General features: G+C 51.8%; 49 protein-coding genes and 1 other RNA gene (1 of these 50 running past the window's edge). 32 read left to right on the top strand and 18 right to left on the bottom strand.

The features are described from left to right. The first annotated feature begins 91 nt into the window (after window positions 1-91). The 4 genes from PCH05_RS01550 (at window position 92) to PCH05_RS01535 (ending at window position 2,022) form a co-directional block, all read left to right on the top strand. A complete protein-coding gene (locus tag PCH05_RS01550) occupies window positions 92-394 on the top strand; it encodes a HesB/IscA family protein (protein WP_127599934.1) in 303 nt (100 codons plus the stop codon). Between the two features lie 32 nt (window positions 395-426). Next, the gene (locus PCH05_RS01545; RefSeq protein WP_127599932.1) at window positions 427-657 is read left to right on the top strand and encodes a YuzB family protein; all 231 of its coding nucleotides are present in this window, start codon (window positions 427-429) and stop codon (window positions 655-657) included. Window positions 658-759: 102 nt separating this feature from the next. Beyond that, window positions 760-1,044: a hypothetical protein gene (locus tag PCH05_RS01540; protein ID WP_127599930.1), complete on the top strand. Its 285-nt coding sequence runs from the start codon at window positions 760-762 to the stop codon at window positions 1,042-1,044. Window positions 1,045-1,197: 153 nt separating this feature from the next. After that, on the top strand, window positions 1,198-2,022 hold the full coding sequence (locus PCH05_RS01535) for an aldo/keto reductase (protein WP_127599928.1): 825 nt from the start codon (window positions 1,198-1,200) through the stop codon (window positions 2,020-2,022). A gap of 117 nt (window positions 2,023-2,139) precedes the next feature. Here the strand turns inward: PCH05_RS01535 and PCH05_RS01530 are convergent, their stop codons facing one another. Next, window positions 2,140-3,279, bottom strand: coding sequence for a THUMP domain-containing class I SAM-dependent RNA methyltransferase (locus tag PCH05_RS01530; RefSeq protein WP_127599984.1), 1,140 nt, complete (start codon window positions 3,277-3,279; stop codon window positions 2,140-2,142). Window positions 3,280-3,632: 353 nt separating this feature from the next. On the opposite strand from PCH05_RS01530, the gene PCH05_RS01525 reads away from it, so the two are divergent. Continuing rightward, on the top strand, window positions 3,633-4,286 hold the full coding sequence (locus PCH05_RS01525) for an O-methyltransferase (protein WP_127599926.1): 654 nt from the start codon (window positions 3,633-3,635) through the stop codon (window positions 4,284-4,286). Between the two features lie 143 nt (window positions 4,287-4,429). On the opposite strand, the gene PCH05_RS01520 is transcribed toward PCH05_RS01525, so the two are convergent. Then, window positions 4,430-5,641, bottom strand: coding sequence for an MFS transporter (locus PCH05_RS01520; RefSeq protein WP_127599924.1), 1,212 nt, complete (start codon window positions 5,639-5,641; stop codon window positions 4,430-4,432). A gap of 206 nt (window positions 5,642-5,847) precedes the next feature. Here PCH05_RS01520 and hemE point away from each other — a divergent pair, with 206 nt between their 5' ends. From hemE to PCH05_RS01475, 9 genes are all read left to right on the top strand, one after another. Then, window positions 5,848-6,900 carry a uroporphyrinogen decarboxylase gene (gene hemE, locus PCH05_RS01515; protein WP_127599922.1) on the top strand — a complete coding sequence of 351 codons (1,053 nt, stop codon included), beginning with the start codon at window positions 5,848-5,850 and terminating at the stop codon, window positions 6,898-6,900. A gap of 48 nt (window positions 6,901-6,948) precedes the next feature. Beyond that, complete coding sequence (gene hemH, locus PCH05_RS01510) at window positions 6,949-7,899, top strand: ferrochelatase (RefSeq protein ID WP_127599920.1); 951 nt, start codon at window positions 6,949-6,951, stop codon at window positions 7,897-7,899. 130 nt (window positions 7,900-8,029) lie between these two features. Further along, on the top strand, window positions 8,030-9,478 hold the full coding sequence (locus PCH05_RS01505) for a CapA family protein (RefSeq protein ID WP_127599919.1): 1,449 nt from the start codon (window positions 8,030-8,032) through the stop codon (window positions 9,476-9,478). 50 nt (window positions 9,479-9,528) lie between these two features. Then, a complete protein-coding gene (locus tag PCH05_RS01500) occupies window positions 9,529-10,257 on the top strand; it encodes a glycerophosphodiester phosphodiesterase (protein WP_127599917.1) in 729 nt (242 codons plus the stop codon). A 27-nt stretch (window positions 10,258-10,284) separates the two neighbouring features. Then, window positions 10,285-10,905: a fumarylacetoacetate hydrolase family protein gene (locus PCH05_RS01495; protein ID WP_127599915.1), complete on the top strand. Its 621-nt coding sequence runs from the start codon at window positions 10,285-10,287 to the stop codon at window positions 10,903-10,905. Between the two features lie 2 nt (window positions 10,906-10,907). Next, the gene (locus tag PCH05_RS01490; protein WP_127599913.1) at window positions 10,908-11,711 is read left to right on the top strand and encodes a DUF92 domain-containing protein; all 804 of its coding nucleotides are present in this window, start codon (window positions 10,908-10,910) and stop codon (window positions 11,709-11,711) included. Window positions 11,712-12,001: 290 nt separating this feature from the next. Continuing rightward, complete coding sequence (locus PCH05_RS01485) at window positions 12,002-13,924, top strand: ABC-F family ATP-binding cassette domain-containing protein (protein ID WP_127599911.1); 1,923 nt, start codon at window positions 12,002-12,004, stop codon at window positions 13,922-13,924. A gap of 181 nt (window positions 13,925-14,105) precedes the next feature. Next, window positions 14,106-14,495, top strand: a complete 390-nt coding sequence (locus PCH05_RS01480; RefSeq protein ID WP_127599909.1) for a BlaI/MecI/CopY family transcriptional regulator — start codon at window positions 14,106-14,108, stop codon at window positions 14,493-14,495. Between the two features lie 2 nt (window positions 14,496-14,497). Then, window positions 14,498-16,246, top strand: a complete 1,749-nt coding sequence (locus PCH05_RS01475) for a M56 family metallopeptidase (RefSeq protein WP_164766501.1) — start codon at window positions 14,498-14,500, stop codon at window positions 16,244-16,246. A 95-nt stretch (window positions 16,247-16,341) separates the two neighbouring features. Here the strand turns inward: PCH05_RS01475 and PCH05_RS01470 are convergent, their stop codons facing one another. The 5 genes from PCH05_RS01470 to PCH05_RS01450 all read right to left on the bottom strand — a co-directional run bounded on the left by PCH05_RS01470 (window position 16,342) and on the right by PCH05_RS01450 (window position 20,233). Continuing rightward, window positions 16,342-17,379, bottom strand: coding sequence for a M42 family metallopeptidase (locus PCH05_RS01470; protein WP_127599904.1), 1,038 nt, complete (start codon window positions 17,377-17,379; stop codon window positions 16,342-16,344). 21 nt (window positions 17,380-17,400) lie between these two features. Then, window positions 17,401-17,730 (bottom strand): LapA family protein, encoded by a 330-nt coding sequence (locus PCH05_RS01465; RefSeq protein WP_127599902.1) that lies wholly within the window; start codon window positions 17,728-17,730, stop codon window positions 17,401-17,403. A gap of 76 nt (window positions 17,731-17,806) precedes the next feature. Further along, complete coding sequence (gene pepF, locus PCH05_RS01460) at window positions 17,807-19,597, bottom strand: oligoendopeptidase F (RefSeq protein WP_127599900.1); 1,791 nt, start codon at window positions 19,595-19,597, stop codon at window positions 17,807-17,809. A 208-nt stretch (window positions 19,598-19,805) separates the two neighbouring features. Further along, a complete protein-coding gene (locus PCH05_RS01455) occupies window positions 19,806-19,991 on the bottom strand; it encodes a hypothetical protein (RefSeq protein WP_127599898.1) in 186 nt (61 codons plus the stop codon). A gap of 8 nt (window positions 19,992-19,999) precedes the next feature. Continuing rightward, window positions 20,000-20,233, bottom strand: coding sequence for a hypothetical protein (locus PCH05_RS01450; RefSeq protein ID WP_127599982.1), 234 nt, complete (start codon window positions 20,231-20,233; stop codon window positions 20,000-20,002). A 163-nt stretch (window positions 20,234-20,396) separates the two neighbouring features. Here PCH05_RS01450 and PCH05_RS01445 point away from each other — a divergent pair, with 163 nt between their 5' ends. After that, a complete protein-coding gene (locus tag PCH05_RS01445) occupies window positions 20,397-20,594 on the top strand; it encodes a cold shock domain-containing protein (RefSeq protein ID WP_127599896.1) in 198 nt (65 codons plus the stop codon). Window positions 20,595-20,690: 96 nt separating this feature from the next. Here the strand turns inward: PCH05_RS01445 and PCH05_RS01440 are convergent, their stop codons facing one another. Then, window positions 20,691-21,332, bottom strand: coding sequence for a lysoplasmalogenase (locus PCH05_RS01440; protein WP_127599894.1), 642 nt, complete (start codon window positions 21,330-21,332; stop codon window positions 20,691-20,693). 306 nt (window positions 21,333-21,638) lie between these two features. On the opposite strand from PCH05_RS01440, the gene PCH05_RS01435 reads away from it, so the two are divergent. Further along, a complete protein-coding gene (locus PCH05_RS01435; RefSeq protein WP_371860499.1) occupies window positions 21,639-22,670 on the top strand; it encodes a tetraprenyl-beta-curcumene synthase family protein in 1,032 nt (343 codons plus the stop codon). 19 nt (window positions 22,671-22,689) lie between these two features. After that, window positions 22,690-23,658 carry a 6-phosphofructokinase gene (gene pfkA, locus PCH05_RS01430; RefSeq protein WP_127599890.1) on the top strand — a complete coding sequence of 323 codons (969 nt, stop codon included), beginning with the start codon at window positions 22,690-22,692 and terminating at the stop codon, window positions 23,656-23,658. Window positions 23,659-23,714: 56 nt separating this feature from the next. Here the strand turns inward: pfkA and PCH05_RS01425 are convergent, their stop codons facing one another. The 4 genes from PCH05_RS01425 to PCH05_RS01410 all read right to left on the bottom strand — a co-directional run bounded on the left by PCH05_RS01425 (window position 23,715) and on the right by PCH05_RS01410 (window position 27,973). Further along, window positions 23,715-25,082 carry an MATE family efflux transporter gene (locus tag PCH05_RS01425; protein ID WP_127599888.1) on the bottom strand — a complete coding sequence of 456 codons (1,368 nt, stop codon included), beginning with the start codon at window positions 25,080-25,082 and terminating at the stop codon, window positions 23,715-23,717. Between the two features lie 192 nt (window positions 25,083-25,274). Further along, window positions 25,275-26,447, bottom strand: coding sequence for a putative glycoside hydrolase (locus PCH05_RS01420; protein WP_127599886.1), 1,173 nt, complete (start codon window positions 26,445-26,447; stop codon window positions 25,275-25,277). Between the two features lie 325 nt (window positions 26,448-26,772). Continuing rightward, window positions 26,773-26,976, bottom strand: coding sequence for a hypothetical protein (locus tag PCH05_RS01415; RefSeq protein WP_174806213.1), 204 nt, complete (start codon window positions 26,974-26,976; stop codon window positions 26,773-26,775). 172 nt (window positions 26,977-27,148) lie between these two features. Continuing rightward, the gene (locus PCH05_RS01410) at window positions 27,149-27,973 is read right to left on the bottom strand and encodes a YitT family protein (protein ID WP_246049315.1); all 825 of its coding nucleotides are present in this window, start codon (window positions 27,971-27,973) and stop codon (window positions 27,149-27,151) included. 333 nt (window positions 27,974-28,306) lie between these two features. Here PCH05_RS01410 and cshA point away from each other — a divergent pair, with 333 nt between their 5' ends. Continuing rightward, complete coding sequence (cshA, locus tag PCH05_RS01405) at window positions 28,307-29,902, top strand: degradosome RNA helicase CshA (RefSeq protein ID WP_127599884.1); 1,596 nt, start codon at window positions 28,307-28,309, stop codon at window positions 29,900-29,902. A 120-nt stretch (window positions 29,903-30,022) separates the two neighbouring features. Here the strand turns inward: cshA and PCH05_RS27545 are convergent, their stop codons facing one another. Beyond that, a complete protein-coding gene (locus tag PCH05_RS27545; protein ID WP_218030506.1) occupies window positions 30,023-30,145 on the bottom strand; it encodes a YjcZ family sporulation protein in 123 nt (40 codons plus the stop codon). Between the two features lie 176 nt (window positions 30,146-30,321). Here PCH05_RS27545 and PCH05_RS01400 point away from each other — a divergent pair, with 176 nt between their 5' ends. The 3 genes from PCH05_RS01400 (at window position 30,322) to PCH05_RS01390 (ending at window position 31,979) form a co-directional block, all read left to right on the top strand. Next, a complete protein-coding gene (locus tag PCH05_RS01400) occupies window positions 30,322-31,143 on the top strand; it encodes a YesL family protein (RefSeq protein WP_127599883.1) in 822 nt (273 codons plus the stop codon). Between the two features lie 88 nt (window positions 31,144-31,231). Then, window positions 31,232-31,422: non-coding RNA, 6S RNA (gene ssrS / locus PCH05_RS01395), on the top strand. Window positions 31,423-31,586: 164 nt separating this feature from the next. After that, entirely contained in the window at window positions 31,587-31,979 is a 393-nt protein-coding gene (locus PCH05_RS01390) for a DUF1499 domain-containing protein (protein WP_127599881.1), read from the top strand. Window positions 31,980-32,177: 198 nt separating this feature from the next. Here PCH05_RS01390 and tpx read toward each other — a convergent pair whose 3' ends face one another. After that, window positions 32,178-32,696 (bottom strand): thiol peroxidase, encoded by a 519-nt coding sequence (gene tpx / locus PCH05_RS01385; RefSeq protein ID WP_127599879.1) that lies wholly within the window; start codon window positions 32,694-32,696, stop codon window positions 32,178-32,180. Between the two features lie 180 nt (window positions 32,697-32,876). On the opposite strand from tpx, the gene PCH05_RS01380 reads away from it, so the two are divergent. Further along, window positions 32,877-33,506 carry a rhomboid family intramembrane serine protease gene (locus tag PCH05_RS01380; protein WP_127599877.1) on the top strand — a complete coding sequence of 210 codons (630 nt, stop codon included), beginning with the start codon at window positions 32,877-32,879 and terminating at the stop codon, window positions 33,504-33,506. A gap of 132 nt (window positions 33,507-33,638) precedes the next feature. Then, window positions 33,639-34,568, top strand: a complete 930-nt coding sequence (gene gltC / locus PCH05_RS01375; protein WP_127599875.1) for a glutamate biosynthesis transcriptional regulator GltC — start codon at window positions 33,639-33,641, stop codon at window positions 34,566-34,568. Window positions 34,569-34,592: 24 nt separating this feature from the next. Here the strand turns inward: gltC and PCH05_RS01370 are convergent, their stop codons facing one another. Next, a complete protein-coding gene (locus tag PCH05_RS01370) occupies window positions 34,593-35,267 on the bottom strand; it encodes a zinc metallopeptidase (protein ID WP_127599873.1) in 675 nt (224 codons plus the stop codon). A gap of 52 nt (window positions 35,268-35,319) precedes the next feature. Then, window positions 35,320-35,751 (bottom strand): MerR family transcriptional regulator, encoded by a 432-nt coding sequence (locus PCH05_RS01365; RefSeq protein WP_246049320.1) that lies wholly within the window; start codon window positions 35,749-35,751, stop codon window positions 35,320-35,322. 409 nt (window positions 35,752-36,160) lie between these two features. On the opposite strand from PCH05_RS01365, the gene PCH05_RS01360 reads away from it, so the two are divergent. The 3 genes from PCH05_RS01360 (at window position 36,161) to PCH05_RS01350 (ending at window position 39,508) form a co-directional block, all read left to right on the top strand. Continuing rightward, the gene (locus tag PCH05_RS01360; RefSeq protein ID WP_127599869.1) at window positions 36,161-37,603 is read left to right on the top strand and encodes an ammonium transporter; all 1,443 of its coding nucleotides are present in this window, start codon (window positions 36,161-36,163) and stop codon (window positions 37,601-37,603) included. A gap of 85 nt (window positions 37,604-37,688) precedes the next feature. Beyond that, the gene (locus PCH05_RS01355) at window positions 37,689-38,768 is read left to right on the top strand and encodes a DUF294 nucleotidyltransferase-like domain-containing protein (protein WP_127599867.1); all 1,080 of its coding nucleotides are present in this window, start codon (window positions 37,689-37,691) and stop codon (window positions 38,766-38,768) included. Then, entirely contained in the window at window positions 38,765-39,508 is a 744-nt protein-coding gene (locus tag PCH05_RS01350; protein WP_127599865.1) for an exonuclease domain-containing protein, read from the top strand. Before PCH05_RS01355 ends, PCH05_RS01350 begins: the two co-directional genes overlap by 4 nt. Here PCH05_RS01350 and PCH05_RS01345 read toward each other — a convergent pair. Further along, window positions 39,492-39,947 (bottom strand): M67 family metallopeptidase, encoded by a 456-nt coding sequence (locus PCH05_RS01345; protein WP_127599863.1) that lies wholly within the window; start codon window positions 39,945-39,947, stop codon window positions 39,492-39,494. The genes PCH05_RS01350 and PCH05_RS01345 overlap by 17 nt on opposite strands. 183 nt (window positions 39,948-40,130) lie before the next feature. Between PCH05_RS01345 and PCH05_RS01340 the strand changes: the two genes are divergently transcribed. Further along, a complete protein-coding gene (locus tag PCH05_RS01340) occupies window positions 40,131-40,685 on the top strand; it encodes a TlpA family protein disulfide reductase (protein ID WP_127599861.1) in 555 nt (184 codons plus the stop codon). 65 nt (window positions 40,686-40,750) lie between these two features. Here PCH05_RS01340 and cimA read toward each other — a convergent pair whose 3' ends face one another. Beyond that, a complete protein-coding gene (gene cimA / locus PCH05_RS01335; RefSeq protein WP_127599859.1) occupies window positions 40,751-42,376 on the bottom strand; it encodes a citramalate synthase in 1,626 nt (541 codons plus the stop codon). Window positions 42,377-42,554: 178 nt separating this feature from the next. On the opposite strand from cimA, the gene PCH05_RS01330 reads away from it, so the two are divergent. The 5 genes from PCH05_RS01330 to yjbM all read left to right on the top strand — a co-directional run. Beyond that, a complete protein-coding gene (locus tag PCH05_RS01330; protein WP_127599857.1) occupies window positions 42,555-43,850 on the top strand; it encodes a DNA polymerase IV in 1,296 nt (431 codons plus the stop codon). Between the two features lie 158 nt (window positions 43,851-44,008). Further along, on the top strand, window positions 44,009-44,257 hold the full coding sequence (locus PCH05_RS01325; protein ID WP_127599855.1) for a ferredoxin: 249 nt from the start codon (window positions 44,009-44,011) through the stop codon (window positions 44,255-44,257). 113 nt (window positions 44,258-44,370) lie between these two features. Continuing rightward, window positions 44,371-45,795, top strand: coding sequence for a L,D-transpeptidase (locus PCH05_RS01320; RefSeq protein ID WP_127599853.1), 1,425 nt, complete (start codon window positions 44,371-44,373; stop codon window positions 45,793-45,795). A gap of 321 nt (window positions 45,796-46,116) precedes the next feature. Next, the gene (locus PCH05_RS01315) at window positions 46,117-47,211 is read left to right on the top strand and encodes a quinone-dependent dihydroorotate dehydrogenase (RefSeq protein WP_127599851.1); all 1,095 of its coding nucleotides are present in this window, start codon (window positions 46,117-46,119) and stop codon (window positions 47,209-47,211) included. Between the two features lie 25 nt (window positions 47,212-47,236). Then, on the top strand, window positions 47,237-47,570 hold the start of the coding sequence (gene yjbM / locus PCH05_RS01310) for a GTP diphosphokinase (protein WP_127599848.1). The gene runs 488 nt beyond the window's last position; 334 of the gene's 822 nt are visible here — the first part of the coding sequence; the start codon lies at window positions 47,237-47,239; the stop codon falls past the right edge of the window.

The following is a 47,570-nucleotide window of genomic DNA, read 5'->3' as shown; positions in this document are numbered from 1 at the left end:
CATATCAGACAGTATGCACTGCAGTATGCTTGATGTACCCTTAACGGGATGTTGTGAAATCCCCATCATATAAAACAGGAGATGCAGCCGAATGAAATGCAAAATTACACGCAATGCTGCCAAGGTGCTTAAAAAGGAACTGGAGAAAGAAGAAAACAGCGGTTTGAAGGTACGTGTGCTGGTAACCCATGCGCATGGCGATCACGCGCATTACGGACTGGATTTGGACAAGCCGGGCGAGAACGACGAGGTTGTAAGCACCGATAAAGAAATCGACGTGCTGCTCGACCGCAACGAGCCGCTGCTTGACGGGGTGAAGGTGGATTATTTGTATTTTCCGAACGAAGGCTTCGTCATCACCAACCCGTCCAAGGGCAACCACGGCGACCATTAGTCATCGGATAATGAGAGAAAAGGGTGCGAATCATGGCCAATGATATTCGTTTATGCGACAAATGCAATCATATACAGCTGAAAAGCATTGTTCCGAAGCTGAAAAAACTCGCTCCGGACAGTGAAATCCAGATCGGGTGCAAATCGTACTGCGGTCCCTGCGGAAAGCGTCCCTTTCTTTACGTGAACGGCCGGTATCTCAGTGCGCCGACAGAAGCCGAATTGCTCGCGAAGACGGAGCCCTTCATCAAGAAGTCTTCATAAGACGGCTGGGAAATGCTTCCGGTGCTGCCGTGCATAGATCCTTTAAGGAAGCTCCATCCTACAAGGTGGATAGGAACTTTCGAGTGAAGGAGAGAGCAGCCCATGGCATCCAGATATGATTCCAGCCTGCAATCGCGAAATCCGATTTCCCAAGCCCAAAATTCGGTGGAAAAGCTGCATTATGCGGTGTCCCAAGCGATGTCCCATCCCACGGAGCAAATGGTGGAGCAGGCCAAGAGCAGGCTCGCCCATACGGAACGTGCGGTTGATCAGGCCGGCGACAGCCTGAATGGACAAGCGGTCGAATTAGCCGAGGAAATGCTTGCAGAGGAAAAGGGCCGACTGGCTTCCCTTGCCTCTGACATGAACGGAGAGTCAACGAAATAAGTGCCTGTCTGATCCTGCAAAGAGCCTCTCTTTGCAGGATTTTTTGTGTAAAACCGAACCGGGACTTTTTTGGGAATCATTTTCCACTGTGCTATAATGAACATGCTTTCTTTAATCATGCATTCTCATTATACATGGAAGGTTGTGAAGAACATGAAACACATTACGGACTGCACCATTCTGAACAACGGTGTTACCATGCCATGGCTTGGATTCGGTACGTACCAGGCGAAAGGCAATGAAGTGTATGAAGCCGTCAAGGTTGCGCTGGCGGCTGGGTACCGGAGCATTGATACCGCGGCGGTGTACGGCAATGAGCAGGAAGTGGGCAAGGCAATCGCCGAAAGCGGTATCGCCCGGAATGAGATTTTCGTCACGACCAAAGTGTGGAACGATGATCAGGGATATGATTCGACGCTGCGTGCATTCGAGGAAAGCCAGAAACGCCTCGGTCTGAACGTGATTGACCTGTACTTGATTCACTGGCCGGGCCAGGATAAATTCAAAGATACTTGGAAAGCGATGGAGCGTCTTTATGATGAAGGCAGCATCCGGGCCATCGGCGTCAGCAATTTCCACGTCCATCATTTGAAAGAGCTTATGAAGGACAGCCATGTGGTGCCGGCAGTCGATCAGGTGGAGCTGCATCCAGGCTTGATCCAGCAGGAGCTGCAGGATTTCTGCGGCGCCCAGGGGATTCAGATTGAAGCTTGGAGCCCGCTGATGAAAGGGAAATTGGGTGATAATTCAACGCTGCTTGGCATTGCCCAGAAATATGGCAAGACGCCGGCCCAAATCATCCTTCGGTGGGACATCCAAAACAAAATCGTAACGATTCCCAAATCGGTTACGCCTTCGCGCATCCGCGAAAATGCGGATATATTCGATTTCGAGCTGTCGCAGGATGAGCTGAAGCAGATTGATGCGCTGAACGGAAACAAGCGGGTCGGCACCGATCCTGACAAGTTGATTTTCTGAATAGATGGAACCCAAATAAACCCGGCTTGCCTATACAGGCAAGCCGGGTTTTTCTTGAGATATTAGAACCTATACATTCGAAGCAGGGCCGCCCTGCTTATGTCGCAAGCAGAAGGACTAAGGCCGGCGCGGCGGAAGCGGACCCAGGAACTGATAATACTGGCATTCGATGCGGCCATTGTAGAGCTTGCGTCTTTTATCCGCCTTGCGCCCGAAGTAATGCTCGAATTGCTTCGTCGGACTGATGGCGAAGAACGACCAGGTCGGAAGCTGCGCAGCGGTGTTGCCAAGCTGGCGGATCAGCTTCTCGACTTCGTTTTTCTCGCTCAGGCGTTCGCCGTACGGCGGGTTGGTGATCAAACAGCCGTATTCACCTTCAGGCTTGGCCTTGGCTGCCGGCAGAACGTTGAAGGTAATTTCGCGTCCGAAGCCGGCGCTTTTGGCGGCGGCTTTGGCAACCTCGATCGCCTGCGGGTCGATATCGCTGCCTGTCAGCTGCAGCGGCTCGTCATCCTGCACGGAGTCGAAGGCCTCCTCGCGCGCTTCGGCCCACAGCTCCTCGGGAATGATGCGCCAGTGCTCGGACGGGAACGAGCGGCGCAGTCCCGGCGCGATATTCCAGCCCATCATGGCGGCTTCGATCAGGAATGTACCTGAACCGCAGCAAGGATCATAGAGCGGACGGGATGCATTCCAGCGGCTGAGCTGCAGCATCGCAGCTGCCATCGTTTCCTTGATCGGCGCTTCCGTCACAAGCTTGCGGTACCCGCGTTTATGCAGGGCGGGGCCGGTTGTATCCAGCGTTAGCAGCGCAACGTCTTTGTGAAGATTGACTTCGATGACATAACGCGCGCCGTTTTCCTGGAACCAGTCGGTGCGGTAGCTTTGCTTCAGCTTCTCGACGATCGCCTTTTTGACAATCCCTTGGGAGGCTGGAACGCTGCTCAGCTGGGAATGATGGGAACGGCCTTCGACCGGGAATTCCCCGTCGACGGGAATCCAATCCTCCCATGGAAGCGCCTTGGTGCCTTCGAACAGCTCGTCAAAGGTTTTCGCAGGGAACTCGCCCATTTTGACGAGAATCCGGTCCGTAGTGCGAAGCCACAGGTTGCAGCGGCAAATATCCTTGAGGTCTCCGGCAAAGGTAACCCGGCCGTTTTCGACCTCCAGGTCGTTGTAGCCTAAATCTCTAAGTTCACGCGCGACGATGGCCTCAAGGCCCATCGGTGCGGTTGCAATCAATTGCAAGCGGGGCATAATCGTTTTCAACTCCATTTTCATGCTTGATGTACATAAGAATTAGTCCTTGGCGAGCGCTAAAGACCGCCGCAGTGACGGATCGTTCTTCCGATCGCTGGTGTCTCCAAATTTTCTGAACTTATTTATCAAATGGGTTTAATTTGAAGACAAAGGCGAATGCTATGCTTCTTTAGAACGATTCCGTCCCTTCCGCTACCTTTGCCTTCGGAAAAGACTAAATCGATGTGTAGTGGTTAATTATAGTGAATTCAAGCTCGAATTCGTCTTCCATTCATTCTATAATAGTATAGGTGAATGTGAGGTTAGAAACAAACGTTATTGTTTCGATCATGACCCATTGAACGTTGAATATGAAGGAGAGTTTACACATGAGTCCTGAAGAATACGCGGACCATTTTCTTGAAAAGGACGGGCAGCTTGCCGGCGTAAAAGAACGCATCGCCGGCAAGGGGATGCCTGAAATTTCAATCGCTCCGGGCTATGGCCGCCTGCTGACCATGCTGGTGGCTTCAACCAAAGCTTCTCAAGTGCTGGAGATCGGAGCTTTGGGCGGATATAGCGGGATTTGCCTGGCAAGAGGCTTGACCTCCGAAGGCCGCCTCACCTCCCTGGAGCTCAAGCAGGAATACGCGGACGTGGCCATGGAGCATCTGACCGAAGCAGGATTTGGAGATCAAGTGGAATACAGGATCGGCCTGGCTGCGGACAGCCTGGAAATGCTCAAGCAGGAAGGCCGTAAATTCGATTTCTTCTTTATCGATGCCGATAAGGAGAACTATCCGGTATATTTGGAATATGCGATCGAGCTGGCGAATCCGGGTGCGATCATTGCAGGAGACAACACATTCTTGCGGGGGAGAACCCTCAATCCGGACAAAAACGGGCCTTCGGTGCAGGCAATCCGCCGGTTCAACGAGCAGATGGCTACCGATGAACGCCTGATCGGCACCATATTGCCGGCATATGACGGCTTGGCCGTCGCGATGGTGAAGCCTCGGGCGTAAGCCGACGATGAAGCAAAAAAAGGTGGCGCAGGAACATGTCCTGCCCACCTTTTTATGGCATTACCGATAATAAATTTCGACTGTCTCCGTCACGCACATAATGGACATTGATGATAACCCCATATAGCCGGGGAATCTAGCGGTTACCGATACTGCGGTGATTTATGGTTTTTGTACAGCTTCAGCCGTACCCATACCATGTTCAAGAGCAGCAGGCAGCCCGAAATGATAAAGAGGCCTTCGATCCCGATAAAACCGGATAAGAAGCCGCCGACCAGCGCGCCGAGCATGTTGCCCAGCGCCAGCGTGCTCGTGTTGAAGCCGAAAGCCCGGCTCTCCATGCCGTCAGGCGTGTACGAGCGGATTAGGGCGTTGACGCTTGGGAGCAGGCCGCCCATGAAGATACCCATCAGGAACCGCACGATGATAAGCTGCCAAACCGAGTGCACGAAGGCCTGCGGGATGAGCATCACGCCTGCGCCGATCAAGGCATAGGTCAATATGCGATGCGCGCCGACCTTGTCGCTGACCTTGCCGAGAATGGGCGAAGTGATCATGTTGGACAGTCCGGTAACGGCGGTGACCATGCCAGCCCAGAAAGCCAGATTAACGGACGATGCATGAAGCTTCTCCACATACAGCGGCAGCAGGGACATGGGGCTCATCATGGCAAACTGAAGCAGGAAGGTCACGGCGAACAAAGCCGGAAGCTGCGGAATTTGCGCCAGCTCCTTGAATCCGCCAAGCACGGAAACCTGGGGCGCTTTCGCCGCCTCTTCACGGTTGAAGTTTTCCTTGACCAGAAGGAGCGCCAGCAGGGATGCGGCAAAAATCAAGAGACCGATAATATAGAAAATAGGACGGAATCCGAAAATATCCGCGAGGCTGCCGCCAATGAGCGGACCGAGAATGGTGCCTGCCACGGAGCCGGACTGCATGATTCCCATGGCAAAACCCATCCGATCTTTCGGGGTCGTGCTGGAAACCAGCGAAATCGAAGCAGGGTTAAAGCCGGAAATCGTACCGTTCAGCAGCCGCAGCAGCAGGAGTTCCCACGGACTGCGGGCAAAGCCCATCAGGGTAATGACGATCGCCATCCCGAACCCGGAGCGCAGAAGCATGATTTTGCGTCCGTACCGGTCGGCCAGCTTGCCCCATAAGGGTTGAAAAATAAACGAGGTCAGGAAGTTAGCCGCAAAAATCATTCCCGCCCACATACCGATGTTGTGATCACCCTGTACTCCCAGATCCTTTGCCAGATACAGGGACAGGAACGGAGTGATCATTGTCATTCCCGAGTTGACCAGAAACTGGCCGATCCAAAGCACAAGTACATTGACTTTCCACGGTTTCAATGTGCTTTTCACTTCCTTTCTACATGTGACTGAAAATATGTCAGGAAAAACACAGGTTCTTTCAGTATAACATATTTACCCAAACGAGCCGTAAGGCAGATGTCATACTATTGTCATGGGATGTCAGGGCCAGCCGGTTGTTACTTACTTTTAAAAAGGGCATAATATAGATTAGAGAAATTCTAAAAAACATTGGAGGCCTCTTCATGACCTACAACGATACACTCATACAAGCCAGCTATAAAAGGGAAACGGAGCATGTTCCTGTCTGGTACATGAGACAAGCGGGCAGGTACGATCCTGAATACCGCAAAATCAAAGAAAAATATACGCTGCTTGAAATTTGCCGGCAGCCGGAGCTTGCAGCCGAAATCACGATGATGCCGGTACGCAAGCTGGGCGTGGATGCCGCCATTCTGTATTCGGACATTATGAACCCTGTAGCATCGCTTGGCGTTGATTTCGATATCGTGAAAAATATCGGTCCCGTCATTGATAATCCCATCCGGAGCAAAGCCGATGTCGAGAGGCTGCGTCCGATCGATGTTGACAAGGATTTGTCCCATATCATCGAAACGATCCGGATTTTGGACCGCGAGCTTGAGGTGCCGCTGATTACGTTTGCGGGAGCGCCATTTACGATCGCCAGCTATCTGATTGAAGGCCGTCCTTCCAAAAGCTATATTTTGACCAAGACGCTGATGTACAGCGAGCCCGAGGTTTGGAATCTGCTGATGAACAAGCTGGGGGATATGGTTATTACATATGTGCGGGCCCATATCCAAAACGGAGGTAAGGCGTTCCAGCTGTTTGACAGCTGGGTCGGTGCGCTTGCGCCGAAAGATTTTCAAAAATATGTGCTGCCTACCATTACCCGTATCTTTGCCGAACTTTCGGATTTGAATGTACCTAAAATATATTTCCCGGGCGTAAGCTCCGGCGAGCTTCTTCCGACCCTCACAGAGCTTCAGGCGAACGTGATCGGGCTGGACTGGAGAGTCTCCATCGAGGAGGGGCGCAAGCGCCTGGGCGGCAAATTCGCGGTGCAGGGCAACCTCGATCCGTATATTTTGACCGCGCCGATGGACATCATCAAATCATATGCGAAAGAAATCATCGATGAAGGCATTCAGGAGCCGGGGTATATCTTCAATCTCGGTCACGGACTGTTCCCCGAAGCTTCGTTGGACAAGCTGAAGGAGCTTACGGAATATATTCACGAGTATTCGGCTTCCGCGCTGAAGAACAAAAAATATTAGAGTTTGTGCAACGCTGCAACATCAATTCGACCAAGAGGTGATCGTTTCGTGAAAACAAAAGTAGGCGTGCTAGTAATGTCCTATGGAACACCGGAAAGCATCGAAGGCATCGATGCCTATTATACCCATATCCGCCGCGGCAACGCTCCGTCTGAAGAGCAGCTTCAGGAGCTGGTGGACCGATACAAAGCCATCGTGGGCGGCGTATTCCCGCTCCGCGAAAATACGAATCATCAGGTGGAAAGCCTGCAGGAAGCCCTCAACGCCGACAGCCGCCTTCCGGATGTGGAGTTCGTATGCTATCAAGGCCTCAAGCATGCCCGTCCGTTCATTGAAGATGGTGTAGAGCAGATGGCGCAAGACGGCATCAAAAAAGCTGTAGGCATCGTGCTGGCACCGCATTATTCGACCATGAGCGTCGAGAGCTACATCAAACGGGCACAGGCCAAAGCGGATGAGGTCGGCGTGGAGATGACCTACGTGAAGAGCTATCATCTGCATCCGCAGCTGATTGAAGCGCTTAGCCGCCGGGTAAATGCGAAGATGGATCTCTTCAAGGAAGCGGGGGCCGAGCGGGAAGATGTCCGTGTACTGTTCAGTGCGCACAGCCTCCCGGAGAAAATTGTGGAGCTTGGCGATCCGTACCCGGAACAGCTGCTTGAAACCTCCCGCGCAATTGCCGAAAAATTGGGTATTACTTCGTGGCAGTTTGCATGGCAAAGCGCAGGGCGCACTTCGGTGCCTTGGCTTGGCCCTGATATTTTGGACACGCTCCGCAGTCTCAGCAAAGAGCAGGTTGAGAACGTTCTGGTCGCACCGATCGGGTTCGTGTCTGATCATTTGGAAGTCCTGTATGACCTGGACATCGAGGCACAGGATGTCGCCAAGGAGCTGGACATGCGTCTCATGCGCATCGACATGCTGAACAGCGATCCGCTGTATATGGTAACCCTCTGCGATGCGGTCGTTGACCAGCTTAAACAAGCGCAAATGGTTTAAAAACCGATTCGGAATCTGTCAGAACCCTCCGCTGCCGCGGGGGGTTCTATTTGCTTGCGGGAGCCTGATATAATAGTATGGATTCTGGAAGTAAATCTATGAAAATATGAAATGGAATTAAGGAGGAACGATGTATCCGCCGAGATCGCAAAAAAAACGTTCCGGTAACCAAAACCGGAAGCTCCGGCAGAGGCGATTGTGGCTGACCATGAATGCTGCCCTGCTATTGATGATTGTCATTTTGGTTTCCGTATACTTTATCAAGGATCACCAGAGCGCATCGGGGCCGAAGTCGCCGACCAAGGCTCCTGCTGTGACCAATAATACCGAGAGCCCTCCGCAGGAGAAGCCGGTATCCCCGGAGCCTCAGGATCAAGAGGGAACAAACAAGGAAGAGCAGCCTGAACAGGATCCCGCGAAGGAGCCCGCCAAGGATCCGGCCAACGATCCGGATCAAAAAGGCGTTGCCGGCCAAGACCAGGGCGCCAATGCAAATGGAAAGGAACAGGTGCCGGATCAAACCGCGGATCAGCCGAAGTCGCCAGATCAAGGGAAATCCGTAGCGCCGAGCAATCCGGAGGACTCTGGCAGCCAGGAAGAACATAGTATAGTGGGGGATAACGGTAAATCCGTTACGATTCATTTTGTAGGCGACATGATTTTCTCTAGCAAGGTGGAAACCCTGTTGGAGAGTAAAGGCTATTCATACCCTTTTGCTTATTTGGGAGATACTTTCAAGAAGGATGACCTGACGCTCGGCAATCTTGAAACGCCGGTTACAACGGGCGGTGTAAGCGCGCAAAACAAGCAGTACGTTTTTAAATCCTCGCCGAAAGCTCTCGATGCGCTGCGCGCTGCAGGGATGGACGTGGTCAATTTGGGCAACAACCATATTCTTGACCAGGGCGAGGTCGGCCTGATGGATACGATCAAGCATCTGGACCAGAGCGGTATCCAATATGTCGGCGCAGGCAAAGATGCGAACCGTGCTTACCAGCCGCTGTATATTAAACGCGGAGGGATGACGATTGCAGTGGTCGGATGCAGCCGGGTCTATCCTGAGCCCGGATGGGCCGCAGGGGCGAGCAAACCGGGTGTGGCCAGCGCATACCCTGGCAAAGGGTACCGCGACCGTGTCTTATCGACGATTGCAGATGCACGCAAGAAAGCCGATTTGGTGATTGTCATGGCGCACTGGGGGATTGAGCGTTCCCTGTCGCCGGATGCGAACCAGAAAAATCTGGCCCATGATTTTGTGGATGCGGGAGCCGATCTCATTATCGGCGGTCATCCGCATGTGCTGCAGGGACTGGAACAGTATAAGGGCAAATGGATTGCTTACAGCACAGGCAATTTTATCTTTACCAAATCCAGCACGCCGTCCACTTGGAAGACGGCCGTTTTTCAAGCGACCTGCAAGCCGAAGAGCGGCTGCCAAATGAAGCTGACACCTTATCATGCGGAGCTTGGACAGCCGGTGCCGATGAATGCCCAGGATGGGAGCCAGCTGATGAAAGAGATGCAGAATCTATCCTTCGGAGGCCTGAAGATTTCCGGCGACGGCGTCGTTACGCCTTGATGAAGCTGGTCTGAATTCTACGGATGAAGCGAAAGTTTGGGGGGAGATCGATGAATAATTTATGTGTAGCGCATCGCGGTTTTTCCGGCAAAGCGCCGGAGAACACGATGTCTGCTTTTCGAATGGCGATTGCCGAGCCTTATGTGCAGTGGATGGAGATCGATACGCAGCTTACGGCAGACGGTATACCGGTCGTTATACATGATTTTAGTCTGGATCGAACGACAAACGGCAGCGGGAAGGTCAAGGACCATACCTGGCAGCAGCTTCTTCGCTTGGATGCGGGCAGCTGGAAGGGCCGGGAATTCCACGGCGAGCGGATTCCTTCATTGGAGGAAGTACTTCGCCTGAGCTGCGGCCGCGTGCACCTTAACATTGAACTCAAAACGGCGGGGAACATGTATCCGGGTCTGGAAGAAGCGGTCATTGACCGCGTTTGCTCCTACCATATGGAGCAGGATGTCGTGGTGACGTCCTTTGATGCCGATGCGCTCCGGAGAGTGAGACAAATCCATCCTGGCATCCGGACGGGATTGATTATCGATGCCAGACCCAAGGATCTTGTCGAGCGTCTGCAAACGCTGCAGTGCTCATTTCTGTCGATCGGACATCCGAACCTCGACCATGAGCTGTTCGTCAGACTAAAAGAAGCGGGGATCACAGTCATGGGGTGGACGGTGGATGATGCCAAACGTATGAAGCGGCTGGCCAATATTTCCCCGGAAATTCTCCTGTGCACGAATCGGCCCGATGTGTGGAAACAAACGTTTATGCACTAGCATCTATACTACTTTCCAAAGGATGAGATGACGATGATTCAAAACGTATACTGTGTAGGACGCAACTACAAGCTTCATGCCGCAGAGCTCGGAAACGACGTGCCGGATGAACCGATGATTTTTATGAAGCCTTCCCATGCCGCGACGGCGTTAAACGGGCAGGTGTTGTCCATGCCTCAGGATAAGGGAGAGGTACATTATGAGGGGGAACTGGTACTCCGCGTTAAGCGTGCCTACGAACCAGGTGTTTCGGTGGATGAATTGATCGGAGGCATGGCGCTGGGTATCGACTTCACGCTGCGCGACGTGCAGACGGTGATCAAAAAGAAGGGCCATCCGTGGACGGCTGCCAAAGGGTTCAAAAATTCTGCCCCGATCTCCGGCTTTCAGGATTTCCCTGGGGCGGAAGCAGCTGCTGCTGAGGATTTCGCCGTACATAAGAACGGCTCGGAAGTACAGCGCGGCAATATTAAGGACATGATTTTCTCGCTCCAGGAGATTGTCGACTACATCGGCACGAATTATGGATTGGGTGAAAACGATATTATTTTCACGGGCACCCCTGCCGGAGTAGGACCTTGCGCCGCCGGTGACAAGTTCGAGCTGTACTGGGGAGACCGGCTTCTCGGAAGCTGCGTGATCGGCTGATCATGGCTTGGCTGCTCGGTGCGCTGTGTGCCCTGATCGTTGCCGGCGGGGCTTACTGGAAACGTTCGCTTACGTTGTCCGGGGCCATAGCCGCTTGGGTCATGGGGACCGTTTATTTTGGCGCCGGAAATGTGCTCTGGTTTGGCATCCTGCTCGTGTTCTTCCTCAGCTCTTCGCTGCTGTCCAAGTTCAAACAGGCCAACAAAGCGGAGCTTGAGAAATCCTATGCCAAAACGGGAACGCGTGATGCCGGTCAGGTATTTGCCAACGGCGGCGCCGGCATGCTTCTGTGCATCCTGAATGCGATCTGGCCGGATCCGGGCTGGGTATATGCCTTTATCGGCGTTATGGCGGCTGCTACGGCCGATACATGGGCAACGGAATGGGGAGGCCTCAGCCGGAGACCGCCGCGTTCGGTGCTGACAGGAAAAGTGGTGCCTCCGGGCACCTCCGGGGGGGTTACGCTGCTTGGAAGCACGGCCGCCGCTCTTGGAGGCCTGATGATCGCTTGTTTCGGCTGTCTGTTCGCAGCGATGGCTGGGATGGAAGGCAGCTCGGGAGGGGCTTTCATCATAGCTGGCGTCATTGGCGGTCTGGTCGGCGCTTTTACCGATTCATTTCTGGGAGCGACGGTTCAGGTCATGCACCGCTGCCGGGTTTGCGGCAAAGAAGTCGAGGTGCTGTCGCACTGCGGCCAGCCGACGGAACCGGTTCGAGGCTGGCGCGGGATGAACAATGATGCCGTGAATTTCCTGTCCTCCTGCATCGGAGGAATCGCCGCGTTTGCCTTGGCGCTTTTGGGTTAAACAGGACATGCCTCGGGGTTACGGCAAGCATAACGAACCGCCTTTTGCAGGCGGTTTTTTTCAAGAGATCAGAAAGTATAAGTTTCGAAGCTCCCGCATCCTGATCTCGCAAGAAAAACTACTGCTAAGCGCGGTCTGACTCCTTTGGAGGTACGTCGATAGACGTTTTTCTTATGATTCCTGCAATAAGTCGAACATGGTGAGGTTCGGCTTGTTTATATCGGTCCAAACGGTATGCTAAAATAGAATCAGGCATTTCAAATCAGAGAGATAAGTAGGGAATAATAAATATGAATATCATGACGGTTGAACATATAGCCAAGAGCTACGGCGAAAAAATCCTGTTTCAGGATGCCTCCTTCGGTATGGAAGATAATGATCGCATCGGCATCGTGGGCGTGAACGGAACGGGAAAATCCACGTTTTTGCGTGTCATAGCCGGACTCGAGCAGCCGGACGCAGGCTCGATCGCTATCGGCAATCAGGTTAGGGTGCGCTTTCTGGCGCAAAATCCGGAGTTTGATCCGGCGAATACCGTGCTTCAGCAGGTATTTGAGGGGAATGACCCCAAGCTGAAGGTGGTCCGGGATTACACCGAAACGATGGAACGGCTTGAACTGAATCCGGCGGATGAAGGATTGCAGGAAAAGCTGCTGAAGCTGAATCAGCAAATGGAAACCCTGCAGGCCTGGCAGATGGAGAGCGAAGCGAAGACGATTCTGTCCAAGCTTGGAATCGTGAACTTCGACGCGACGATGGAATCCTTATCGGGCGGACAGCGCAAGCGCGTGGCATTGGCCCAAGCTCTTATTGAGCCCTGTGAGCTGTTGATTCTGGACGAGCCAACGAACCATATCGACAACGATTCCGTCATCTGGCTGGAGCAGTATTTGCAAAAGCGCCGCGGCGCGCTGCTCATGATTACGCATGACCGGTATTTTCTGGACCGGGTTGCCAATGTGATGCTGGAACTGGATCATGGCCGGCTGTTCCGATATGAGGCCAATTACTCCAGATTCCTCGAACTCAAGGCCGAGAGAGAGGAACGGGAGGAGGCATCCGAACAAAAAAGGCAGAATCTCCTCCGCAACGAACTGGCATGGATCCGCCGCGGGGCGAAAGCCAGATCGACCAAGCAAAAGGCGCGGATCGACCGCTTCGAAGCGCTATCGGATCAGCAAGGACCATCGCGCAGCGGCTCTGTTGATATGTCTGCCGCCTCCACGCGCTTGGGACGCAAAATCATTGAGCTGGAGCATCTCGGTAAAAAGGCCGGAGATAAGCTGCTGATCCATGACCTGAATTATATCAGCGTACCGGGGGATCGCGTGGGAATTGCCGGTCCGAACGGCAGCGGCAAATCCACGCTGCTGAACATGATCGCCGGAAGATTGGAACCGGACGAAGGTGAGGTCATCACGGGCACTACCGTTAAAATCGGTTACTTCACGCAGGAGCATCAGGATATGGATGGCAGCATGCGCGTGATTGAATATATCAAGGAAGAGGCGGAGGTCATTCGCTCCGGCGACGGCAGCAGTATTACAGCTTCGCAAATGCTGGAACGCTTCCTGTTCTCGCCTGCGATGCAGTGGACTCCGATTTCGAGGCTGTCTGGCGGGGAAAAACGCCGTCTATATTTGCTGCGTGTGCTTATGTCGGCACCGAATGTGCTGCTGCTGGACGAGCCCACAAATGACTTGGACATTCAAACCCTGTCGGTTCTTGAAGATTATCTGGATGATTTCCCGGGTGTCGTATTCGTCGTATCCCATGACCGTTACTTTTTGGATCGGACCGTGGATAAGATCATGGCCTTCGAGGGAAATGGAAGGATTAGGGTCCATGTGGGGAACTACACGGAATACAGCGAATGGATGGCGAAGAACGCCGAGCCTGCATCCGGCGAGCGCTTTGCGGAAAAGGCCAAGCCTGCGGCGGAAGCCGCGCCTCCAGAGGCTCCGCGGGAAAAGCTGAAGTTCAGCTTTAAGGAGCAGCGGGAATACGATCAGATCGACGAAATGATTGAGGCTTGCGAGAACAAGCTGGCGGGCATCCAGAAGAAGATGGAGGAATCCTTCAGCGACTCCGCGCTGCTGCAGGAGTTGATGCAGAAGCAGCAGGAGACGGAGCAGGAGCTCGAGCATCTGATGGATCGCTGGGCGTATTTAAACGAGCTTGCGGAGAAAATTGAAGCAAGCAAAAAAGGATAAGTTAAGCGATACAAACACGTTGAATCCGTTGATTCAGCGTGTTTTTTTTCGGCAAATCGCCCGCCGCTTAGACAGCATCATGTAGAACTTTAGGCAAACGGAAGGTTGACTTTGTTGGATTACATATGTAATATTGTTGAATGTAGATTACAAACGTAATCTGGATTGAGGAGGAGCATCATTGAACAAATTGCCCGTCATTTCAGAAGCAGAATGGGAAGTCATGAAAATATTATGGAAGGGTTCACCGAAGACCGCCAATGAAGTCATTGACGCCCTTGCTTCCCAAATCGATTGGAGCCCGAAAACGGTCCGGACGTTACTGAATCGGCTGGTTGCCAAAAAAGCGGCAGCGTATGATCCGGACAGCAGGCCGTATTCATATTATGCGCTGATTTCGGAAGAGGAGTGCCAAAAGGCCGAGACTCAAAGCTTTCTGAAACGGATCTACAGCGGTTCCTTCAAGCCGCTCATGGTAAATTTCTTGAAGAATGAGCAGCTCTCTTCGGACGAGATTGAAGAGCTGCGGAATCTGCTCGATGAACAGTCGCGTTTCACGAAAGGGGAATGATCATGGCGGATTTCCTCGCAAACCCCTTGCTGAACGAATTTTTCGCTTGGGTTCTAAAAACATCGCTGCTCGCAAGCGTCATGGCCGGACTCATCCTGATGATCAAGATGGCTTTGAACCATCGTTTAAAGCCTGGATGGCATTATATGCTATGGCTGTTATTACTGCTGAGGCTGATTATTCCTGCGGGTCCGCAAACCGCTTACAGCATCTATAATCTGTTGCCGTGGGTAGGGACGGCGTCGCAAGATGCGCTGCACCCAGCCGTACACACCGGAAAGGATAATCAGGCGGTATCGTATCCGGCCGAGGAACCCGAAGGCATACAGACGCCGGTTTCAACCACTCAGGATGCCGGTCCCATCGTCGAAGAGGGCTGGAATGCCAAGAAGGTGGCTATAGGTGTATGGCTCATCGTCGCTGTCATTATGCTGCTGCGATTACCGCTAGTCAATGCTGTATTCTCAATCAGGCTCCGTCGCTATGCAGTCACAGCTACGCCGGCTGACATGAGCTTGCTTCAGCAGGCTCAACGGGTTATGAGGATCAGAAGACGCGTGCGGCTCAGCTATTCGCCGATCGTTTCGACCCCAACCTTGTTCGGCTGGGTTCGCCCGCGGTTAATCATGCCCTTGAACATCCAGGAGCTGGATGACAAGCAAAAGCACCATATCTACATGCATGAGCTGGCGCATATGAAGCACGCTGATATTGCGGTGAACTGGCTGATGCATCTGCTGCTCGCGGTACATTGGTATAACCCGGTACTTTGGTATGCGCTGTACAAAATGCGAGAGGATCAGGAGCTTGCAGCCGATGCCGCAGCGCTTCGCAACATCGATCCCGCAGGGATCGCAGCGTATGGGCACACGATCATCACCTTGCTCGAAAGAAGCCGGCTGCGCGGCATGATCCCTGGTGCGGCTGGCGTATCCGGCTCCAAGCAGCAGTTAAAAAGGAGGATTCTTATGATTACAACCTTTAAGCATAGATCGTTCAGATGGACTTTGGCAGGGCTTGTGCTCGTGCTGGCATTAAGCGGCTGTGCGCTGACGAACGGAAAAACGCCAAGCGACAGCAATTCATCTGCGCCTTCTGAGACCACTCCAGCCCAAGAGGTGACGCCTGGAACGCCAGGTGATAACGGAGCTGTGCAGAATCCGAAGGATACCCAAAACGGCTCGGGGTCAGAGACGTCATCCACTGGAGGGGGTTCGTCCTCCCCGGGCAAATCGACAGGCGAGAAGCCATCGACGTCATCCGGCGGATCTGCAACCCGTGGACACGAACAACAAATCAAGGACATATATGCATTGGCTAAAAAAGGGCAAGTGAAGGGAGCCAATTTCGTATCCGGAAAGACGATTATCGACGATGTTCACAAGGCCTGGGGCGATCCTGACCGGCCTTGGCAGCCGACCGACTCCTATGCCTATGATTCCTATTCGCCGGGAGCGGGCAGAGGAACGTACGCCTTCGGAATCGGCCGGGGTGAGGTCGTGTATGATATCCGTTATTTCGGATCTCAGATCGATGAGAGCACGGCCTTCAATCAGATCAGTTTTACCGAAATTCAAAAAACGCTTGGCAAGCCGGGCTCGATCAAGACCAGCGGCAGCGATGACATTTTGATGTATAAGGTGGGGGATTACGAGCTTAAATTTGTCGGACCGCATTCGACGAAGCGGCTTGACCACATATCCGTGTATTCACCGCGAGCTGCCGCGCCAATGGGAGAAGCGAAGAGATAATCCTTCCGGCTATGATGAAAAAAAGGCTATCCGTTCGGATTGAACGGGTAGCCTTTTTGTTGTGCACGCAGGATGTCGTAAACCAAAAACCGGTACTAAGCTCTTACATAGGCTGCTAACAGCTTGGTTGTGTTGAACACCGCCTGCTTATGGGTGCGCTCCATCGCATGGGAAGCATGAACCCCAGGACCGATCAGGGCGGCGCGGATGTTATTGCCGGCGGACAGGGCAGCGGACGCATCCGAGCCGTAATGCGGATACACATCCACCGCAAACGGAATGTTTTCGGCTTTTGCAAGTTCAATCAACTTGCTGGTCATGTCATAGTCGTACGGCCCCGAGGAATCCTTTGCGCAGATGGATACATCGGTTTCTTTGCAGCTCAGGTCATCGCCGATGCATCCCATATCAACAGCGATCATTTCGTCAATGTCCTGCGGGATGTACGCGGCTCCATGACCCACTTCCTCATAGTTCGAGATGAGGAATTTCAGGTTGTGCTTCGGCTTCCAGCTCTCACGCTTCATGGATTCGAGCAAACCGAACAAGGCGGATACGCTTGCTTTGTCATCAATGTGGCGTGATTTCACGAACCCGCTGTCGGTCATGACCGCGCGGGAATCGAACGAAACGAAATCGCCGACGGAGATGCCCAGCTTGAGCACGTCTTCCTTGGAGTGGACAAGCTCGTCGATCCGGACCTCCATATGATCCTCCGAACGCTTGAAATCACGTGCGTCGCTGTAAACATGGACCGAAGGATGGGTGCTCAGGATCGTGCCGGTGTAGGTTTTGCCGCTGCGGGTATGGATGACGCAGTATTCGTTCTCCATGCTGTTCATCATGAATCCGCCAACGCTTGTCAACCGCAGCGTACCTTCGGATTTGACGGCACGAACCATGGCGCCAAGGGTATCGACATGCGCGCTGAGTCCGATCGTGCGGGAGCTGTCTTCGCCTTCGACCTCCAGGATCGCGCCGCCTTTTTGGTTCCAGGAGAGCTTCACGCCCAGAGAAGAAGCTTCGGCTTCGACCAGCTTCATGACTTGCGCAGTAAAACCGCTTGGGCTTGGAGTATCCAGCAGCTGTTTCAAAAAGTTCAGTATGTATTGTTCATTGGGTTGTATCGACATCGTGATGTCCTCCTCACATGATTAGGGTGTCTGAAGTTGTTCCTTATCGTTGGATTCCTTCGTCATTTCTTCTACCGGCAAAGGCTCGGTGTACCCGGTTTCGCTTTGGATGTGCGCGAGCTGGGCGGAGAGAAGCTTGATTTCTTTTTGCAGCCTATATTGTCTGAAGATACCGTAAGAACCGACGATGATGCCGCCGATGAGCGTACAGCCTACGATCAGCAGAATCAGCGGAATGTTGACCTCGCTAAACATCAAATTAACGCGCACGGGATCGACGTTGATGACGGCAAAAATGGCCGTCAGCAGCGCAAATACCAGCCCGGCAATCAGTGACCACTGGATTTTCATACGGACACCTCCCTCTAAAGACAGTATAAAATCCCTTGACCTTTTCGGACAAGGGATTTAGTACCATCCTGCTTGATTACTTCGTCATTTGTTCCAATTGTTCGATGACATTTTCAAAGACGCTCATTGCTTCGCGAATCGGCTGTGGCGAAGACATGTCGACGCCGGCTTTTTTCAGGATGTTAATGGAGTAGTCGCTGCCGCCGCTCTTCAGGAAGCCGAGGTAACGGTCCACCGCCGGCTGGCCTTCTTCAAGGATTTGCTTGGAGAAGCTGGTTGCCGCAGAGAATCCGGTCGCGTACTTATACACGTAGAAGCTGGTGTAGAAGTGAGGGATGCGCGCCCATTCCATTTCGATGTCTTTGTCCACAGCCATGCCCTTGCCATGGTATTTCACGTTCAGGTCGTAGTAGATTTCGGACAAAGCCTGCGGTGTCAACGCTTCGCCGGATTCGGCGCGCTCATGGACAAGCTTTTCGAACTCTGCGAACATTGTTTGACGGAACACGGTCGTGCGGAACTGGTCTGCATAGTACGTCAGCAGGTACATTTTTTCTTTCGGATCCGTCGATTTCTTTAGCAGGTAATCCATCAGCAGCGCTTCGTTGGTCGTGGAAGCGACCTCGGCCAGGAAGATGGTGTACTGCGCGTCACGGTATGGCAGCGTGTTATCCGAGTAGTAGGAATGCAGCGCATGGCCCATTTCGTGAGCGAGCGTGAACATGCTGTTCAGGTTGTCCTTGTGGTTCAGCAGCACGAACGGATGCGTGCCGTAAGCTCCCCAGCTGTATGCGCCGGTACGTTTGTTTTCGTTTTCGTACACGTCGATCCACTTGTTGTCGAAGCCTTCCTGCAAGGACTTCAGATAATCCTGTCCGAGCGGCTTGAGACCTTCGGAAACGGTTTTCTTGGCTTCGTCGTAAGTGATGTCCATTTTGTATTCATCCACCAGCGGGGCGAACAAGTCATACATATGGAGCTCGTCGACGCCGAGCAGCTTTTTGCGCAAATTCATGTATCTGTGCAGCAGCGGCAGGCTTTCATGGATGGTGTCGATCAGATTCGTGTACACTTCCTTCGGAATGTTGTCGCCGTAGAGGGACATCTCCAGCACGGAAGGATATTTGCGCACATTGGCGTAGAACATGTTTTTGTTGACGTTCGCGTTCAGCGTAGCGGCAATCGTGTTTTTTTGCTTGGCATAGGTGGCATATACCGCCTTGAAAGCGCGCTCGCGGACTTCGCGGTTCGGGCTCTCCAGGAACTGGATATAATTGCCGTGGGTCAGCTCGACTTCCTTGCCTTCTTCGTTTTTAATCTTCGGAAACTTGATGTCCGCGTTGTTGAGCATGCCGAAAATCGTTTGCGGCGCCTGGGACAGGTTGCCGACCTGCGCGAGCAGCGCTTCTTCGTTCTTGGAAAGGATGTGCGCTTTCTCGCGTTTCATCTCGGTCAGGGTGAATTTGTAGGCGGCAAGCTCCGGATCGGCGATGAACGCATCCAGCTTGTCGTCCGGCAGGGCGAGGATTTCCGGCGTGACGAAGGAAAGGGCCTCTCCGACCTGTACATTCATTTTTTTGGCTTTCTGGGAAAGCCCCTGGTATGTAGGATTTGCTGTATCTTCGTCATGATGCAGATGCGCGTAAACGTATAGGCGCTCGGTTTTTTGTGAAATGTCGTCTTCAAGGGCGAAGCAGTCTTTAACAGATTTAGCGTTATCCAGCTTGCCTTGGAACTCGGCGATTTTCTTCACTTCCTGCTGAAGCTCGGCATAAGTCTGGTCCCAGGCTTTTTGGCCATCGAATAAATCCTCGACATTCCATTTGTTCTCTTCAGCTACCTCAGAGCGCTTCAATAATTGTTCCATGGGAATCCTCCTTAAATGTTGGGATGATGTTAGATGGGTTCCACTTGACGAAACCGCCGGAGGAAAGAGGGGAATCGCACTCACGGCGAACGTGAATAGGGCAGCAAGCCTGAATGTCCTGGTGCAGTTCACAGGCAGGGAGCCTCCTTGTTTTGGAAAGTTACCCCATAGTATGAACTTTTCCCCTAAAAATTATTTACGCTTTCCTTCAAGGGCTGGAACCCATGGTGAAGAGACTGTATACAATAAGGAAAAAGGCAAACAGGATCATAACGGTCGCAATGCTTGCGAGTCCCCGTCTCAGCTTCTGCGGCACCGAGTTTCTCATCATGATGAGCACGGCTCCAAGACAGAACGCGGAAATGATGAAGATAAGAGTGCTGCTGTATTCCATGTGAAGGACTAAACTCCTTTAAAGGCAGCCATCACCCGGCGCCATTCATCCATGTTATCTTCGTATTCTTCCTTGGGAAAACGGGTTTCGGCCCATTGCATGAGGGCAGGCCGACTCATGAAGGTATGGGTTTCCTCGCCCCATTGATCAGAGATCTCCCGAAGAACGATGTATCGTCCCTGGACTTCAACGGTCATCATGTTCCATTTGTCTTTTTTGTATATTTCATGTTTTTTGATCATATGCATTCTCCGTTTGGTCTTTTGGTAAAATGATACCGCAGAGGAAGCTCCAAAAGCAAATGAAAAGATGGATTTCATCAAAAGAGCGATTGCATTGTCAAGTTGCATGAAGTATAATGTACTTATTCGCCACATATGGCGGTATTTTTAGGAGGTTGTTCATTTGAAAGGTACAGTTAAATGGTTTAACGCAGAAAAAGGCTATGGCTTTATTCAAGTTGAAGGCGGCGAGGACGTATTCGTACATTTCTCCGCAATCCAAGGAGACGGCTTCAAAACTTTGGACGAAGGTCAAGAAGTTGAATTCGAAATCACTGAAGGCAACCGTGGCCCTCAAGCTGCAAACGTAACTAAATTATAAGATCGACTCCGATATCGGATTTCTTATAGCTTTGGTTAGATAAAAGCCTATAAAAGCACAGTTCTCATCAAGGGAACTGTGCTTTTTTTGTATTGTTTACGGATAGAGGCTTACGCTTTTTGTACGGGCACGGCTGTGGTGTATGCTGGTTGCGATCAAAAACTGTGCGCCATAGTAGGTGGCCATGATGAGGATGCCTGAGTACGGAACGTCAGCGATGAACTTGTTCCAGGCCAGGATGGAATCCGAAACGATGAAGAGGAGCGCGCCGCAGGCAGCGGGCAGGGAGGCGGACATAATGGCAAAGAAGCCCATCGAAGAGATGACGACCAGATATGCCAGAACAGGAAGCAGCATGCCTAAATTGCCCCCGTCTTGCAGTCCATGATACAGCCTCCAGCCCATGAACGCGGCATACAACGCGATAGGAAGGAGCGCAGACATCCGGGTAGGATGAAAGGTCCAGCGGGTGGCAAAGGCCGACAGGTAGAACAGATGGCCGACGAGAAATGCTGTCAGACCGATAAGAAACCAGTGTAGCAGACCGTCGCCGAGCATGCAGAAGAAGAGGCCTGACAAGGTCAGCATGGCGTAACTCTTCTTGGCAGAAGACGCGTGAATCCATGCATAGATCAGAATGAGCGCCATGGGAATTAACTTGAATACCAGACTGTGGAGCAGGAAAATATACACAAGTCCCATGATTAGAATGGCAGCGGGAAGCAGCCGTTTGTACATGCGTTTGAGCCTCCTTCGGCCGAAATCAGTCTAATTTAAAATATATTTCGCGGGAATATTCCAAGAATCCTTTTTTTATTGCTAGAACGCTTACATGCCGTACTCAAGGCAATGAAAGCCTTTTCTTTATAGTATATTTCGGCAAATTCCCTTCCATGACGTGATCTAGTTTATTTGTGCTATTTTAAGGACCATATTATAATAAAGTGCATTAGGATAGATACAAGTAGACAACAATGTGGAGGCACCGTCTTGAATGATCATGGGCAAAGTCAATATCAAGTTCCCCGGAACCCTATAAGCTTAATGGGACGAGTGTACAAGCATGTTCTTCCGGAGGTGCGGAAGGAATTGGACGGTTGGCGGAAGGCGGCCGGACGGATTCCTGATCCGGAGCTTCGCAAGCAAGCGCTTGCCAGCATTGAAACGAAGCAGTTTCATTGCGAGGGCGGTGGAATCTATGCGGCTGTTCCTTTGCCGGACAGGCTCGTTCTGACCAAGCTGATTGTTGCTTATCAGACGATCAGCGATTATCTGGATAATTTATGCGACCGCAGTACCTCTATGGATCCCGAGGATTTCCGGCTCTTGCATCAATCGATGCTGGATGCGACGGATCCGGATGCCGTGCCCGTAAATTATTATGCGCTGCGTCAGGAGCAAAATGACGGGGGATATCTGCGCAGTCTGGTAACGACCTGCCAGAGCTGCATCCGACAGCTTCCCGGCTACGCTGCGGCTATGCCTTACGTCCGGGACCTGGCGGGCCTGTATACCGACCTGCAGGTCTACAAGCATATCAAGCCCGAACTCAGGGAGCAGGCGCTGCTGGACTGGTGGGAGCTTCACCGTGAACGGACACCCCACCTCCGTTGGAATGAGTTCGCCGCCGCTACCGGCTCGACCTTGGGCGTATTCATGCTGTTTCTTGCCGCGAGCGACAGGCACTTGAACGATACGGCTGCGGCCTCCATTCATGCGTCATACTTTCCACATGTTTGCTGTCTGCACATTATGCTGGATTACCTGATTGATCAGGAAGAGGATCGGCTGGGCGGAGATCTGAATTTTTGCAATTATTATGATTCTCCCGATAGTATGCTGGACCGGATTGCCTTGATTGTGGAGTCGGCGCGCAAGGATGTCTTGTCCATTCCTGTGCCGCCGTTTCACCGAATGATCATTGAGGGATTACTGGCAATCTATTTGTCCGATCCGAAAGTCAGCGAGCAGCAGGAAGTTCGCTCCGTATCCAAGCGTCTGATGAAAGGAAGCCCATTGACCAGGCTCTTCTTTTTCGTCAACAGCCGCTGGATCCGCAAACATTTGTATGAGTGATTACGAGGAGGAATTTTTCATGACAGTGAAAAAGATTGCAGTACTGACCAGTGGCGGCGATTCCCAAGGGATGAACGCGGCGGTTCGCGCGGTGGTTCGCAGCGGACTTTACCATGGGCTTGAAGTGTACGGGATTCAGCGCGGTTATCAGGGACTGCTAAACGATGATATTTTCTCAATGGATCTGCGCAGCGTAGGGGATATCATCCAGCGCGGGGGTACGATTTTGCAGTCTGCACGCTGTAAGGAGTTCATGACGCCGGAAGGACAGCAAAAAGGTGCCGATATTCTGCGCAAGCACGGCATCGACGGCCTCGTGGTTATCGGAGGCGACGGTTCTTATCATGGCGCCAACAAGCTGAGCAAGCTCGGCATCAACACGATGGCGCTGCCTGGCACGATTGACAACGACATTTCTTACACGGATTTTACCATCGGATTCGATACCGCGGTGAGCATCGTCGTGGACGCGGTGAACAAGCTTCGCGATACGATGTCTTCGCATGAACGCTCCTCGATCGTGGAGGTCATGGGCAGACACTGCGGCGATATCGCACTCTACGCAGGTCTGGCTTCGGGGGCTGAAACGATCCTCGTGCCGGAAGTTCCGCATGACATGGATGAAATTACGGAACGCATGAAGCAGAATTTCGCGCTTGGCAAACGCCACAGCATCGTCATTGTGGCTGAAGGTGTAGGCAGCGGTGAAGATGTGGCCAAAGCCTTGACCGACCGCTGTCCGACCCTTGAACCCCGCGTAACGGTGCTTGGACATATTCAGCGCGGCGGTACGCCGACGCCTTCCGATCGGAACCTGGCCAGCCGTCTTGGCGACTTTGCTGTCCGCAAGCTGATTGAGGGCGAATCGGATAAAGCCTGCGGAATCATTAAAGGAGATTTGGTTCTCACGGATATCGACAAAGTCGTTAACAGCAAAAAAGCATTCAACATGGAGTTATACGAATTGGCATCCCGGTTATCGCAATAATTTATTACAAAAGACCTTGCAGAGCACGTCTTCTGCAAGGTCTTTTTTTTTATTGTTCAGGAAGCGGTCAAGGAAGCATGACGGCGGTTGTTACGCTGTACCTTCACTAGCCGCCATAGAAGAAGGGTCGCGCCTGCCGCGAGTCCGGTAATGAGGCCGATCCAGAAGCCGTATGCCCCGAGCGACGTGTAGGTGGCAAGAACAAACCCGACGGGGAGGCCGATAACCCAATAAGAAATGAACGTAATGATAAATGCCGGATTCACGTCCTTGTACCCACGCAGCGCCCCCTGAACTGGCGTGGCAATGGCATCGGAAATCTGGAAGAAGATCGCATAGATCAGGAAATGCTTCGTCAACGCGATCACGTTGCTTTCGTCCGAATACAGGCCCGCGACATATTGGCCTGCCACAAGCAACACCACGGCCGTCAAGAGTGATAACATGATGGCAGAGGAGATGCCAAGAATACTGTACTGCCTTGCGTCCTTTAGACGTCCGGAGCCCTTTTCGAAGCCGACAAGAATCGTGAGCGCCATGCTGATGCTGAGCGGGATCATATACAGCGTCGTGGCGAAATTCATCGCTGCCTGGTGCGCGGCGATTGTAATGGTATCGAATCGGCTCATCAGCAAGGTGACGGCCGCGAATACGGCCGTTTCGAAGAAGATGGAAAAACCGATCGGAACCCCGATTTTCAGCAGCTCTGTCCATGCTTTCAGGGACACGCCGTGGAAGGTGCGGAAGATGCCGAAGGAAGCAAAGGGCTTCAGACGCGTCACGAAGACGACCGCAATGATAAACACGCACCAATACGTTATGGCAGACGCGATGCCTGCACCAGCGCCGCCAAGGCGCGGAAATCCCCAGTTCCCGAAAATCAGGAGGTAATTCAGGAAAATATTAATCGGAAGCGATATGAGCGTAATCGTCATCGACATCCGGGTTTGGCCCAGCGCGTCGATAAAGCTTCGTATCACCGTATAACCGAACATGGGGATGATACCGATCGACAAATAGCTTAAGAAGCGGAAGGCGATATGCCGGACATCCGGGTCGAGGTTCATCGCGCCAAGAATGGTCGGAAGCAGGAGGCTTCCTGCGGCTAGGATGGCTAAGGCCAGGAGCAGCGCAAGCCATAGGCCCTGCATGACTTGGTACGCGACCTTCTTCACCTGGCCTCCCCCCATCAAGTGGGAGACGATTGGCGTCATGCCCATCAGGATGCCGCTAAGCCCGGTCTGCAGAGGAATCCACAGGCTGGAGCCAATGGCGACGCCTGCCAAATCGGTGGAGCTTGCCTTGCCCGACATGTTCGTGTCGAAGAACGTAATGGCGGACAAGGCGATTTGCGTAATCAAAATGGGCAGCAGTATAACGAGAAATTGCTTCGACTTTTGCTGAAGCGTCAAGGTTGGTTTCATATCGGGCAAGCCTCACAGTAATGAAATTCTGACATCGAGTGACAGGAGTCTATTGTAGAACATAAGCTCTGGTTTGAACAGGGAGAATCGCGGAACCGGTGTCGGATCCTGCCGTCATTCCTCCGTACTGGTGTCGGTCCGCATAAGAACAACCCGGCCTGATCGGCCGGGTTGTTAGGACGGGATATTGTATTAATAATCCACGCCAGGGCTGTATCGGTTCGTGGCATTCCAGAGCAGGTATTCGTCGATTTTCATATCCTTCAAAGCGCGGATCTGCTCATCGACTTGAGCCTTGCCATACTTGATGTAATGTCCGCTTCCAAGCCAGCTGGCCGTGAAATCCTGAATCCAGGGGCGTACGATCGGCTTCTGATCCTCCAGCGGAGTCAGCTTCTTAAAGGTGTCGGTCATAGAGCCTTTGATGGTTTTGTAAGGTTCTTTGTCCGGATCCTTGGCTCCGAACCATCCTTGGGTATAGTGGCTCGGATATACCATCGGACTGATGACATCCACGTTTTCGGAAATTTTGTTGAAGTCCTGCCCAATGCCTTCCGCAGCTGGGACGGACGCTGCATAGCCGAAAATATCGACCGATACGCGTACGCCCAAGGGCGCTAGCTGCTTGCGTGCATACTGCACGAATTCAGCCACGGCATCCACGCGGGATTTGCCGTTCTTGATGTATTTCAAGGAATCCGCACGTTTTTCAAAGCCTTCCGGGAAGCGGACATAGTCAAACTGGATTTCCTTGAAACCGAGTTTGGCGGCCTCTTTGGCGATCTCGACGTTGTAATCCCAGACTTCCTTGCTGAACGGATTGACGAAGCTGTCGCCTTTTCCGTTCTTCCATACGGTTCCATCCTTGTTAACAAAGGAAAGATCAGGACGTTTTTTGGCAAGAACCGTATCCTTGAAGACGACGACGCGAGCGATCGGATAAACCTGATGCTCTTTCAGGCGTTCCATCAGAGCGTTGATGTCATGAATGAAAGGCTGAGGATTCCCTTTTTTAATCAAGTCGGGGTTGTCCGTTTTGTATGTTATGTATCCTGCGTCATCCTTGATATCGATGACCATGGCGTTCAGTTCCGTCTTGTCCAGCAAATCGAGAAGCTGTGCCATTCGGGAACCTCCAGCACTGTATGCCGTAACGTACACGCCTTTTATCTTGGGAGCGTTCGCTTGCGGGTCTACCTTGGCAGGCGGGTTGTCCGCGCTTACCGCCACGTCTTTGGACTGAGAAGCGATGATGGCTGAGTTGATCGAAGACTGAATAATACTAGCAACATGATGATTGTCGTTCTGCGGATGATGAGCCGCGCTGCTGCCCAAAATCATCAGCAGAGCCCAGATGATATTCATAAACAATTCTCTCCCTTGTTAGCGTTCACAATATGATTATATAAGAACAAATGAGCTTAAAAACAACAGCTTTGTAACAATTTGGCGGATTTTTACGAAACGATGCAGCCCCCTTTTTCTTAAACGGCTTCCGGCCGATTTAAACCCTTCTATGTGCTTTTAGCTTTGCCTGTATGAACGGTAAATACGTATGGAGCAAGGGATTGCCAACATTTATACATTTTTGCGAACCCGAGGAAAAACAAAAAAGCCGCCAGTTTTCAGTGTGAAATCAGGGACTGAAAAAAGGCGGCACGATCCATCTTGTGTTTCCAAGCCATCTTAATTAATGAAGAGGCGCAGAGCTTTGATGTTCACAGATACTGAACTGGATAATCTCCATAGCATCATCCTGTTCCAGGATACCGAGGCCATCCCTCAGCACAATGAGCGAATTCAGTTCATTTTGCTTCAAGAAAGGCATCATATCTGGGAACCACTTCATGACGATTTGGGACAATTTTACCGTTTCCATTTCCACAAAAATCACCCTTTCCTCTCTGGATTCTTTAAGCCTCGTACTATAAAGCCAAGGAGAATCGGAAAAGCGTTTAAGTGCTTGGAATAGCCGGGTCAATCCTAATCTCATGGAACTATTTGCAGGAACCGCGCATCTTTAATATACCACAAAACACATGTTTTTTACACAGCGGCCACCAAAATCAGCTTCTGCGGAAGGAGCCCATGACTCCGACGGTTTCGACAATGTTGACGAACGCTTTCGGGTCGGTCTGCTTGATGATTCGTTTCAGCTCCTGCAGCTCGTACCGGGTGGTTACCGTCATCAGCATGTCTTTGGCTTCATGTGAAAAGGCACCCTCCGTCTTGATTTTGGTCACGCCGCGGGGCCGCACCAGCAGTTGGTTCAGAAGAGCTTCGGTTTCATTGGTGATAATGTATACCGTTACCTTGAAGTGGCTGACGTGAATCATGTCCACGACCTTGCCGGTCACGAAGATCGAAACCATGGAGGCCAAAGCGAGATTCCAGTCGTTCTGCAGGTAACCCGCCGCCAGAATAACCAGTCCGTTCATGGCAACAAGGACATTGCCGATCGGAAAATCGCGGTAACGGGTTACAATGGAGCCGGCGATGTCGAAGCCTCCGGATGACCCGCCGGCACGAAACGAGATGCCGGCGCCGATGCCGACGAGGACACCTCCGAACACGGCGGCAAGCAGGGTATCCGAGGCCAGAGCCGTGACGGGTACGAGGGCGATGAACCAGGTTGTGGCCACAACGGACACAATGCTGAGCACGATAAATCTTTTGCCCAACATGAACCAGCCTGCGACCAGAATCGGAACGTTAAAAACGAAATACAATATACTCAAATCCACTGGTGTAAAATAATTCACTAACATGGACAGTCCGGATACGCCGCCGCTGAGTAGCTGGTGTGGAACCAGAAACAGGTTGAATCCGCAGGCGATAAAAGCGGCGCCGATGATCACGACAAGATACTTCCAGATGTTGCTGAGCCTCAAAGTGCCCACCTCAATTTCATATGTAATAGTGTCAGGTTGAAAAGGTCATTTCATGTTTAGTTGTAAGCCGCTGGTGTTTGTAATTTATTTTGTGATATAATGTATTAGATGTTCTTGAGTAGGCTTGTACAATAGTATTATTCTAACATTGTTTCAGGAGAAAAATTACCGTTTACTAAAATATGTAGGCTGTTTTTGCCCTGGATAAACGCTATAGAGAATATAAGCCATGTAATAAATTCTGAAGAATGGCTAACCTATATATGTTTACCGCTACTTAAGAATACAGACAAGATTGTGGAATGTCCACTATATAGAAGGAGTATGAATATTTTGAAAAATTTCGCAGAATTAGGTCTTGAACCAAAGGTTCTTCAGGCCATTACAGAGCTTGGATTTGAGGAAGCTACACCGATCCAGGCACAGTCGATTCCGATCGCTATGTCGGGACGCGACATGATCGGTCAAGCACAGACCGGTACGGGTAAAACCGCCGCTTTCGGTATCCCTTTGATCAATAAAATTTCTAAGGACACGGACAAAATCGTAGCACTCATTATGACTCCAACGCGTGAGCTTGCCATTCAGGTTGCTGAAGAGATCGGAAAGCTGACACGCTTCAAAGGCATCGGTTCGCTTCCAATCTACGGCGGTCAGGATATCGGACGCCAGATTCGCGCATTGAAGAAGAAACCGCAAATCATCATTGGTACGCCAGGCCGTCTGCTTGACCACATCAACCGCAAAACCATCCGCCTGGATGACGTAGAAACGGTCATTTTGGACGAAGCCGACGAAATGCTCGACATGGGATTCATGGAAGACATCCAATCGATCCTGAAGCTTGTACCCGAAGAACGCCAAACCATGTTATTCTCCGCAACAATGCCGCCAAACATTCAAAAACTGGCTCAGCAATTTTTGAAAAATCCTGAACATGTATCGGTTGTACCTAAACAAGTCAGCGCACCGCTGATTGACCAAGCGTATATTGAAGTGCCTGAACGCCAGAAGTTTGAAGCGCTTTGCCGTTTGATCGATATGGAATCCCCAGAGCTTGCGATCGTGTTCGGACGCACCAAGCGCCGGGTTGACGAATTGTCCGAAGCCCTGCAAAAACGCGGATATTCCGCAGACGGACTTCATGGCGACCTTTCCCAGAACCAACGTGATACCGTTATGCGCAAATTCCGTGACGGAAGCATCGATGTACTCGTAGCGACAGACGTGGCTGCACGTGGTCTCGACGTTTCCGGCGTAACGCATGTAGTCAACTTTGACCTTCCGCAAGATCCGGAGAGCTATGTGCACCGTATCGGCCGTACAGGCCGCGCAGGCAAAGAAGGTACGGCATGGTCTTTCGTAACGCCTCGTGAAATCGACCATCTGCATCTGATTGAGCGTGTTACGCGCCATCGCATTACCCGCAAGCCGCTTCCTACACTGGCTGAAGCTATCGAAGGCAAACAGCGCATCATCGCAGAACGCCTGCTTGAGACGATTGAGTCCGGCGAACTGAATGAATACAAAGGCCTTGCCATTCAGCTCTTGGAGCAGTACGATTCCGTCCAGCTCTTGTCCGGAGCCATGAAAATGCTGACCGGCGAAAAACGCGATTCCGAGATTCAACTGACTCCAGAGGATCCGATCCGCGTAAAACGTCGTTACAACAACGGTAAGCCAGACCTTCGCAATGGTCGTAAGCCATCCGGCAACTACGGCGGATTCCGCGGCGGCAATGGCGGCGGTAACCGTAACGGCGGCGGATATAACCGTGACCGTGATAACGGCGGACGCGGCGGATACAACCGCAGCGGCGGCGGACGCAGCAGCGATTCCTCCTACCGTGACGGAGGAGACCGTAAACCGCGTACGAGCAACGGTGAAGGAAGACGTCCTTCCAAGCGCGATGACTCCTTCAACAGCTAAGATGTTGAAGTTCTAACGAAAGAGACGGAGCATGCAGCCGCATGCTCCGTCTCTTTTTGCTTTTAGGGCAAAATCCCTTTTATCCGGTTCGTTCTGTTATTTGTCTAGGCTGACTTCTTTTTAGTAAATGAACGCGCGGGTGATGATGACCAGCAGAATAAACAATACCAGAATTGCTCCTGTGGAACCCCACAGACCCATACCAGCACCATAGCCGTATCCTACGCCTGCAACATGAGACATTGAACATTACCTCCTTCATGGTTTGTTTCCTTTGGGTTACTGTGTATCTTATGAGGCGAGGTGCCTGCCGGTATAGACCTTTACCCATATCCCGGAAATTAGGCGCTGGCAATGTAAGGCTAAAATGCGGTATATTATTATGTACAGGTATAGATAGTGGAGGAGGAGGCTTTTTCTTGGAATTTAAAGGTGCAATGGGCGGTATTTACAGAATTACGGAATGGATTACGCGCTTTGCTTACAGCAACATTTTGTGGCTGTTGTGTTCGTCGCCGTTTTTCTTTTTCCTGGTGACCAAAATGCTGGTAACCGGTGCGAACGAGTCCCTTCAGATGAATTGGGCCATGGGCATTGTGGCACCGTTTACATTGTTTCCGGCTACGGCCGCGCTGTTTGCGGTAGTCCGTAAATGGGTGATGGGCGACCCCGACGTGAAGATCTTTAGTTTGTTTTTCAGGTCCTATAAGGAAAATTACAAGCAGAGCATGATCGGCGGCATTTTCTATGTGCTCCTGCTGGTCATCATGCTGGTCGACTATACCGTGTACATGACGCAGCTCAGCAATCTCCAAATCATCGGAATCGTGATGCTGGTTTTGCTGATTGTCCTGTTTGTTTCGCTGTTTAATTTCTTCTCGATGATTGTTCATTACCATATGGGAATTGTGCAGATCCTTAAGAACGCGGTGCTGATCACCATTATCCGTCCGCTGCGCGTCATTACGACGGTTCTGGGCAGCGTGGTTGTGCTGTTCGTCGGCTCGAAGTATCCGGCTATCATCTTTATTTTCGGGGGAAGCTTGATTGCGTACTGGGCTTTCTTCAACTTCTTCGCGACGTTCAACAAAATGCAGGAGCAGGCGGAACGGATCAAGCAGAAGGAACTGGAGGAGCAGGAAGCAGCTGAACTGGACAGAGACCCGGAAGAAGATGTTTCGGATGACGAGGATTCGACGGACGAGGATTCACGGAACCGGGAATCGGTTAAGAGAGATTAGAATGATCAGATGAACGAATGGATGCAGGAGATATTCGATCATTTTCGAGCAACATTTACTTTTTGATAAAATGGGTCTATAATAAGACTACATCCTGCGATGTTCGCCACGGTTAATCGTTGTTTTGAACCAATGATAATGTCTAGGGAGATCATTACGAAGCGCAGCTGAAAAGCCCTGTCTATATGACATGGGGACTTCAAAAACGCATCCGAGGTCACCCACCTGCCAAAGCAGGTTCAGAAGACAATTTAACCGGACGGCATAGGCGGGTTTTTATTTTGACAAAATGTAAGACACTCCGTTTTGCGGAAGCTTTTCCGGAATTCAGGGGTGTTTTTTGCATGTATAGGGACATTTTACCCGAGTTTCTCTTTTGTTCTGATCCTAACAATGTTACACTGTTAAGTATTGATGATGCTTACTGCAAAGGGGGAAAGGTCTTGTCGTTAAAGAGAGTTCTAGTGGGGATCGTTCGAAGCCAAGAAGGTACAAGCGACCGGGCGAAGGATCCGAAGATGAAGACGCGCTATTACAATTTATCGAGAGACAAGGCATGGGAGGAGATATCCTCGACACTGAAGAAAATTCCGGGCTACAAGGTTCTGCACGAGGTTCCTTCCGTCGGAGAAATCACGCTGGAAAAAAGAACTTCCTTGGGACGCACGGTAGATATCACCGTATCGGTGCTGTCCGTGGGGCCGGTACGCAGCGCAGTTGACATGTATTCAGCTTCAAGAGGCTCCATGGGAGATCTGGGGGCCAATTACCGCATTATTCTGAATCTGTTTTCAACACTCGACAAGAAACTGGCCAAATACAAAACGACTTCCTAATAAGACTGAAAAAGCGAGAGAAAGGACAAGGCTCTTTCTCCCGCTTTTTTTTCAGGTGTTCAAATGCTTTGCGATCTTGCGATCGAAGAAAGCATGGCCTGTGAAGGCATACTTTCTTATTTCATAAAAAAATTCGGTTGGAATTTGTCTAAACGGTTTAAAAGCATATACTAACGTTAAGGGAACATTCAAGCGCTCTTAGAGCAGTTCCTTCACAGCAGCCACTGCTTTTTCGTAGTCCGGGTGCTCGGTCATTTCTGGCAGATACTCCACGTACGTGATTTTGTCGTTTTTGTCGACAACGAAAATGGAGCGCATGTCCAGACGGAATTCCTTGATATGAACGCCGTACGCTTGTCCGAAGGACATATCCTTGTGATCCGATAGCGTAACCACACGGTCTACGCCGGCTGCACCGCACCAACGGGCTTGCGCGAACGGCAGATCGGCGCTGATGGTCAATATAACCACATCCTCCCCGAGTGCACCTGCTTCTTCGTTGAAGCGGCGGGTCTGGGCGTCGCATACGCCGGTATCGAGAGAAGGAACGACGCTGATCAGTTTGATTTTGCCTGCATAATCCTGAAGAGTAGCTTGCTCAACCAGGTTTTTGCTAACGGTAAAATTCGGAGCCTGGTCACCCGCTTTCAGTTCTGGTCCTACCAATGTAAGGGGGTTGCCTTTGAAAGTTGCAACACCTGTACGTTCTTGTGTCATGAAGATTCTCCTTTCGAAACTTTGGAATTGGTGAATCGTGCCAAGGACATTATAATCTTTTTAAAAAGGCGTTGTCCAATCCGTTTGCTTGGTTTAGGGGAGGCTTTTGCATTTCATGGGGTGGCGGTTTAGTCTGCAGCGGCGTTAAATCCTGAATTGTTTAAGCAAAGGAAGTGTAGCATGTTATTCGTTCGGTATGAAAACTGGAAAAGCTATTTAAAATATTATCCCGTCACGACGATATTATTTGTAGCCAACATTATAATGTATCTGATCCTGGTCTTTAACGGAGGCGCTTCGGACAACAACACGCTCGTCAAATTCGGCGCGCTCACCAATGTGGACGGATACAATGAGTGGTGGAGATACGTGACATCGATGTTCTTGCATGGAGGCTTCTCGCATCTGCTGTTCAATGATTTTGCGATCCTTGTTTTCGCCCCGCCGCTGGAACGGCTTCTCGGAGCATGGAGGTATGCGTTGTTATATCTTCTTAGCGGAGTTATCGGGAATATCCTCTCGGTGGCGCATTACAACCGTCTTGGCGAGACACTGATTACGATCGGAGCTTCTGGGGCGATCTACGGCGTATATGGAGCGTTTTTGTACATTGCCTTGCTGCAGAGGAACTGGATGGACGACGCCTCGCGGAAGACGGTTTACGCCCTTCTGCTGGTGGGCATTATCTTCTCATTTGCTTCCGGCAGCGTGCAAATCAACTGGATGGCTCATTTGGGCGGATTGGTCGGCGGGTTCTTCATTTACGGATTGATGGCAAGAGTGGTGAAAAAACGAATAAAAGGGTCATAATCGTTTAATTTGAACTAAAGGACGGGAGTGTTTTCTCCCGCATATGACCGTGTGATTCAAGGGAAAACCGATGGAGCTTTAGTTCATTTTAACTAGCGGATAGCGTAAAAAGCAGAATGGAGCGAGTAACAGGTGGAATTAAGACAGTTGCAGTATTTTTTGAAGGTAGCGCAGAAGGAGCATGTCACCCAGGCGGCAGAAGAGCTGCATGTGGCCCAGTCTGCGGTCAGCCGCCAGATTCATCAGCTGGAGGAGGAACTGGGCGTCCAATTGTTCATGCAGAAGGGAAGAAATCTGCAGCTGACGCCAGTAGGACAATTGTTCTGTAAACGGGTGGACAGCATTCTGAAGGATCTGGATAAGGCTGTCGTTGAAGTGCATGAATTTTTGGACCCGGAGCAGGGAGAAATCCGGATCGGGTTTCCGCATAGCTTAGGCATTCATCTCATCCCGTCTGTCGTTGCTGAATTCAAGCAGCGGTATCCGAATGTCAAATTCAGATTCAAGCAAGGGATGTTTCCTTCACTGATCCGGGATGTCATTTCGGCGGAAGTGGATCTCGCTTTCATTTCGCCTTTCCCGGAGAAGCATGAACAGGTGGAAGGCGAAATCATGCTGACAGAGGAGCTGTATGCGATTCTGCCTCCGAATCATCCGCTCGCGAACGAGGAGTGCATCGCCCTGAACCAGCTGAAGGAGGATAAATTCGTCCTGTTCAGCAAGGGATACTCCCTGCGCCCGATTGTATGGCATGCTTGCCTGGAAGCCGGTTTTACGCCGAAAATCGCTTTTGAAGGGGAAGAGACGGATACGATCCGGGGCTTGGTTGCCGCCGGTATGGGCGTCAGCATTTTACCGGAGATGGCCTTGTTCCAGACGAATCCCCTGCAGCCGGCCAGAGTGAGGATATCCGAGCCGAAGGTGACACGCACCATCGGGCTGATACATCGCTCCGACGACAAGCTGCCTCGGGTTGCGCAAGCCTTTCGCTCCTTTCTGCTCAGCTATTTCGGACTGCAGCAGCAAAACGGAAATCAAAAAAACACCCCGGTCGGTTCTTAACCGACCATGGTGTTTTTTTGATTATTAATCACGGTTGTTGTTCGTGAAGATCATGATGTAGCGAAGCAGCTCCAATACGGAAATCAGCGCGGCAGCTACATACGTGAGCGCGGCGGAATTCAGAACCTTGGCTACGCCTCTTTCTTCATCGTTCGTGATATAGCCTTCCGATACCATAATGTCGCGCGCGCGGTTGCTCGCGTTAAACTCGACAGGCAGGGTAATCAGCTGGAAGGCAACGGCGACCGAGAAGAATACGATGCCGATGCCCAGCAGTCCCATCCATTGGAACAAAAAGCCTGCGATGATCAGCAGCGGAGCAATCCCGGAAGCAAAGTTGACGATCGGGAAAATCCGGTGGCGGAGCACCAGCATCGGGTAATGCTGCTTGTGCTGTATTGCGTGTCCAACCTCGTGGCAGGCGACGGAGATGGACGATATCGAGTTCTCGTAATAAACCGGCTCCGACAAACGGACCACCCGGTTAATCGGATCATAATGGTCAGACAAGGCTCCCCGCACCGGCTCGATCGGTATGTCTTGAAGACCGTTACTGTCGAGCATGTGACGGGCGACGTCATAACCGGTCATACCGCTCGCTGCCGGCACCTCAGCCCACTTTTTAAACGTTCCTTGAACCCGAAACTGGGCCCAAAGGGAAAAACCGAACGCAATAATGATTAGAATAAACATTCCCATATTACACCCTCCTGCTTGTCATAAAATGATGCCTGTTATGATGATAAGGCCGCTATAGCGTTGGCCCCTGCTCAAGGAAGAGTCGTATTGCTTCGATGCACGCCGCACCCTGAGGCAGCAAATTCAGCAGCAGATGACGGGCTTGCCCGGGCTTCATCTTACTGATGATGGGGCTGAGCTCCTTCACCTCGCGTTCAAGCTGCTGCATATGCAGTTCCAGGTAGGAGAGCTTGTCGGATACCTGATGGATTTCAGGTGCAGCATCCCACTTGTCAAGCGTCTGGCGAATCTCTTCCAGAGTATATTTCTCTTGTTTCAAATCATTAATACGTTGAAGACGGAGTAAGGTTTCATGGCTGTACAAACGATAATTTTTAAGAGTGCGCTGTTCCGGGGAAATCAGCCCCAATTTGGTGTAATAGTCGATTGTTCGTTCGCTTACACCTCCAGCTTTAGCCAATTCGCCGATCCGATACAGCTTTATATCCTCCCCATTTGGAAACACCTCGCTAATTTGGAATGAACGGTCTGTTGAGAAACGACCAAAGATTTGAATATAACCTTGCATGAAGTTCTGTAAATATAAAAGAACTAAAGCCGCAACTTGCTACTCCTTATATTCGGTATGATTCAGTAGAAGTAAGCCACCATTGCTTTAATTCAATTCATACATGTAACTCATTTTAAGATGTGATTGATGAAAATATGATACATGAAAGTTAACCATACAGTCAAACGTCACGCTTTCACAATATTACAATTCATGTAATGTAAAATTACATATATTATTTTTCTGAAAAAACTCTTGTCAGTTTCACCCCTTTCTGCTTATAATGTGATTAATAATTTCGTTATATGTTATAAAACCTAACATTTAAAGAGGAGTGGGGAGTATGAAAAGAAAGTGGTTTGGCGGTGCATTGGCGTTTCTTGCTTTAATGGCTTTTCCGGCTACGGTGTTTGCTGATGACGGACCGACGAACGTGCAGCTGCAAGCGGGGCTCAACACCTTTTTCGTTTTCATGGCGGCGATGCTCGTATTTTTCATGCAGGCAGGCTTTGCGCTGCTCGAGGCAGGTTCGGTAAGAATGAAAAATGCCGGGCATATTGCGGGTAAGACCGTATTGACGCTGGGAATCTCCATTATCGTGTTCTGGGCTTTCGGTTTCGGACTTGGATTCGGCAACGGCAACAGTTTATTCGGAACCACCGGATTTTTTATGACAGGCGATGCGATGGCAAAATCTTTTGATGCGCTGTCTGCGTCCGATGTGTCGCTTTCCGTGAAGTTCCTGTTCCAGCTTTCCTTCGCTGCGGTGTCGTTGGCCATTGCCTGCGGCGGCATGGCTGAACGTGCGAAGCTGAGCGTATATATCGTATTCGGGGCATTGTTCATGGTCATTATTTATCCGGTCATCGCCCACTGGGTATGGGGTGGCGGCTGGCTCGGGCAACTGGGCATGCAGGACTTCGCAGGCTCCACGGTCGTTCATTTAACGGGTGCGACGGCAGCACTGGTGATCACTTACATGCTGAAACCGCGTCTAGGCAAATACAATAAGGATGGCAAGCCGAACAGCATTCCAGGCCACAATCAGGTGTTATCCGTCTTGGGCGTCTTCATCTTGTGGATCGGCTGGTTCGGGTTCAACCCAGGCAGCACGCTGTCGGCCATGATGGACGGATTCTTCGGGTATGTTGCGCTGACGACCAATATTGCGGTAGCGGCCGGGGCCATCGCCGCACTGCTGATTTCATGGGCCGTGTTCGGCAAAGCCGATATTCCAAGCATGCTCAATGGCGTGCTGGCTGCGCTCGTGGCGATTACCGGCTCCTGCGCTTTCGTAGATGCCTGGGCTGCCGTTGTGATCGGTGCCGTAGCAGGTATCGTGACCTTCTTCACGGCACAATGGTTTGAAAGAGCGGGCATCGACGATCCGATCTATGCATTCTCCGTTCATGGCATTGCAGGCATTTGGGGCGCCATCTCCACAGGCTTGTTCGCAACTCCGAAGCTTGTGGAAACGACAGGCGTCGGCAAACCCGGCTTGTTCTACGGCGGCGGATTAGAGCAGCTCGGGGTTCAGCTCCTGGGTGTCCTCGGGGCGTTCGTCTTTGTATTCGTGGTTTCGTTCATTATTATCGGCATCATGAAAGCAACAATGGGCATTCGCGTTTCGGAGGAAGAGGAAATGATGGGGCTTGATATCAGCGAGCACGGCACATATGGCTATCCGGAACAAATGAAACTGATCGCAGATAGCGCAGCGGCAAAGCCGGCTCCTGAACTCTCGGCGGTTAAACCGGTGTCAGGAACCGGTGAAGCTTTCAATTAAGGATGAGCACGTCACAAGAATGCTCGGGTTGTTAAGACTCCGGTTTGCTTACGCTGAGGCAACGGTGTGGCAAGGAGGTGCAGCGATGGAACGAATGAAATACGCCGAGCCCGGGCCGGTTCTGGAAAGCATCAGGTACGCGGCTTCACGGGAGCATTTAAAGGAACGCAGGCAGGAATGCCAAACGCAGCTGGAGCAGCTTCATACCGTGCTGCCGATTGCCTCCTGGACGGCGATGGTGAACGACATGCATGATGAGATCGCGTCCAGGGCGGCCATCCTATGCGAGCTTGAACTGGAAGCGGCGGGCTACGGCCCGCCCCCGGTTCCCTATGCGTTTGTCGTATTTGGCAGCTCGGGGCGGCGTGAATCTACGCTATGGAGCGATCAGGATAACGGGCTGATTCTCAGTAATGAAGAGCACGAGGACAAAGAAATGTACTTTCATGCGTTTGGCCGTCATCTCTCTCATTTGCTTGAGTATGTGGGTTATGAAAAATGCAAGGGGAAGGTGATGTGCTCCGAGCCGCAGTGGCGAAAAACGCTTGAAGAGTGGAAGCTTCAGTTGGCAAGCTGGCATCAGGATTTCAGCTGGGAGCCCGTTCGCAGCCTCATGATCGCCTCGGATATGCGGTTTATTGCTGGAGAACCGTCGCTTGCCTTGGCATGGAAGCGATGCTTCGAGCACAGCATGAATGAATCTCCCGAGATGGCTACGGCGATCTTAAGGAATACCGTCAGACACAAAGCGACGCTGAACGTGCTTGGTCAGGTTGTAACCGAACGGTTTGGTGAGCATGCAGGGGATTTTGACGTCAAATATGGGGTTTACATCCCGCTGGTGAACAGCATCCGATACATGGCTTTGCAGGAGGGGATCGGGGAAACATCGACTTTGAAACGTCTGGAAAGGCTGACGCTGCTGGATGGCGGGAACATGCTGTTTGAAAACTGCCAGCGTGCCTTTCTGACAGCTTTATCGCTTCGGGCGGCGGTCTCTCATACGGTGAAGAACGGCATCTATTCCAGCAGCGGATATTTGCCGCAATCGGAGCTGAAGAATAAAACGCTGTTGTATCAGCTTCGTGACAGCTTGACCACGGTCAGACGCATTCATCGTGCTCTGCAAAGAAGGCTTCGCTTCGCGGAGAGGAGAAAATTATGAAAACTCCGGAGCGCGGGAACAGCGGTTTCTGGAGCATGCTGCGCCAAGGCGGGGTTCCTTCGGCCATCGCATCGGTCATGGGAGGGAATTCGGCTCAGCAGATGGCCTTTATTCGCTCCCTTACAAGGGAACAGCGCCGTCCGGAAATGCTCCATACCCCGCTGAACAAGCTGAAAACGGTCATTTTCGATTTGGAGACGACCGGATTCCACGTTCAGCAGGGGGATGAAATCTTGTCGATCGGAGCGCTGAAGGCCGAAGGCGAGAACATTATGGAAGAAGAACGGTTTTACACGCTGGTTCAAGCCAAACGACCGGTGCCACAACGCATCACGGAGCTGACCGGGATTACGCAGCCCATGATCGATGAAGCACCGCCCCTGATCGACGGACTGCATGATTTCATGAATTTCGTCGGAGACCGGGTGCTGGTGGCGCATGCGAGTGCGCATGACAAGGCCTTTCTCAACGCTGCCTTGTGGAAAACGTCGAAGGTCAATCTCGGGCACCGGGTCATTGATACGATGATGATCGCCAGATGGCTTGAGCCGCACCGCCAGAGCTATGCGCTGGACTCGTTGCTAACGGGAAGGGGCATACCCATCGAAGGCAGGCACCATGCGCTGGAGGACGCCAAAATGACCGCAAAGCTTTGGAGCTCATATCTGAGCGATATTTCGCAGCAGAAGCGGGCAGAAACCCTGGGCGATCTATATGACTGCCTCAGCCATGCTTTATGAGAGCGGGCTCCAGTGAATACAATCCATCAGCACCCTTAACGACATAATAACCATTTAATCTAATCGCATCCTTTGATTCACCCGGGCTCCCAATCAGATAGATGCGGATCAGCCCGGCGAATAAGGACAGCTGCCGTAAATCCTCATCGGAGGGAGTCGGCTGCGAACGAGGATGGGAATGAAAGAGGCCGATCAGGCCTTCTCCCCGCAAGCATTGTTTCGTCCATTCCTCGGGATGGAGAATAAAATGGTGCAGCGGGTCAGGCGCTACGTTGCGCATCGGAACGAAATTGTCGATCCGCATGCCGCCCGCTGCTGCTTTACCCCGCAACACGCCGCAGGCTTCATATGGCAACCCGCGAAACGCGTGCTCGGCTATTTGCCTTCCGCACAAGGCGCCGAGCCAAATTTCTTGCCGGGTATCCTGAGGTTCTGTCAACCGTAGTTCTCCCCTCTCGTATGGCCTCTGCTAAGAAGCAGGGGCATTTTTTTATTGCTTGAACGTATACAATAATACATGAATTTTCATGTATTCCAAATTTCTTGCAAACCATTTGTAAGTTACGGTGAAAAGAGGGTACAATAGGTCATAGAATCTCTATGAAAAGGAACGAACACACCCATGAAGCGTAATTTATATATTCTTCTTGGCGTCCTTGTGTTAATCGGTATCGCTTTGTATCAAAATGCGGGACCCGGCATTCAGTCGGCATTCCAGCACGAAAAGCCGATGCCGACCGAAACCGGACCCAAGGCGGGGCTGCTTGCCCCGGCATTTACGGCGCAAGGACTGGACGGCAAAGAGTATCATGTCGGTGGCCAGCAGGACAAAGCCATTCTGCTGAATTTCTGGGCGTCCTGGTGCAGTCCGTGCCAGCAGGAAGCGCCCGAGCTGAACGCACTTGCCGAGAAATACAAGGACAGCTTGAACATCTACGGGGTTAACGTGACCAAATACGATAATAAAAAGAATGCCCAACATTTTATCGATAAATATAGCGTGAAGTTCCCAGTGATGTTCGACATGAAGGCGGATATCTATGAAACGCAGTACAAAGGCATCGCCTTCCCGACCAATGTGCTGATCGATAAGCGGGGCGTGGTGCAGGAAGTTGTGCTCGGCATACTGCCGCCTAAAGATTTGGAGAAGAAAGTGAAGCATCTCGTTAAATCCTGATGTTCTCATTAGAAAAACCCCGAAGTCCTCAGGACTTCGGGGTTTTTTGGCCGTTTACATTCAGATTAATGGTTGACGAGACCCCGGTGCTCATCCGACTCTTCGCCCCGATCGTTATCCTGCTGGAGAATTTGCCCGAGCAAGGCGTAACGCATACTATCCACGAGCGCTTCCCAGCTCGCTTCGATCACATTGCCCGACACTCCGACGGTGTTCCAGGAATTGTTGATGTCGCGAGATTCGATCAGCACGCGGACTTTGGCGGCCGTGGCATCCTTTTCATCCAGCACGCGAACCTTATAGTCGGACAGGTGCATTTCCTTGATAGCCGGGAAATACTGAACGAGCGCTTTACGCAGCGCGTTGTCCAGCGCGTTGACTGGGCCGTTGCCCTCGGCGGCGGTGTAGACGTTATTGCCGGCGACGTTCAATTTGACGAAGGCTTCGGAGACAACCGGGCGACCGGCTGTTTTTTCAACGAGCATTTTGAAGGATTCGAAGGTGAAGAGCTCCTTCATATCCTCGCCGGCTTCGCGCAGCAGGAGCTCGAGAGAAGCATCCGCGGCTTCAAACGTATAGCCTTGATGCTCCAGATCCTTGATTTTATCGATGACCTTGCGCGAATGTTCATTCGTTTGATCGAAATCAAGACCCATTTCATGGGCTTTGGAGACAATGTTGCTCTGTCCGGCCAAATCAGAGACCAGCACCCGCTGTTTGTTGCCGACCCATTCGGGAACGATATGCTCGTACGTTCTGGAATCCCGAAGAATAGCAGAGACATGAATGCCGCCTTTATGGGCGAAAGCCGCATTTCCGACATACGGCTGATTCACGGGCATGTTGACGTTCGCAATTTCGCTGACATAACGCGCGGTATTGGTCAGCTGCTTCAGGCGCTCCTCGCCGATACATTCGTACCCGAGCTTGAGCTGCAGGTTAGGGATAATGGAGCAAAGATTCGCGTTGCCGCAGCGTTCCCCGTATCCGTTTATCGTGCCCTGCACCTGGCGCGCGCCCGCTTGAACCGCGCTCAGCGTGTTCGCGACCGCAAGCTCGCAGTCGTTATGGGTATGAATGCCAAAGTTCGCCTGCGGCAGACCTGTGCGGAGCGTCGTGACGATGCCGCCGATTTCATGCGGAAGCGTGCCGCCGTTCGTGTCGCACATGACAAGCCAATCCGCACCGGCTTCATGGGCTTTTTTCAGGACGGAAACGGCATAGTCGGGGTTGTTCTTGTACCCGTCGAAGAAATGCTCCGCGTCGAAAATAACCTCAAGACCCTGCTGCTTCAAATAAGCAATGGAATCGTAGATCATCGCCAGGTTCTCTTCGAGCGTCGTCTGCAGCGCTGTATGCACATGGAAGTCCCACGATTTACCGACCAGCGTCGCAGCCTGCGCGCCTGATTCGAGAATGCGCTTCAGGTTCGCATCCTGATCCGCTTGGCTGTCTTTGCGTCTCGTGCTGCCAAACGCGGTGATTTTGGCGCTGAGCCCGAGCTGCTGCACCCGTTTGAAAAATTCAATGTCCTTGCTGTTGCTTCCCGGAATCCCACCTTCAATATATTGAACACCAAGATCATCAAGCTTTTTGGCAATTTTCAGTTTATCGTCCGCCGACAAGCTGACTCCTTCGCCTTGGGTACCGTCGCGCAGGGTCGTATCGAAGATGGATATGGACTTAGACATGAAGCGTCCTCCTTTGGAAGTCTTGTAAATTCGATTTTTATTTATAGTTAATTATTATAGCATTTTTACGCGGGAATGTAACAAAGAATTCCGGAAATTCACGCCTTGACGTTTCTTGACCTCTTTTTCAAGGAACGTTATGCTGGAACTAACGAAATTGCGAAGGTGAGAAGGACGCATGAGAAGCGACGTTGACGCATATTACCCATCGAACGGCAGGGTCATTTTACATGTGGACATGAATGCTTTTTACTGCTCGGTGCATGAGGCGGAGGAGCCGGAAAAGTATCGCGGGCGGCCCACGGCGGTGGCCGGGAGCATCGAGCTGCGCAAAGGGATCATTGTGACCTGTTCCTATGCCGCAAGGCAGCGGGGGATATCCACGGGCATGCACGTGAACCGGGCGCTAAAGCTCTGTCCGGATCTGATCATTATTCAGCCTGATTTTTATTTATACCGGAAATACTCGAAGGCGTTCATGAAAATAGCCTATGCCTACACACCGCTCATGCAGGCGACATCCATCGATGAATGCTACCTGGATATTACCGGTTCAAAGCAGTTCGGTACGCCCCAGCAGATCGCAGAAGAAATCCAGCGCAGAATCGACGAAGAGCTGGCTCTTCCCTGCTCGGTCGGCATTGCACCCAACAAGCTGCTGGCGAAGATGGCTTCGGATATGAAAAAACCGCGGGGCATTTCCGTGCTTCGCATCCGTGATGTGCCTCGGATTCTGTGGGATAAACCCTGCGGCGAACTGTTCGGCATTGGCGGCAAGACGGCCGAGAAGCTGCGTAAGCTTGGCATCTATACGATCGGACAGCTGGCGAGAACCGAAGAAGAGACGCTGACCCGGGCATTCGGCGTGATCGGCGTGTGGATGAAGCAGGCTGCGAATGGCATCGACCACTCGCCGGTGCTGGAGGAGCGGGAGCAGAACAAATCGATCGGCCATACCACGACGCTCCCGACCGATATTCAGGCGCGCGAGGATGTCAACCGGGTGCTGCTCAATATCAGCGACCAGGTTGCGCGGAGGCTGCGGCGCCAGGAGCTGGTCGCGGGCGGCGTGCAGATTACAATCCGTACGCCTGACATGAAGACGATCACCCGCAGCCGGGCGCTGGCCACCCCGACCGAGAATGCAGGGGATATCTATGATGAGGCGCGTCGTTTGTACGCGGAGCATTGGAGCTGGGATAAGCCGGTGAGGCTGCTTGGCATTACGCTGCAAAGCCTGACGCCGAAGAGCGAATCGGCTATCCAGCTGGATCTTTTCGAGTATGAGAAGCAGCCGAAAAAGGAATCGCTCACCCAAACGATGGATATGCTCCGCAACAAATTTGGAGAGAATGCGGTCGTGACCGCCGGCATGCTGGGGGATGACCCGTCGGTCCTGCTCCGGAATCATAAAGTGAGGGGAACCTCGCTGCAGATGGATTTTGTGAATAAAGAGGGACTGGATTTACCTTAATAAGGTCATAGATACGGGACGAATTTGGGTATATCATCTATGCTGACATGTGATATTTGTCATAGGTATCCCTTATGGGATGCGATACGATGAAACTCGCAGCCTTTTCAAGGCTGGTTGAAATACTCGTTACTTGCAATAGGGGGTAGGGAAACATTATGGGGAAATACTGCTGGGTTGATAAAGATACATGCATTTCCTGCGGCGCATGCGGTGCTACGGCTCCGGATATTTACGATTATGATGATGAAGGGCTTGCCGAGGTCGTATTTGACGGAGACGCTAACCAAGGGATTACTGAAATTCCGGAGGCGATGTACGACGATCTCCAGGATGCGGCGGATGGCTGTCCGACGGATTCCATTCATGTCGCGGACCAGCCGTTCATGGTTGCCGTTGAAAATTAGGAAATGATTCTTAAAACATCCTTGCATCAGGATAGGCCTGATGGAGGATGTTTTTTTGTGCTCATTCCGCCGATATATATAGTAAAAAGATCGACGAAACGATGGAGGAAGCCGTGGGGAACTCTCATTACCTCAAAAAATATGTGCAGATGCATCCCGATAACAAAATGGGCTGGTATTTGCTTGGCAAGGAATATGAAAAGAACGGGCAGCATGGCAAAGCGAACTACTGCTTTAATCAGGCCGGCGGCGTGTTTGAAGCGTTCGAGACGAGCAAAATGCCCTCGGATATATGGAAAGAATACGAATCCAAGCTGCTGCAGCAGGCGGAGGCAAAAGACCGTCGCGTGCTGCGGGCTCGCCGGACGCTCGTCGTGCTCATGCTGATGCTGCTTGCCCTGGTTCCTTCGGTAGATGCACCGGGCCGGAGCATGGTGGCTGAAGAGGCACCCGTAAGCAGCAAGCCGGAAGGCGCAGCGCCCGCAGAAGAATCGCAGGGCGGGAAGCGCCAGGGCAGCGGTCAAGCGGCGGTGAACAATCAAACGATATTTACGGCTGCCCAGGAAGGCGGATTTGGCGCGGGAGGTCCGCAGCCGGATCCTGCTCCGTTTACGCATCCCAATCTCCTGCAAGGGAGGCTTGCGGTTCTGGAGCTGAAAAAACAGGGACAGTGGCTGCTATGGAACCGGAGGTTGCCGGTCGGGTATACGATCGAGAATAACGGCCCAGGCTCGTTATCCTATCAGTCCTATGATCACAAAATTTGCAACTGCAAGCTGCCGGACGGCGATGAGATGGCCGGCGAGGCATTCACGTGGACGGGAGAGCAGGAAGAACAGGCACTGCTGTTCAGCGCGATTCAAGCTTATAAAAACAATACCGGGCGTTATCCGGAACGGCTTGAAGATTTGCTGCGCCCGTTTCCGGGCAACTGGATGTCGGGAACGACGGACGGCATGAAGGAGGCGTTTCAGCCGCTTTTGCAGGACGCGATAGCAGAGGCGGCAGGGAAGGAGCCTAAGGGCGGGAATCAGAACGCAGGCGGAGCGAAGGCGGAAGGACCGCTTGCGAAGACATGGGGCGGCAAGCCTTTTTTTAAGGAGCAGCTGCAAATCGTCGTCGATAAAAGCAGCCATCGGCTGGCCGTCGTCAGTGGACGGGTCATCCTGCGGAATTACAAGGTTGGGCTTGGGGGCGACCGTACGCCGGAAGGGAAATACGTGATCAGCGATAAAGTCATGAATCCGAACGGACGTGCGGACGGGGATTTCGGAAGCAGAGGAATGCAGCTGTCCGGAACGAATTATGCGATCCATGGAACGAACGATCCGTCCAGCGTCGGTGAGGACGAGTCGCAGGGATGCGTCCGGATGAGCAAAGCGGATATCGAGGAATTGTTCGATCTGGTGCCGATGGGAACACCGGTGCTGATAAGCAAAGGAGGGCTGCCTGATGATGTGCTCGTTCCGAAGGAAAGATTCCATACGAAGCGGGAACAGGATCAGACAAACCCCCGGAAAACGTACCACTGGCTGTAATCAGGTGTTAAGGATAATCAGCACAACAATGAGCAGAATGAGAAGCAATAAACTGAGGCCGGACCAAAAAATCGCCTTTCTGTTCACTTCTTCCTTCTTTTGCTGAAGTGTCGGAGGCTTGCGCTTGGTTGCCATAGAGTTCAACCCTCTTTCTATCAAATTCAGTGGATACCACAATTGTAATGGGTTTATCCGTAAAATACCAGCAGGACGAGGGTATCCTGAACGGAAAGAACAAGGCAAAAAACTTTCCTTTTAACCCGGAAAAGGATAAACTTAAGGATAGAGAACACAACTGTGGATGGAGAGGAAGAGTAGCAGGTGCTGTACAGAAACGTGGCAAAACCGATTTTTTTTAAGATGGACCCGGAGAAAGCGCATCATTTAGTGATCGGAGGACTACATACAGCCGGATCGATGCCGGGAGGCACCGGCCTTTTGCAAAGCATGTACGGCGTCAGTGAAACGCAGGATCTGGCAGTCGATTTGTTCGGGCTTCACTTTCCGACGCCGGTTGGACTCGCGGCTGGACTCGATAAAAATGCAGCTGCGGTCGAAGGCTTTTCCTCCATCGGATTCGGATTCATGGAGGTGGGGACGGTTACGCCGAAAGGACAACCCGGCAACGATCAACCCCGGCTGTTCAGGCTGCCCCCGGACGAAGCGCTGCTCAACCGTATGGGGTTCAACAATGAAGGTGCGGAAGCGATGGCACAAAAGCTGTCTGCCCTGAAGAGCCGGACGATTCCCGTGGCCGTCAATATCGGCAAGAACAAGGTGACCCCGAATGAAGAGGCTTATAAGGATTATCAGGAATGTTTGCGCAAGCTGTATCCCTACGGCGATTTTTTCGTTGTGAATATCAGCTCCCCGAATACGCCTGATTTGCGGAATCTGCAGTACGGCAGCGAGCTTTCTTCGCTGATCGCGCATATTATGGAAGAGATGCGACAGCAGGCGCAAAGCTTCGGCAAATCCAAACATATACTGGTGAAAATTGCTCCCGATGTAAGCAACGAGGAGCTGGAAATGATGGTGGATGCGCTCGCCGTGAGCGGAATCTCCGGAATTATCGCCACGAATACCACGATTGGCAGGGAAGGGCTAACCCATCCGAACAAGAAAGAAACAGGTGGGATTAGCGGCAGACCGCTGCGGGCACGTTCCACAGAGGTTATTTCCCGTGTATACCGACAGACGGGCGGGACGCTGCCGATCATCGGCTCCGGAGGCATATTTACCGCAGCGGATGCTTATGAGAAAATCCGAGCCGGGGCAAGCCTGGTTGAGATTTATACCGCATTAATATATGAAGGGCCCGAAGTGAACCGCCGGCTGCACGCCGGACTCAGGGAGCTTCTGCGCCGTGACGGATTTTCACATATTTCCGAAGCCGTAGGAGCAGACCATCGCTAAAGGGAGATAGACAGGAGGCATGTGAATGGACGGCAGGGATTGGGGATTGTTTTTACTACCGTATGAGCAAGCCGTTGAAGAACTTAAAGTCAAATTCAAGACCATGCGCGCGGAGCTGAAAAAACGCGAGGAATACGCGCCGATCGAATTCGTAACGGGCCGCGTGAAACGGATTTCCAGCATTTTGGAAAAAGCCCAGCGTTTGAGCGTGCCGATGGACCAGCTGGAGACCGGGATCGAGGATATCGCCGGCATCCGCATCATGTGCCAGTTTGTGGAGGATATCCGGCGCGTGGCCGAGTACATCCGTAAGCGGAAAGACCTGAAGGTTTTATATGAAAAAGACTATATTACGAATT

This window comes from Paenibacillus chibensis, assembly GCF_004001045.1.
Classification (GTDB): domain Bacteria; phylum Bacillota; class Bacilli; order Paenibacillales; family Paenibacillaceae; genus Paenibacillus_AQ; species Paenibacillus_AQ chibensis.
This window is presented reverse-complemented; position numbering and strand designations above follow the sequence as displayed.

Excerpts from the sequence above, each read along its gene's own strand:
- cimA (WP_127599859.1), bottom strand. The coding sequence starts at position 42,376 with ATGTCTAAGTCCATATCCATCTTCGATACGACCCTGCGCGACGGTACC.
- pepF (WP_127599900.1), bottom strand. The coding sequence starts at position 19,597 with ATGGAACAATTATTGAAGCGCTCTGAGGTAGCTGAAGAGAACAAATGG.
- PCH05_RS01455 (WP_127599898.1), bottom strand. The coding sequence starts at position 19,991 with ATGGAATACAGCAGCACTCTTATCTTCATCATTTCCGCGTTCTGTCTT.
- PCH05_RS01465 (WP_127599902.1), bottom strand. The coding sequence starts at position 17,730 with ATGAAAATCCAGTGGTCACTGATTGCCGGGCTGGTATTTGCGCTGCTG.
- hemE (WP_127599922.1), top strand. The coding sequence starts at position 5,848 with ATGACCTACAACGATACACTCATACAAGCCAGCTATAAAAGGGAAACG.
- PCH05_RS01495 (WP_127599915.1), top strand. The coding sequence starts at position 10,285 with ATGACGATGATTCAAAACGTATACTGTGTAGGACGCAACTACAAGCTT.
- tpx (WP_127599879.1), bottom strand. The coding sequence starts at position 32,696 with ATGACACAAGAACGTACAGGTGTTGCAACTTTCAAAGGCAACCCCCTT.
- PCH05_RS01535 (WP_127599928.1), top strand. The coding sequence starts at position 1,198 with ATGAAACACATTACGGACTGCACCATTCTGAACAACGGTGTTACCATG.
- PCH05_RS01545 (WP_127599932.1), top strand. The coding sequence starts at position 427 with ATGGCCAATGATATTCGTTTATGCGACAAATGCAATCATATACAGCTG.
- PCH05_RS01420 (WP_127599886.1), bottom strand. The coding sequence starts at position 26,447 with ATGAATATCATCTGGGCTCTGCTGATGATTTTGGGCAGCAGCGCGGCT.
- PCH05_RS01380 (WP_127599877.1), top strand. The coding sequence starts at position 32,877 with ATGTTATTCGTTCGGTATGAAAACTGGAAAAGCTATTTAAAATATTAT.
- PCH05_RS01440 (WP_127599894.1), bottom strand. The coding sequence starts at position 21,332 with ATGTACAAACGGCTGCTTCCCGCTGCCATTCTAATCATGGGACTTGTG.
- PCH05_RS01435 (WP_371860499.1), top strand. The coding sequence starts at position 21,639 with ATGGGACGAGTGTACAAGCATGTTCTTCCGGAGGTGCGGAAGGAATTG.
- PCH05_RS01485 (WP_127599911.1), top strand. The coding sequence starts at position 12,002 with ATGAATATCATGACGGTTGAACATATAGCCAAGAGCTACGGCGAAAAA.
- PCH05_RS01550 (WP_127599934.1), top strand. The coding sequence starts at position 92 with ATGAAATGCAAAATTACACGCAATGCTGCCAAGGTGCTTAAAAAGGAA.
- PCH05_RS01325 (WP_127599855.1), top strand. The coding sequence starts at position 44,009 with ATGGGGAAATACTGCTGGGTTGATAAAGATACATGCATTTCCTGCGGC.
- PCH05_RS01505 (WP_127599919.1), top strand. The coding sequence starts at position 8,030 with ATGTATCCGCCGAGATCGCAAAAAAAACGTTCCGGTAACCAAAACCGG.
- PCH05_RS01490 (WP_127599913.1), top strand. The coding sequence starts at position 10,908 with ATGGCTTGGCTGCTCGGTGCGCTGTGTGCCCTGATCGTTGCCGGCGGG.
- PCH05_RS01475 (WP_164766501.1), top strand. The coding sequence starts at position 14,498 with ATGGCGGATTTCCTCGCAAACCCCTTGCTGAACGAATTTTTCGCTTGG.
- PCH05_RS01450 (WP_127599982.1), bottom strand. The coding sequence starts at position 20,233 with ATGATCAAAAAACATGAAATATACAAAAAAGACAAATGGAACATGATG.
- PCH05_RS01540 (WP_127599930.1), top strand. The coding sequence starts at position 760 with ATGGCATCCAGATATGATTCCAGCCTGCAATCGCGAAATCCGATTTCC.
- PCH05_RS01330 (WP_127599857.1), top strand. The coding sequence starts at position 42,555 with ATGAGAAGCGACGTTGACGCATATTACCCATCGAACGGCAGGGTCATT.
- PCH05_RS01530 (WP_127599984.1), bottom strand. The coding sequence starts at position 3,279 with ATGCCCCGCTTGCAATTGATTGCAACCGCACCGATGGGCCTTGAGGCC.
- PCH05_RS01355 (WP_127599867.1), top strand. The coding sequence starts at position 37,689 with ATGGAACGAATGAAATACGCCGAGCCCGGGCCGGTTCTGGAAAGCATC.
- PCH05_RS27545 (WP_218030506.1), bottom strand. The coding sequence starts at position 30,145 with ATGTCTCATGTTGCAGGCGTAGGATACGGCTATGGTGCTGGTATGGGT.
- PCH05_RS01350 (WP_127599865.1), top strand. The coding sequence starts at position 38,765 with ATGAAAACTCCGGAGCGCGGGAACAGCGGTTTCTGGAGCATGCTGCGC.
- pfkA (WP_127599890.1), top strand. The coding sequence starts at position 22,690 with ATGACAGTGAAAAAGATTGCAGTACTGACCAGTGGCGGCGATTCCCAA.
- PCH05_RS01425 (WP_127599888.1), bottom strand. The coding sequence starts at position 25,082 with ATGAAACCAACCTTGACGCTTCAGCAAAAGTCGAAGCAATTTCTCGTT.
- PCH05_RS01340 (WP_127599861.1), top strand. The coding sequence starts at position 40,131 with ATGAAGCGTAATTTATATATTCTTCTTGGCGTCCTTGTGTTAATCGGT.
- PCH05_RS01370 (WP_127599873.1), bottom strand. The coding sequence starts at position 35,267 with ATGGGAATGTTTATTCTAATCATTATTGCGTTCGGTTTTTCCCTTTGG.
- PCH05_RS01500 (WP_127599917.1), top strand. The coding sequence starts at position 9,529 with ATGAATAATTTATGTGTAGCGCATCGCGGTTTTTCCGGCAAAGCGCCG.
- PCH05_RS01360 (WP_127599869.1), top strand. The coding sequence starts at position 36,161 with ATGAAAAGAAAGTGGTTTGGCGGTGCATTGGCGTTTCTTGCTTTAATG.
- PCH05_RS01470 (WP_127599904.1), bottom strand. The coding sequence starts at position 17,379 with ATGTCGATACAACCCAATGAACAATACATACTGAACTTTTTGAAACAG.
- PCH05_RS01525 (WP_127599926.1), top strand. The coding sequence starts at position 3,633 with ATGAAGGAGAGTTTACACATGAGTCCTGAAGAATACGCGGACCATTTT.